Consider the following 45,725-nt stretch of genomic DNA (forward strand, 5'->3'; position numbering starts at 1 on the left):
CGGGGGGCTCCTGGAGGGGGTGTCTGATTTCTGAGTTTCGACAAAGATCTGACTTCCGACAAATTCTGACTTTCGACAAGTCAGCTTATCAAAAGTGAGGGTTGGTGGGGGTCTGGGGTGGTTTTGGGGTGGGGTCTGTGCCGGTTCGCGGGGGTGGCCGCCCCTGTCCGGGCCGGAGGAGGAGGCGGCGCACCCCAAGGAGTGGGCTCCCGCTCCGGGACGGGCGCGGGGTGTGGACGGGGGACCGGAATGTCAGGGGGACCGGTCAGTGTGGCGGTGGTTGCCTCCGCCGTACTCCGGCGGACGGCCGCCACCGTGCCATCGCCCCCCGGTGCCGGGCCCGCCCCTGGCCCGCACCCGACGCAACGGAGAGCCCCATGCCAGGCCGCCTCACCCCGGCCCGATTTTTCGCCTTCTACGAACTGGGCGCCGACCCTGGCATTCTCGGCCTTCGCGACACCGTTTCCGACCAGCGGCGTCGGGAGTGGTTGATCGGCGCCGAGCTGGTCGAGCGGTGTGAGACCCCGGACCGCGGCCACGCCTTCCGTGTCACAAAGGCGGGTCTTGCCGTGCTGCGGGAGCACCTGGAGTACTTGGAGGGGCGCGAGCGTGCGCGGTTGCCGCACCGTTCCGGGGACGAGTACCGCATCCAGCACAGAACCCCGTACTCCCGCGCCCAGTTGGACGCGGCCCTGGCGCGGCGCGCGCGGGGCGGAGCCGTACCGCCGGCGGGTTCGGTGGGCGCGGACTGGCGGTTGGGGCAGGGGACGCAGGCGTGGTCGGGGTCGCCTTGCGATGTGCTCGCGGCGGTGGCCGTGCTGGAGGCGGCCGGGCACACGCCCGTGGTCTTCGTCGGGGGTTGGCACGGGGCGGGGGGTCCGAGGGGCTTCTATGTGGAGCCGCGCGCGCAGGTTCTGTACGTGTACCACGTCGAGGCGGGCCGGTCGGCCCGGGAGGACGGGGGGTGGTTCACGGCGGAGGTGGGCGCCTACGCGGACGCGTTGCGTGCCGCCGGGTGGCATGTGGAGCCGGGGGCGTCGCGGTGCGTGCACGTGCGGGCGCCCGGTGGGAGGGGGCGGGGTCTGGACGGGTGGTCGGGGCCGGGCTAGCCCGCGCTCTGTGTCACCCGTGCGCCCTGGTTGGTGAGTGGTGGGGTCAGCGCAGGTGTGAGCGGCGCATCTTGCCCGAGGCGGTGCGGGGGAGTTCGTCGACGAAGTCGATGACCTGGGGTGCGGCGTGGGTGGCGAAGCGGGTGCGGACCCATTCCTTGAGTTCGTCGGCGAGTGCGGGCGTGGCGGTGTGGCTGGGGGCCAGGACGATGCGGGTGCCGACGAGCTGTCCGGCGATCTCGTCGGGGATGGAGTAGACGCCGCATTCTTCGACGGCGGGGTGGTCGTTGAGGACGGCTTCGACCTCGGTGGGGCCGACGCGGTAGCCGTGGGTGAGGATGGCGCCGTCGTCGCGGGTGGAGAAGAAGATCTGGCCGTTGCGGTCCTGGATGCCGGTGTCGCCGGTGAGGTAGTGGGCGTGGTCGGGGGTGAAGCGGACCTGGGAGGCGGCTTCGTTGTCGAGGTAGCCGTTGAACCAGGCGAGGGGGCTGTGGGCGAGGTCGACGGCGATGCGTCCGTAGGTGCCCGGGGGTGCGGGGTCGTCGGAGATGGCTTCGAGGACCTGGATGGTCCAGCCGGGGAGTGCGGGGCCGATGGAGCCGGGGACGAGGGGGGTGGCGGGGGTGGGGGTGTCGCCGTTGGGGAGGCCGATGCACCAGCCGAGTTCGGTCTGTCCGTAGTGGTCGTGGACGGGGACGCCGAAGACGTCGGCGACCCAGTCGATGACGTCGGGGGCCAGGGGTTCTCCGGCGCTGGTGAGGCGTTGGACCATGACTTCGGGGGGCAGGGTCTTGGTGGCGGCGCGCAGGGTGCGGTAGGTGGTGGGGTCTGCGGCGAGGTTGGTGACGCCGTGGAGGCCGAGGACGTCGAGGGTGAGTTCGGGGTCGAAGAATCCGGCGCGTAGGGCGAGGGAGTCGTGTCCGGCGAGGAGGGGGCTGATGAGGCCGTGGTAGAGGCCGTAGGCGGAGCCGGGGTCGGCGGTGTTCCAGTAGACGTCGTCGTCGCGGACGCCGAGGCCGTAGTGGTGGTAGGCGTGCATGGCGGTGAGGGCGCGGGCGGGGACGGGGACGCCGCGGGGTGGGCCGACGTTGGCGGAGACGTAGAGGATGGCGAGGGTGCCGTCGCCGCCGATGGGGGTGTCGGTGGTGGGTGGGGTGGTGGTGTGTTGGGTGAGGGTGGTGAGGGTGTGGTCGCCTTCGCGGAGGGGGTGGGTGCCGGTGGTGGCGATGTCCCAGGTGGGGGTGTGGGGGGTGTGGTCGAGTTTGGTGCGGTATTCGTCGTCGCACACGACGAGGCGGGTGTGGGAGTTGGTGAGGCGTTCGGTGATGGCGGAGGGGGCGAAGGAGGAGAGGAGGGGGACGAGGACGGCTCCGAGTCGCCAGACGGCGAGGGCGGTGATGGTGAGGTCGATGCCTTTGGGCAGGAGGGTGGCGATGCGGTCGCCGGTGGTGATGCCGAGGTCGGTGAGTCCGGTGGCCAGGGTGCGGGAGCGGTGGGCGAGTTCGCCGTAGGTGAGGGTGGTGGCGGCGAGGGTGGGGCCGATTTCGGTGGTGGCGGTGGTGTGGGGGTTGTGGCGGTCGCAGAGGAGGTGGGCCACCGATGTGGTGGGGGTGTCGTAGGTGGCGAGCCAGTCGCGTAGGTGGTGCGCCGGGTCGGGCACGGGCATCGGTGGTCTTCCTCGTTTTTGGTGGGTTTGTTGGTATCGGAGGGTTACGTCAACACTATGCCCACCTGTGAGGTCGGCCTCACTCGCGCCGGGTGTGGCGGGTCGGCCATCATGTGGGGATGGATAGTGGTGCTGTTGCGGAGCGGTTCGGTCTGGGTGCTGGTGAGCGTGCGTGGTTGGAGGCGGCGGCGCGGTTGCCGGAGCCGGTGAGGGCGTTGGTGGTGCCTTCGGGGGCGGGTGCGGCGCGGGTGTTGGACCTGTTCGGTCTGGAGGGTGCGGACCGGGCTGAGGTGGAGGGGTTGTGGCCGGGTTCTGGTGGGCCGTGGGGTGAGTGGCCGCCGGAGTTGTGGCACGTGGTGGAGTGCATGTACCGGCGGTTGTGTGCGGACGCGGATCTGCCGGCGGGGGTGTGGCGGGATTGGCCTTCGTTGGTGGGTGTGGAGGACCCGCGGGTGCGGGTGGCGTCGTTGTGGGCGTTCGCGGCGATGGTGGAGGCGCAGTTCGCGGCGCATGGGGTGCGGGGTGTGGGGCGGTCGGTGACGGTGGCGACGCTCGCTGATGTGGGTGTGCAGATGGGGCGTTCGCGGCGGATGTACGGCTGGTTGTCGTTGGAGACGGCGTCGTGGGTGGCCGCGCAGTTCCGTGGGCGCTTGTTCTGGGTGGGCGGGTTGCAGTTGGAGCCGGCGTTGTTGGGGGATCAGGGCGGGGTGGAGTGGTATTCGCCCGAGGAGGCGCGTGGGTTGGGGCCGGGGATGGGTGTGGGTGATCCGGTGTTGCGGTTGCACATTCCCACGGGTGGGTTGGATCCGGTGTCGGTGGAGGATGCGTTGGGTCGGGCGCGGGGGTTTGCCCGGGAGTGTTTGGGGGTTGATCCGGTGGTGGCCACGTGTACGTCGTGGTTGTTGGATCCGCAGTGGGGTGAGGTGTTGGGGGAGGGGTCCAACATCGTGGGGTTCCAGCGGCGGTTCACGTTGGTGGGTGCGGGGCAGCCGGGGGAGTCGGACGTGTTCCGGTTCGTGTTCGGTCGTGCGCGGGTGGATGTGGCGGGGGTTCCGCGGCGGACGCGGTTGGAGCGTGCGGCGGTGGAGCGGTTGGAGTCGGGGGGTGTGTGGCAGGTGCGTACGGGGTGGTTGCGGTTGCCGTAGGGGGTGGGTCGGCCCGTGCCTTGGTGCGGGCCGGCGGTGTGGTGGTCGCGGTCAGCGTTGGAGGAAGTCGAGCAGGTCCTGGTTGAACTTCTCCTTGTCTTCGGGGGTCAGGGCGATGCCGTGGGATCCGCCTTCGTAGACCTTGAGTGTGGCGTCGGCGATGATCTGGGCGCTTTTGCGGGCGGTGGCGTCGATGGGGACGATCTGGTCGTCGTCGCCGTGGACGATGAGGGTGGGGATGTCGAAGCGGCGTAGGTCCTGGGTGAAGTCGGTGTAGCCGAAGGCGTCGACGCACGTGACGCCGGCCTGGATGGCCTGGTGCATGGCCATGAACCAGAAGGCGTCCTTGTTGCCCTGGGTGGTCTTGTTGCCGGGGCGGTTGGTGCTGAAGAACCCCTCGGCGGTGTCCTTCCAGAACTGGGAGCGTTCTGTGAGGATGCCGTTCTTGATGCCGGTGAGGGCTGCTTCGGGGACGCCTTCGGGGTTGGTGTCGGTTTTGAGCATGATGGGTGGGATGGCGGAGAGCAGGACGGCCTGGTGTACGCGTTGGGTGCCGTGGCGGCCGATGTAGCGGGCGAGTTCGCCGCCTCCCATGGAGTGGGCGACCAGGGTGGTGTCCTGGAGGTCGAGCTGGTTCATGAGGTCGTTGAGGTCGTCGGCGAAGGTGTCGAAGTCGTAGCCGGTCCAGGGTTGGTCGGAGCGGCCGTGTCCGCGTCGGTCGTGGGCGATGGCGCGGAATCCGTGGTCGGCCACCCATTTGAGTTGGTCGTCCCAGGCGTCGGCGTTGAGGGGCCAGCCGTGGCTGAAGACGACGGGGCGTCCGCTGCCCCAGTCCTTGTAGTGGATCTGGACGTTGTCGCGGGTGGTGATGCGGCCCATGGTGTCCCCCCTTGTGTGGTGGTCGCGGTGTGGTGCGCGGGGTGGTGTCGGCGCACCGTTGCCGAGTGGATCACGGTGGGGGTGGGGTGGTGAACCCGGTGGGGGGCAAGGCTGGGGAAAGTTCGTGTTGGTGGGTCGGGCGGTGGTGTTTTTGGTGGTCAGGGCGGGTGCGGTGGTGGTGAGGGTGTCAGGGCGGGTGTGGGTCGTGGGTGCTTGTCTGCTAGGGGGTCGGGTGGTGGGTGGTGGCGGCGAGCAGGTGGTGGCCGGTGCCCTCGCAGTCGGGGCAGGGGTGGGATGCGAGGGCTTGGTCTCCCTGGTCGGGGGTGGGCGGGTTGGTGTTGGGCGGGTGGTCGGTGGGCGGGTCGCCGGTGGTGAGGTGGGCGAGGAGGCACACGCGTGTTCCGCTGCCCAGGCAGCTGCGGCACATGGTTCTGATGAGCATGTGCGCAGGATAGGTGGTGGGTGTGGGGCGGGGGTGTGTGAACTGTCGAGCTTGTCGGGTTTTGTGTGTCTGTTGGGGTGGTGTGGGGGAGCGGGTCGGCGGGGCCGGTGGGTGGGGCGGCGGTTCTGGATGCGGGTGTGGGTGTGGGTGTGGCTTGGGGTGTTGGTGTGTGCGGTCGTGGCCCTGGGCGGGAGTGGAAGGCCTGCGTTGTGGGCGGTGCTGGGCCGACCGGGTGGTGGACGGGGGTTGCGGGTCGGTGCGGTCGGGGAAGGGTGTGCGGGTTGGTGGTGGGTGCTCCTACCTTCTCAACTTGACATAATGTGCATTATCGGCGATATGGGCGAGGCTGGGAGAAGGGGCTGGTCTGCCTGGGTTGGCGGGTGTGTGCGGGTGCGTGGCCTTCGGCTGCGTGGTCGGTATGGATCGTCATCGGGCGCTGGCCGCGTCGGGGTGTTCGGGTGTGGGTCGTGCGCGGGTGGCCTGTGGATCTGGCCGGCTCCGGTGCGGCGTTGCCTTCTGATTTCAGTATTCGCAGGTCGGCGTTGGGTGGCAAGAGTCGTTTCAGGGCCTGTGGACAACGCCCGCCGGGGCTCGGCGGCTCTTGTCTTCGTCGGGCGCCGGGTCGTGCGAATGCTTGGTTCGCGATGTTCGCCGCCGTGTTTGGTCGGCCCTGGGCCCCCGCCCGGGCGCGTGCGGGCCACTGGATCGGCGTGGACCCCAAGGCATCCGATCTCTCCATGTTTGATGCATAAACCGTGTTATGCATGATTTTGGTGGTCTTTGCAGGCACCTGAGTTGTTTGTGGTGGTTTCCTGGCCCGTCCTCGTGCCGTCCTCGCGTCCCCCTGGCCCCGCACCCGGCCTCCCGTGCGGTTGCGCTCCTTCCCTCCCGGCCCCTGGCCCCCGGCCCGGATGGCGGTCCGTCAGGCGCACCGCCGACCACTCCCCCGCACGGGGCCGCCTCACGGAGCTTGATTACGAACGGTGACGCAGGTAATGCCCTGCGGAGTGGATCCCGGGAGCGGCGGCCCCTGGACCCCGCTGCGGGGGTGCGGCGTGCCCGGGCGTCCGCGGGACGGGTCGGTGGTGCGGCACGTCGTCTGGCAGTGGGTGCGCGTCGGCGGTTACCGTGGCCCGTGCGGGGCCCTCCCCCGGGTTCGACCGTTCCGCTCTCCCCCGGTCCACGGCACCAACCTGTTGGGAGGAACACGGTATGGCCCTTGACCATGACGAGTTGCGGCGCGTCGACGCGTACTGGCGTGCGGCGAACTATCTGTCCGTGGGGCAGATCTACCTGCTCGACAACCCCTTGCTGCGCCAGGAACTGCGGCCCGAGCACATCAAGCCGCGGCTGCTGGGGCACTGGGGCACGACCCCTGGGCTGAACTTTTGCTACGCGCACCTGAACCGGGTGATCCGGGAACGGGACCTGGACATGATCTATGTGATGGGCCCCGGGCACGGGGGTCCGGCGGCGCTGGCCAACGCCTGGCTGGAGGGCAGCTACACCGAGGTGTACCCGCACATCACCCTGGACGAGGAGGGGATGCGCCGGTTCTTCCGCCAGTTCTCGTTCCCCGGCGGGGTGCCCAGCCACGTGGCGCCGGAGACGCCGGGGTCGATCCATGAGGGCGGTGAGCTGGGGTATTCGCTGGTGCACGCGTTCGGTGCGGCCTTCGACAACCCCGATCTGGTGGTCTCGTGTGTGGTCGGCGACGGGGAGGCCGAGACGGGGCCGTTGGCGGGCAGTTGGCACTCCAACAAGTTCCTGGACCCGGTGCGCGATGGTGCGGTGCTGCCGATTCTGCACCTGAACGGGTACAAGATCGCCAACCCGGCGGTGTTGGCGCGTGTGCCCGAGGACGAGCTGATCAAGCAGTTCGAGGGGTTCGGGTACCGGCCGTTGATGGTGAGCGGTGACGATCCGGTGTACATGCACCGCCGTATGGCGGAGGTCCTGGACGAGGCGTTGGAGGAGATCGCGCAGATCCAGCGCATCGCCAGGGCGTCGGGGTTGGAGCGGCCTCCGGTGTGGCCGATGGTCATCTTGCGCTCGCCCAAGGGGTGGACGGGTCCCGGGGAGGTCGACGGGGTCGCGGTGGAGGGGACCTGGCGTGCGCACCAGGTGCCGATGGCGCGGGTGCGCACCAACGCCGAGCACCGGCGGATCCTGCAGGAGTGGATGCGCTCCTACCGTCCGCAGGAGTTGTTCGGGGAGTCGGGGGCTCCGGTGGCGGAGTTGCGGGAGTTGGCTCCGGTGGGGGTGCGGCGGATGAGTGCGAACCCGCACGCCAACGGCGGGTTGCTGCTGCGGGACCTGGTGGTTCCGGACTTTCGCGAGTACGCGGTGCGGGTGTCGGGGAACGGGAAGCAGTTCAGTGAGGCGACGCGGGTGCTGGGGCACTTCCTGCGGGACGTGATGCTGCGCAACCCGGACTCGTTCCGGTTGATGGGGCCGGACGAGACGGCGTCGAACCGGTTGTCGGCGGTGTTGGAGGCCTCTGACAAGGTGTGGCAGGCGCAGATCCTGCCGGTGGACGAACACCTGGGTCGGCACGGGCGTGTGATGGAGGTGCTCAGTGAGCACATGTGCCAGGGGTGGTTGGAGGGGTACCTGCTGACCGGTCGGCACGGGATGTTCAACTGCTACGAGGCGTTCGTGCACATCGTGGACGCGATGTTCAACCAGCACGCGAAGTGGTTGAAGGTGACGCGGCACTTGCCGTGGCGGCGGCCGATCGCGTCGTTGAACTACCTGTTGACGTCGCATGTGTGGCGCCAGGACCACAACGGTTTCACGCATCAGGATCCGGGGTTCCTGGACGTGGTGTTGAACAAGCCCGCGGAGGTGGTGCGGGTGTACCTGCCGCCGGACGCCAACACGCTGTTGTCGGTGGTCGACCACTGTCTGCGTTCGAGGGACTACGTGAACGTGGTGGTGGCGGGCAAGCAGCCGGCGCTGGACTTCCTGTCGATGGAGGAGGCGGTGGCGCACTGTACGCGCGGGATCGGGATCTGGGAGTGGGCGAGCACGGGCGCGGAGTCCGGGCGGGGCCCTGACGTGGTGCTGGCGTGCGCGGGTGATGTGCCGACGTTGGAGACGTTGGCGGCGGCGGACCTGTTGCGGCAGCTGTTCCCGGAGTTGGGGGTGCGGGTGGTGAACGTGGTGGACCTGATGCGGTTGCAGCCGGCGAGTGAGCATCCGCACGGGTTGCCGGACGCCGAGTACGAGGCGTTGTTCACCACGGACAAGCCGGTGATCTTCGCCTTCCACGGGTATCCGTGGCTGGTGCACCGTCTGACCTACCGTCGGGCGGGGCACGAGAACCTCCATGTGCGCGGCTACAAGGAGGAGGGCACGACGACCACGCCCTTCGACATGGTGATGCTCAACGATCTGGACCGGTTCCACCTGGTGATCGACGTGATCGACCGTGTGCCGGGGCTGGGCGGCCGGGTGGCGCAGATCCGTCAGCGGATGGTGGACGAGCGGTTGCGGCACCGGGCGTACACGCGGGAGTTCGGTGAGGACCCGGAGCAGGTCCGCGACTGGGTGTGGCCGTACTGATGCGGGTCCTGGTGGTGAACGCGGGGTCCTCCAGTTTGAAGCTGAGCGTGGTGGGGCCGGGTGGGGAGACGGTGGCCTCGGAGTCGGTCCCGGTGCGGCGCGGGGTGTGGGACGCGGGGGCGTTGGAGGCGGCCCTGGGGCGGTTCCCGGCGGTGGAGGCGGTCGGGCACCGGGTGGTGCACGGGGGGCGCGAGTTCGTGGGGCCGGTGCGGTTGGACGCCGGGGTGGTGGGGCGGTTGCGGGAACTGGGTGATCTGGCGCCGCTGCACCAGCCCAAGTCGTTGGCGGGGATCGAGGCGGTCCAGGGGGCGTTGCCGGACCTGCCTGCGGTGGCGTGCTTCGACACCGCTTTCCACGCGTCGATCCCGCAGGAGGCGTCGACGTACGCGGTGCCGGAGCGGTGGCGGAGCGGGTTCGGGGTGCGCCGGTTCGGGTTTCACGGGCTCTCGCACGCTTATGCGTCGCGGCGGGCCGCGCAGATGACGGGTGGTGCCCGGCGGGTGGTGACGGCGCATCTGGGTGCGGGGGCGTCGTTGGCGGCGGTGCGGGAGGGGCGGAGTGTGGACACCACGATGGGGTTCACGCCGTTGGAGGGGTTGGTGATGGCGACCCGGTCGGGGAGTGTGGATCCGGGGATGGTGCTGTGGTTGCACCAGCACGCGGGGGTGGCGGTGGAGGAGATCGCGGACGCGTTGGAGCACCGGTCGGGGTTGTTGGCGTTGGCGGGGACGTCGGACATGCGTGAGGTGTTGGAGCGTCAGGACGCGGACGCGGTGTTGGCGGCGGGTGTGTATGTGCACCGGTTGTGTGCGGGGGTGGCGGCGATGGCGGCGTCGTTGGGCGGGTTGGACGTGTTGGTGTTCACCGGTGGTGTGGGTGAGGGGTCGTCGGTGGTGCGTGGGCGTGTGGCGCAGGGGTTGGGGTTCTTGGGGGTGGCGGTGGAGGCGGGGGCGAACGCGGGGGTGGGTGAGGAGGGTGAGGTGAGTGCGGTGGGGGCGTCGGTGCGCACGCTGGTGGTGCGGGCTCGGGAGGACGTGGAGGTCGCGCGGGGTGTGCGGGAGGTGCTGGGGCGCGGCTGAGGTGGAGGGTTGGGGGGTGTGGGGGTTTTCCCTGCGCCCCCTTCGTGGTTCGAACGGTTTGGGACGCGAGGGTGGGAGGGGGCCCGCTCCCCCGGCTCGGGGTCCCCGGTTGCGGCTCCCCCGGGTGTCGAACAGGTTCGAACACCTGGGGTGCTGGGCGTGGAAGTGCCCGTGGTTTCGGGGATGCTGTGGTCATGGATGTTGAACAGGGGCCTGTGGTCGAGGCCGTCGAGCAGTATCTGGTGGCGCGGCGGGCCGCCAAGCCCTCCCCTCACACGGTGGCCGCCTACCGGCGTGACCTGCTGGGGGTGTTGGCGTGTGTGGGTCGGGTGCGGGGTGTTGAGCCGGGTGGTGTGGTGTGGTCGGACCTGGATGCGACGGTTCTGCGGGGGGCGTTCGCGGAGTTCGCGGCGGATCGGGCGGCCTCCAGTGTGTTGCGGGCGTGGTCGACGTGGAACGGGTTCTTCGCGTTCTGGGTGTCGGAGCGGGTGGTGGCGGGCAATCCGATGTCGGCGGTGCCGCGTCCGCGGGTGCGGGCTTCGGTGCCCAAGCCGTTGATGGGTGAGGACACCCCGGAGCGGTTGTTGGAGGCGTTGGCGTGTGGTGCGCGCAAGGCGCGTGATCCGTGGCCGGAGCGGGATCTGGCGGTGTTGGCGTTGGCGTTGCTGACGGGGATGCGGTCGGCGGAGATGTTGTCGTTGCGGGTGGATTCGGTGGGGGGTCGTGTCGGGGAGCGGCGTATCCGGGTGGTGGGCAAGGGTGGGGGTGAGCGTTCGCTGCCCATCGAGGTGCCGTTGGAGGTGTTGTTGGAGGCGTATCTGGAGTCGCGGCGGGTGCGGTTCGGTGTGGTGCGTGGGTCGGATGCGTTGTTGGTGGACAGCCGGGGGCAGGGGTTGCGTCGGGGTGGGCTCCAGTACCTGGTGAAGCAGTGCTACAAGCACGCGGGGGTCAACGACCGGGTGGCGCGGGGGACGCTGGTGCACGCCCTGCGGCACACGTTCGCGACCCGGTTGGCGGAGGACGGGGCGTCGGTCACCGAGATCATGCGTTTGCTGGGGCATGCGTCGTTGTCGTCGTCGCAGGCCTATATCCAGGTGACGGATCGGGCGCAGCGGGAGGCGGCGGGGTCCAACCGCACCTATGGGGTGTTGCGTCGGCTGGGTGGCGGTGAGGCGGTGGGGTGAGTGCGGGTGTGGGGTGGGGTGCGCGTGGGGGTGGCTACGCTGTGGGCGTGAACCAGTCGACTTTCGTTGTGTCTACCGTGAACGTCAACGGCCTGCGGGCTGCCGCCAAGAAGGACCCGGGTTTTGTGTCCTGGTTGTCGGCGACCGAGGCTGACGTGGTGTGTGTGCAGGAGACCCGGGCCGAGGCCGATCAGCTGCCGCAGGAGGTGATCGCGCCGCAGGGGTGGCATGTGGTGTTGGCTCCGGCGGCGGCCAAGGGCCGGGCGGGGGTGGCGGTGTATTCGCGTGCTGAGCCCGACGCGGTGCGGATCGGGTTCGGTGAGGCCGAGTTCGACGATGCGGGCCGGTATGTGGAGGTGGATCTGGGGGCGGTGACGGTGGCCAGTCTGTATCTGCCCTCGGGTGAGACCGGTACCCCGCGTCAGGAGGAGAAGGAGCGTTTCATGGAGGCGTTCTTGGCCTACCTGGTGCGTCGGCGCAAGGAGGTGGAGGACCAGGGGCGGGATCTGGTGGTGTGCGGTGACTGGAACATCGCGCACACCGAGGCGGATCTGAAGAACTGGCGCGGTAACAGGAAGAGTGCGGGGTTCTTGCCCGAGGAGCGGGCGTGGATGGGGCGGGTCTTGGACGAGGTCGGGTATGTGGACGTGGTGCGGGCGCTGTACCCGGACCAGAAGGGCCCGTACTCGTGGTGGTCCTACCGGGGGCGGGCGTTCGACAATGACACGGGGTGGCGTATCGATTACCAGGTGTGTACGCCGGGGTTGGCGGTGCGGGCGGCCTCGGCCCGGGTGGAGCGGGCCTCGGAGCACGCGGCGCGTTGGTCGGACCATGCGCCCGTGACCGTGCGGTACCGGGCGTAGGGAAGGGGACGGGTCATGGGTGTGCCGATTGTTCTGGTGCATGGGTTGCGGTTGTCGGGGAGTATGTGGCGTCCCCAGGTGGAGTTGTTGGAGGGGCAGGAGCGTCGGGTGGTGACCCCGGATCTTCCTGGGCACGGGTCGCGTCGGGGTGAGGCGTTCTCGCTGGGGCGTGCGGTGGACACCGTGTTGGAGGCGATCGACGGTGTGGGGGGTCGTGCGCTGCTGGTGGGGTTGAGTTTGGGCGGGTTCGTGTCGATCGCGGCGGCGGGTGCGGCGCCGGGGCGTGTGGCGGGGTTGGTGGCGGCGAGTTGCACGGCCAAGCCGGCGCAGACGTTGGCGCAGGTGTATCGGATTCCGTCGTTGTTGATGGACCGGTTGCCGGACAAGGGGGCGACGATCAATGAGCGGTTCCACCGGTTGACGTTGCGTGATGGTGCGGCGGAGGCGGTGTTGGACGGCGGTTTGGCGGTGGAGGCGGCCACGGCGGTGATCGACGCGGTGGCGGAGATGGATGCGTTGTCGGCGTTGTCGGCGTATCCGGGTCCGGTGTGGTTGATCAACGGGGCGCGGGACCATTTCCGTATCCATGAGAAGCAGTTCTTCGACGCGTGTGTGGACGGTCGGTTGGTGAACGTGCCGCGGGCGGGTCACATGGTGAGTCTGGACCAGCCGGTGAACTTCTCGCGGATCGTGGCCGATGCGGCTGATGTGGTGGGGGTGCGTGAGCGGCGTGCTCTGCCCGAGGGTGGGGAGCCGCGTGCGGTGGAGGCCGACGGGTCCTGAGCGCTGGTGTGGGGGCGGGCCGGTGGGCCCGCCCCTTCGGTGTGTGTGGGGTCAGGGGCTGTCGGAGGGGTGGGGTTCGGTCTGTTCGTGGGGTGCGGGGCGTTGCTGGGGTGGGCGGTGGGGGTGGGGGTTGTGGCCGGGTAGGACGGGCAGGCGGAAGTAGATCATGGGGTTGTGGTGGCCGGTGCAGACGGGTTCGTCCAGGTCGAGTTCGCGTTTGAGGTCGCGCAGGGCCTGGTGGGTGTGGGGTGCGCGGGCTTGGGAGGCGGTGAAGAAGGGGGTGGTGTTGGTGGCGAGCCATTTGAGGACGACGGCGCCTTCGGTGAAGGGCAGGGCGTGGCGTTGGTGGAAGACGTCGTGGATGCTGACGGGGATGTGGGCGGGCAGCGCGGGGAGCAGGTGGTGCAGGTACCAGCGGGCGAACCAGCCGTTGTGGGCGGCGTCGATGAACAGGTAGTCGGTGGCGGAGGGGATGTGGGCGATCTTGGCGCGTACGTCGCCCTTGGTGAAGGTCCACCGGTTCTGGGCCAGGTGTGGGGGGACGTGCTGGGGGGCGTGGTCGATGATGTCGAAGGAGTAGAGGTGGCCGGTGCCGTTGTCGCGTAGGGCGGACAGGATCCAGGTGGTGGACCACCCGTAGTAGGTGCCGATCTCGACGGTGTGGGCGGGGGTGTGTTCGCGTAGGAGCAGGTAGGTGATCTCGGCTTCGATGTCGTCGAGTTGGGGGGTCATGGTGGGTTCGGCGGCCCGGTGGTGGGCTCGCATCTGGTCGCGTACGCGTGCGAGGTCGTCGCGGTGGGTGCGGTAGAGGTCGCTGATGTGGTCGATGTCGATCGCTGACGCGGTTGGCATATTCCCCCCGTGGCTGTCGCGTCCGGTGCCGTGTGCGAGCTGAACGTAGCAGTATTGTCACTGTGTGTTTGCGCGGTGGTGGGTGTGTCGTGGTATCGGGGTGGGTGCGGTGGGGGTCAGCGGCCGGTGTGGGGGGCGAGGAGGATGACGACGGGATTGGGGGGTCGACCCCCGGTTGCGGTGGTGTTTCGGTGGCGGGGCCGGTTTGCCCGGCTCGCGGCCCCCGCGTTCGTGGCCGTGCCGGATGAGTGCCTCTCCGGCGGCCAGGTCGCCGCTCCCGTGTTCGGGATCCGGTGGCCCCCGGGTCCGTCAGGCGGCACGCGGGTCGTGCCCGGCCTCCACGAGGCCGGGCACGATGGGCAGGACGGCGGTTCCTAACGTGCTCCGGTGGCGTGGACCGGTCGGCTCGCCCCGCGGTAGGTCAGCTTGCGCAGCAGGACCTCCGCGGGTCCGCGTCTGCCCGCCCGGTCGAGCAGGTACGCCCCGACCACGGTCAGCAGCCAGGTGCCCGCGGCCACCAGCACCGCCGACCAGCTGGACAGGTGCACCCCGAGTCCGAGCCCCCAGGCCGCCAGGAAGGGTGCGAAGACCACCGACTGGGCGATATAGCCGCTCAGGGACCGTCGTCCGAGGGAGACCAGTCCCCGGATCGGAAGGGACCAGTTCGTTCCCCGGGTGGTGGTGATCCGGTGCGCGAGGAGGCCGAAGAGCGCGGCGTATCCCACCCCGGTGAAGATCCCGGTGTAGAAGTGCACCGCGGCGACCGCGGGGGCAAAGGTGGGGTCGAGGACGCCCACGTGCTGGAGGCCGAGCACCGCTCCGGCGATCCAGCCGACGCAGATGCCCAAGGCGGCGACCCTGCGCAGCAACGGCAGGTGGTGTGCGGGCTCCTCCAGGATCCGGTGCCGTGCCGCGAGCACACCGATCAGGAACACGGTCGGCAGGGCGAGGGTGGCCAGGCCCGAGACCAGTCCGAAGACCCAGGTGGGGAAGCGGATGGCGGCGGAGAGCAGGTAGCCGGTCTCGGCGATGCTGGCCTTTTGTATGTCGGCCGCCGCGGCAGCGGCCGTGGGGTTGGGGGCCAAGAGTGCGCCGAGCACCGAGACGGCGCACAGCAGTGCGCCCAGGGCCAGCAGGACGGACAGCCAGATCTTGAGGGTGCGGTCGCTGCGGTGGAAGAACAGCGGGACCATGAGGAGCCCGATCAGGCCGTAGGTGCCCAGGATGTCGCCCTGCCACAGCAGGAGGGCGTGCACCGCTCCGAAGGCGAGCATCCACAGGTGTCGGGTGCGCAGCAGCCCACGGGCCTGCTTCGGGCTCGTTGCGCGTGCCATCTGCCGGGTGTACGTCTGTCCGATGCCGTAGGCGAAGAGGAACCCGAACATGGTGTGCGTGCGGGCGTCCACCACGATCAGGGTCAGGACCTGCGCGATCTTGTCCGCGAGGTTGCCGTGGGCGGGGTGCAGCATGGCGGAGCCGGTGGGGGCGTCGTAGATGAACCACGGGACGTGGGCGAGCGCGATCAGCAGCAGCATCATGCCGCGGGCCAGGTCCGGGGCCAGGACGCGTTCGGTGACCGGGGTCGAACGCACCGGGGGCCCGGTGTCGGCGGTGGAGGGTGGGCCCTGGGTGCGGTGGGTCGTCATGCTGGTGGGCTCCCGGCTGTCTTGGTGGTGATCGGTGGGGTCGGGCCGCGCGGTCGGTGGTGGCCACACGTGGGCCGCGCGGACTCCGTCCGAGGCCATGACGCCACCGTCCTGCATCGGCGCCGTCCTTGGGCAGTGGGACCGCATCACCGTTGTCCCGTGACTTTTGCACGGGTCGACCCATGACGCGGTGTCACTGGTGCAGGCGCCGGGAGGGCCCGCGTGTTGGACGGTCTGACCGCTGAGGGGTGGGCGGGCAGGGGTGCGGCTAGGGCGTGTTCCGTGGATGCTTTCGGTTGATTCGGCGCTTGCGCCGATCGCCGCGAGCGGCCTCCAGGCAATCTCTCGCAAGACGAGTAGCGCAGGTCAGCCCGGGTCTGGCTGTCCAAGCGTGGTCGGCGCAGCGAGAGGCAGCCTGGCGGTTGCGAGCCCGGAATGATCCGCGGAACACGGCCTAGGTCCTGTGGTGATCCTTCTCGCCGCCGGTGCCCGGGCGGATGAGGCCGGAGTCGTAGGCGGCGATGACGGCCTGGGTGCGGTCGCGGGCGCCGAGTTTGGCCAGGACGTGGGAGACGTGTGTCTTGACGGTCTGGGTGCCCAGGTACAGGCGGTTGGCGATCTCGGCGTTGCTCAGGCCCTGCGCCATGAGGGTGAGGGTTTGGGACTCGCGTTCGGTGAGGGTGGCCACGGCGCGTGCGGCGGGGGTGGACTGGGCGGGTCGGGTGGCGGCCAGGTGGCGCAGGGCGGTGGGAAAGAGCAGGGTCTGGCCGCGGTGGGCGATGCGTAGGGCGGCGAGGATGTCCTCGGGCGGGGTGCGTTTGAGCAGGAACCCGACGGCGCCGGCGCGCAGGGCGCCCCACACGTAGTCGTCGTTGTCGAAGGTGGTCAGGACGATGATGCGGGGCGGGTCGGTCAGGGTGGTGTGCAGGGTGCGGGTGGCCTGGATGCCGTCCAGGTGGGGCATGCGCACGTCCATGAGGACCACGTCGGGGCGGGTGCGGCGGACCAGGTCGGGGACGTCGGCGCCGTCGGCGGCCTGTCCGGTGACCTCCATGTCGGGTTCGGCGTTGATGAGGGCGGCCAGTCCGGTGCGGATGAGGGCTTCGTCGTCGACCAGGGCGATACCGATCACGGGTGTTCTTTCCATGTCAGGTGCAGGGTGAGCTGCCAGGTGTGTTCGTGGGGGCGGGCGGTGAGGGTGCCGCCGAGCAGGTGGGCGCGTTCGCGCATGCCGGTGATGCCGCGTCCGCCGGTGCGGCGGCGTGGGGTGCGGGTGGGGGGCAGGGGGTTGGTGAGGGTCAGGGTGAGGTTGGTGGGGGTGGTGTCCAGGTGCAGGGTCAGGGGTTGGCCGGGGGCGTGGCGTAGGGCGTTGGTGAGGGCTTCTTGGCTGATGCGGTAGGTCTCGCGGGAGAGGAGTGCGGGTACGCGGGTGGGGTCGCCGGTGATGTGGCAGGTGAGGTCGGTGCCGGTGTGCTGGGTGGCGTGGGCCAGGTGTGGCAGGTGGGTGAGGTCGGGGGGTGTGGTGCGGGGTGTGGGGGTGTCCTCGCGCAGCAGGCCCAGGGCGTGGTCGAGGTCGGCGGTGGCGGTGCGGGCCTGGTCGGCGATGTGGGTGAGGGCTTGGCGGGCGAAGGCGGGGTCGGTGTCGAGCAGGCGGGCGGCGGTGGCGGCCTGGAGGGTGACCACGGACAGGGCGTGGCCGAGGGAGTCGTGGAGTTCGCGGGCCAGGCGGTTGCGTTCGGCGAGGGTGTGGGCGTGGGCTTGGGCGGCGGCCAGGCGTTCGGTGGGTGAGGGGCCCAGGAGGCGGGGTGCGGCCAGGGCGAGCAGGTGGCCGGCCAGGGCGAGGGTGTAGAGCAGGGCGGCGAGCAGGAGCAGGCCCAGGAGGGGGCCCATCAGGCGTTGGGTGCGGGTGAGGGGGCCTTGGGCGGTGAAGGTGAAGGTGAGGGGGCCTTGGGCGGTGCTGTGGGGGCCGGGGGCCAGGGGGGCTGTGGCCAGGAGGGCGGCTTCGGTGAGGGCGGTCATGGTGAGCAGGCACACGGCTAGGCCCAAGAACATGTGCAGGCACAGGAAGGCGCTGGTGCGGGCGGTGCTGCGCCAGGTGGCGGCGGGGGCGGGCTGTTGGGTGAGGGGGCCGCGCAGCAGGGCGCGGGCGAGGTGGAGCTGGGCGTTGCGCATGCCGGGCAGGTGGGCGGTGGCGGCGATCCCGGCCAGGGTCAGTGCGGTGGCCAGGGCCAGGGTGGTCGGGCTGGGGTTCTGTGTGGGGTCGCTTGTGTGGCCGCTTTGGGCGATGAGGGTGGTCAGGACAAGGGCGGCCGTGGCGTAGGGGGTCAGGAGTGCACCGCCGATGACGAGGTGGGCCCAGCGGCGGTAGGTGTGGGGGCTGGTGAGTGGGCGTAGGAGCGGGGTGAGGTGGCGCACGTGGGTGATGGTGGCACAGGTGGGTGGGGGTGCGCCTCCCTCTGGGGGGTGAGGGGTGCTGGGGTGCGGGGGCGGGCCGGGTGTGTGGTGTTGTGCGCCCCACATTCATGGGGTCATGGGGTGTGTGGGGTGGGGGTGGTGCACGTTCTGGGGTGTGTGAGCTTTTAGTGTTGGGTTGGTGACGAGCAGTGTGACGCCGCCTGATGGTGCGGCCAAGGAGACAGGGACCCAGGGCGTGGGGTTGGCGCACTCGCTGCGGCGGCGCCACATGGCGCTGATCGCGATCGGCGGGTCGGTGGGGGCGGGGTTGTTCATCGGTTCGGGTTCGGTCATCCAGATGGCGGGGCCGGCCGCGGTGGTCTCGTACGTGCTGGCCGGTGCGCTGGTGTTTTTCACCCTGCGTGCGCTGGGTGAGATGGTGGTGGCGGTTCCCGCGGGGGGTTCGTTCTCCGACTACGCCCGGTTGGCGTTCGGCCCCTGGGCGGGGTTCACGATCGGCTGGGTGTACTGGTGGATGTACGCGGTGCTGGTGGCCGCGGAGGCGGTGGCCGGTGCGGCGATTGTGGGCCAGTGGGTGCCGGGGGTGCCCGGTTGGTTGCTGGCGTTGCTGGTGTTGTTGTCGATGACGGTCGCCAATCTGGTGTCGGTGCGTTTCTTCGCGGAGACCGAGTCGTTTTTCTCTCTGGTCAAGGTGGCCACGATCGTGGCGTTCCTGTTGATCGGCGGGTTGTGGGCCCTGGGGTTGTGGAGTGGGTCGCCGGGGTCGGGGGTGGCCAACCTGTGGGAGCACGGCGGTTTCGCCCCCCAGGGGTGGGTGGCGGTGCTGGCGGCCACGGTCGTGGTGCTGTTCGCGTTCGGTGGGGTGGAGATCATCACCGTGGCGGCGGGTGAGAGTGCCGAGCCGGAGCGGGGTGTGGCCTCGGCGGTGACGAACGTGCTGTGGCGGATCGGGTTGTTCTATGTGGCCTCGATCGTGGTCGTGGTGATGGTCCTGCCCTGGGACGCGGTGGACCCGGAGTTGAGCCCGTTCGTGGCGGTGATGGAGCGCGTGGGTGTGCCGGGTGCGGCGTTGATCATGGAGGTGGTGGTCTTCATCGCGGTGCTGAGTGTGCTGAACGCGGCGATGTACACCTCGTCGCGGATGCTGTTCACGCTGACGCGGCAGGGGGATGCCCCGCGTGTGCTCCGGGGTGTGAACCGGCGGGGTGTGCCGGTGCGGGCGATCCTGTTGGGCACGGTGGTGGGGTATGCGGCTGCGGTGGCCGACTACGTGTGGCCGGGGCGGGTGTTCCCGTTCCTGGTGGCGTCGATCGGTGCGATCCTGCTGATCCTGTTCGTGACGATCTGCGCCTCCCAGTTGGTGTTGGGTGGGCGGGTGCGCCGTCGTGAGCCGCAGCGGCTGTCGTTGCGGATGTGGGCGTTTCCGTATTTGACGTGGGTGGTGTTGGCGGGCCTGTTGATGATCTTCGCGGCGATGGTGGTCATCCCCGACCAGCGTCAGGCGCTGTGGGCGTCGGTGGGTTCGGTGGTGGTGGCGCTGGTGGCGTACGCGTTCCGGCGCCGGTGGGGGTCGGCCCCCTCGGACCGGGTGCTGGAGTTGGCGGACCGGCCCGGTGCGCAGGGGCTCAGGCGCGACCCCGCGGCCCCCTGACGCGGGCCCGGGCCCGGGTGTGTGCGGGTCCGGTGGGGTTGGGCCTTGGGGAGGCAGGCGTCGCCCCCGGCGGGGGCGACGCCGTTTGCGGCCGCGCCGCGGGAGGGGCGTGGGCGTTGCCCCTCCCCCGGTGTGCGGGATGGCCGGTTCCCCTTTCAGCGGCCGATCCGGTCCAGTTCGGCGAGGTCGGTGTCGGAGAGCGCCAGGCCGGCCCCGGCGGCGTTCTCGCGCAGGTGGGCGGCAGAGGAGGTGCCGGGGATCAGCAGGATGTTCGGTGACCGCTGTAGGAGCCAGGCCAGGGCGACGGACATCGGTGTGGCCTCCGAGCGGGCGGCGACGGCCGTGAGCGCCGCGGACTGCAGCGGGTTGAAGCCGCCGAGTGGGAAGAAGGGCACGTAGGCGATGCCCTGGGCGGCGAGCTGGTCGATCAGCGCGTCGTCGTGGCGGTGGGCGAGGTTGTACATGTTCTGTACGCACACGATCGGCGCGATCGTCTGGGCCTGGGCGACCTGGTCCGCGGTCGCGTTGCTCACTCCCAGGTGCCGGATCAGGCCCTCCTGCTGGAGTTGGACGAGCGTCTCGAAGGGTGCGGCGAGTGAGCCGGGTCGGGGGCCCGTCGCGTCGCCGAGCCGCAGGTTGACCAGGTCGAGTGTTTGCAGGCCGAGCGAGCGGAGATTGTCGTGGACGGCGCGGCGCAGGTCGTCGGGTTCGCGGGCCGGGGGCCAGCCGCCGTGCTGGTCGCGTGTGGCGCCGACCTTGGTCACGATGTGCAGCTCGTCGGGGTAGGGGTGCAGCGCCTGGGCGATCAGCTGGTTGGTGAGGTGCGGCCCGTAGGCGTCGCTGGTGTCGATGTGGGTGATGCCGAGGTCGAGGGCCTGGCGGAGCACCGCGAGCGCGCCGGCGTGGTCGGCGGGCGGTCCCATGACCCCGGGGCCGGCGAGTTGCATGGCGCCGTAGCCGAACCGGGTGAGGGTCAGGTCGCCCAGGGTGAGGGTGCCGCCGGGGAGCGCGGTGGGGTGGGTGCTCATGTTCGTGTCTTTCTTCGTGGTTGGTCGTGCTCTGCGGGTGGTGCCTGAGGGCTCCTTGCTTCAGTATGGGAAGGCAGCTTCCCGAGGGGAAGTGGGCACTTGGGAGTGCGTAAGGCACGCACGGGTGGGGGGAGAAGTCGGTGGCGACGAGGACGGCGGCCCAGCACAGGGCGCGGAGCAAGGCCGAGTACGACGCTTTTTTGGCGGGGTGTCCCAGCCGTAAGCTGCTTGATCGGATCTCCGACAAGTGGGTCACGCTGGTTCTGTGCGCGCTGGGCGGCGGTGCGCACCAGCCGGGTGGGGAGGCCTTGGCCGGGCCGCGGCCGATGCGCTACTCGGAGCTGTCCCGGCGGTTGGCCGGGGTGAGCCAGAAGATGCTCACCCAGACGCTGCGCTCCTTGGAGCGTGACGGTCTGCTCACCCGGACGGTGACGCCGACCGTGCCCGTCACGGTCACCTACGAGCTGACCGATCTTGGTCTGTCCCTGCACCGGGCGGTGCGCGTCATCAAGGACTGGGCCCAGACGTACATGGACGAGGTGCTCGTCCACCGTGAGGTGTACGACGCCCGGGACGCCTGACCCGCGGGATTGTCGTATCTGCCCCCTGTGAGCGTCGCCGTCCCTGTCCGGGCGGGTCGCACGTGACCACGGGTGTCCGGGATGCGGCCGGTTGTACTTTTTGGTGCCGAACTCGGTTTTTGTCGCTAGGGTGCTGCGCAACCCCTGAGAGGAGCACCCCCGTGCGACACTTCGTCGGCTTCCTGTCCGGTCTGATTTTGGGCCCTGTGCTGGTCCTGGTGTGCGGGTGGGCGTTCGCCCACCTGCGCGGTCTGCACACGGCAGGTCTGGGAGCCCTCCAGGGCTCCGGGCCGGTGGCGGTCGCGGGCCTGGTCGGCGTAGGTGTCCTGGTGGCCCTGCTCGCGGTCCCCCCGCGGCTGACACCGATGCTGCCCTTCGGTGCGGCGCTGGTCGTGAGCGGGTTGACCGGCCTGGCGCTGTTGCGGATGCACCTGCTGGAGCGGCTGCCCCAGGTGCCCGGGACCGAGGGCGCCCTGGCCCTGCTCCCGCTGGGCGTGTTCGTCCCGCTCGCGCTCGTGCTGTTCGCCCCGCTGTTCGTGGGCGGGCGGTGGCGCCGCCAGGACGAGGGCGCCTCCGAGGCGGATGTGTACTTCGACGGGCTCTACGAGGAGGACGACGACAAGGGCCGTCCTGTGAGTGCGGCCGCTCCCTCGGGCCCCCACGCGCCCCGGCACCGTGCCTAGGGCCTTGCCCCGCCCGCCCTCGGGGCGGGCGGGGCAGGGCGGCGGTGGCTCCCGTGCTCCGGTGGTTTGCCGGGGAGCTCGTGTGCGGGGTTCAGCGCCAGGTGGGTCCCCAGTTGGCGCTCTTGGACACCCCCGGCGGCAGGGGCGGTAGGAACCCGGTGCCGGGCGTGTCGGTCCGCGGCGGTGTGTCGGATCGAGGCGGTGTGTCGGCGCGTTCGGGCCGGGGCGGGGGCGGGGGGGCCGCCGGCGGTTCGGGGCTGGAGGGCCGCGCCGTGCTCTGGGGGGCCGGGGCGGGCGGCACCGGGACGGGTTCGGTCCAGGGGGCGGAGACGGGCGCGGACACGGGCGCGGGCGCGGGTTCCGGTACGGGCTCGGGGGCCTCCTCGGCCAGGAAACCGCGTACGCGGCCGGGTTCGGGTTCCTCCACCGCCAGGACGGGTTCGGGGATGGGCGGGTGGTCGCCCTCGTCGTCGCTGGGGATGGCGGGTTCGGCCGGGGCGACGCGCTTCCACCACAGGTCGGCCTCCTCCCGGGGCAGCTCCGACTCCACCTCCAACCAGCCGCGGACCTGGGGGTGGCGCCGTGCGGCGTTCCAGGAGCGGGGGTAGGGCTGCTCGTCCAGGACCAGGACGGGTTCGCCGTCGACGGTGGGGATCTCCGCGGGCACGCCCTCGTTCCAGACCCAGGTGCCGTCGTGGGCGACCAGGTTCCACCAGCCGCGCACGGTCTGGGCGGCGGGGTCGGAGGCGCGGTCGCGGAAGGCGGCGACCCAGCGCGGGTCGGGTGCGTCCCCGGCCAGGCCGCGGCCGCCGGGGCCGACGAGGGCGTCGGCAAGCAGGGTGTGGAGTTGGAAGTTGTCGCCGATGCCGTCGTAGAGGACGCGGAAGACGCGTTGGGAGTGGCGGTCCATGACCAGGGCGCTGGTGGCCTCGGCCATGCGCAGCAGGGCGCGGACCTCGTCGAACTCGGTGAGCAGGTCGCTGAGCTGGTTGGCGATGGCGACGAGTTCGGCGTGCAGGGAGGGGTTGCGGCGTACCAGGGAGCGGATGGTGGGTTCGCCGAGCATGGTGCGTACGGCCAGGCCGTGGCGGCGGATGGTCCACCAGCACATGGTGGCGTTGGGGGCGTCGGGGCCGAGTTCGGTGGCCACGCGTGCCTCGGCGTCGGCGGTGACGGAGTCGGGGTCGGGCGGGGGTCCGCCGCCGGTGCGTTCCCAGGCGCGTGCGAAGACGATGGCGCCCTTGCCCATGGTGCGCAGGCGGTTGAGGACTTCGGGTCCGGTGGGGCCGGGGTCGGTGCCCATCTCGACGAGGGCTCCGGCGACCACGGACAGGTCGGCGATGATGCCGGGGGCGGCGTGGTCTCCGGAGAGCAGGGGGGCGAGTGCCTCCAGGGCGAGTTCGCGCTCGGAGGCGGGGATCTGGGAGGCGAGTACGTAGACCGAGTGCACTGCCGGAGGGAAGTGGCGGGGGTCCGTGGCGACTGAGGCGTCGATCAGTTGCTGGAACGCCCTGCGAAACTCGTCGACCATGGGTCCGTCCCCTTTCTTACGCAACCAACCTAATGTCTCATCAGGGAAGGATCGCACTTTGGTGGGTGATTTCGTCTGTTACTGGTGGGTTTTTTGATGGTGTGAGATGACGGGGATCACGGGCCCCCGCCAGGGGTCACAGTCCCAGGCGGGTGACCGCATTGTCCTCCAACGGGTTGGCGGTACGGATGTAGTCGTGCACGGTGCGCGGGTTGGTCCACCGGCCCTGGCGCATGATCTCGCGGTCGGTGGCACCGCCCAGGGCGGCCTGGGTGGCGAACCCCGCCCGCAGGGAGTGCCCGCCGAAGTCGTCGGGGTCCAGCCCGGCCCGCTGGGCGTAGCGTTTGACCACCTCCCCCACCGCCCGCCCCGACATCGGCCGCTCCCCCACCCGGCCGTGCTGGGTGACGGCGGGCAGCAGCGGGCGCTCGGACCCGTCGGCCAGGGCGGTGCCCCGCCAGCCCTGGCACCGGTGCGCGGGCGAGGTGACCGCGAGGGCCCCCTCCACCAGGGCGCGCACCGCCGGCGGGCCGCCGTCGCGGTGGGCCTCCAGCACCTGGGACCAGTCGGCCAGCGCGCACACCGGGCAGGTGTGGCGGTGGCGGCCCCGGGGCAGCGCCACGACCTGGCCGTGGCGGCCCTCCTGGTCGGTCTTGGTCGAACCCAACCGCACCACCAGGGCCGGGATGCCCGAGGAGGCGTCGGTGCGCACCGCCACGTCGTCGAAGGTGAGCGAGGCCAGCTCGGTGCGGCGCAGCGCCCCGGCGAACCCGGTCAGCAGCAGCACCGTGTCCCGGCGCCGGGACACACCACCGGGGAAGCCGTCGGCGGGGCGCACCGCGAGCAGGGCCTCCAGCGTGGAGAGGACCACGGGGTCCTTGCGTCGCGGACGGCTCTTGCGGGTGCGGCGGATACCGCGCAGCGTCATCCGCACGACCTCGGCGCGGGTGGGTGTGTCCAGGCCGTGGGCGCCGTGGACGGCGGCGATGGCCGCCGAGCGCCGTTCGATGCTGGAGGGTGCCAGCGCCCATCCGGAGCCGTCTTCGGTGCGTGCCTGGGCGCAGGCGGCCAGGTAGACGGCCACGTCGACCGGGTCGGCCGGGAGCGACTGGCGGTGTTCGGCCAGGCACCAGGCGGTGAAGGAGGTCCAGTCGGTGCGGTAGGCGCGCAGGGTGTTGGGCGACTGGGCGCTGGCCAGGTACCGGCCCAGGGCCTGGGCCTGCTCGGCGTCGAAGCGCTCGCGGACCCGGGCCAGGGCGCGGGTGTCCACCAGGACGCTGTGCGTGACCCGGTCCAGGTGGGCGCGCACGGTCGGGGGCAGGGCGACCTCGGCGGTCGGTTCGGGCTGGTCGTCGAAGGGGTGGGGTGTGTTCACGGTTATCCATGATGGCCCAGGCGCGGGTGTGGGGGCACCGCGGCGCACGGCGGCGTGAGGGTGGGGGCTCGTGTGCTGTGGGGCGCGGTCAGCGCCGCGGGGCGGGCCCCGCCCGCGGGGGCGCTGCGTCGGCGGCCACGGCTCAGCCGCCGAAGTGGGTGCGCAGGGCGTCCCACAGTTCGGCGGGCGGCATGACCCACAGCAGGGGGACGGCCGAGACGACCAGGGCGGTGGTGAACCCGATCGCGGCGACCTTGCGGCGCAGCGCCAGGGCGGTGAGGGCGCCGCCCGCGGGGACGGCCAGGGCCAGGACCAGGACCCACACCAGTGCGTTGCCGACCGGGTCCATCAGGTCCTGGGGCAGCGGTGCGGTGGGGTCCTGCACGGTCAGGGCGGCGTTTTGCAGGTCCATGGCCACGAACAGCAGGTTCGCCAGGGCCAGGAAGGTGCCCAGGATCCACACCAGGGTCAGGGCCACCCACAGCAGGGTGATCCTGCGGTCGGGCGGGTCGGCGAGGACCACCGGGGTGCGGCTGATCCGGGCCCGGGTGTGCGCCGGCGCCTGGTCGGCGTCCCCTTCGGCGCCCGCTGCGGTGGCGGGGGTGGTGTCGGGGCGCTGGGCCTTGCGGCGTTTGCGTTTCTTGGGTGACACGCGCCTGTCCTTGGTGGGGTGGTTCGCTGGTCGCCGCACGGGCCCGGGGTCGTCGCGGGCGCGGCCGGGAAGGTGGAGCCTACCCGCCCAGGGGGATCAGGTGGATGGCCAACACGAACACCACGGGCCACACGAGCAGGGCCAGCGCCCACAGGGCGGCTCTGCGGTCCCCGGCGACGGTGGCGACCGCGGCGGCCAGGAGGGGGATGCCCACGGCGGCGCCGAAGGCGAGGGTGAACCACTCGGCGGCCGAACCGGTGTGGGAGTGGGCGTCCACACCCATCAGGTATCCCGCGGGCCCCAACACCAGGGCGATCAGGGCGAGGATGAGGACGACGACACGGATGCCGGTGGGGTGGCTGGTGTTGCGGCCACCGCCGGGGGTGGAGGGACGGTCAGACACGGGGGCCGTGGTGCCTTTCGAGAACGGGGTGGCGGGCCAGGGCGTCGACGGATGGGGCCATGCCCGGGCCCGGGGGCGCGGGGTGGGTCGGTCCGTCGCAGGCGGCCCGCATCCGCCCTGGCGCGGGCTGGCACGCCGGGTCGGGTGCGGTGCTGTGTAAAACGTACTCCACCTGGGGGGTGTCCGAAACCTGTGGGCCGCCCGTCAGGGTGTGGTGTTCCAGGGGCGGGCGCTCTCGACCAGACCGGTGAAGGAGGCGAGCAGGCGCAGTTCGTCGATGCTGCGCGGGGCGCTGGTGAGCAGGTCGGGTGAGTGGACCACGGCGGCCAGGAGCTGGGCGCGGGACAGGGCGACGTTGAGGCGGTTGCGGTCCAGGACGAACGCGGTGCCGCGGCTGGTCTGGGCGGCGTTGGAGGTGGCCATCGAGCAGATGACGGCGGCGGCCTCCTGACCCTGGAAGCGGTCGACGGTGCCCACCCGCACACCCTGCAGGGCGGGTTCGGTGCGGGCGGCGGCGGTCAGGGCGCGGCGCAGGGCGCGCACCTGGAGGTTGTAGGGGGCCACCACGAGGATGTCGTGGCCGGTCAGGGGGCGCGGTGCCTGGTCGTGGCCGGGGGTGAGTTTGTCCTGGACCAGGCGTGTGGCGATCGCGACGACGGCCTCGACCTCCTCGGGGCTGTGGGTGGTGCGGCCGTGGTGGGTGACGGGGTGGGTGTAGACGCCCGGGGTGAGGGTGGACAGGGCGCGTTCGGTGGTGGCGGGGTGGGCGTGCAGGCGGCCCTGGTAGGACAGGGCCGAGACGGCGGCGCACACGTGGGGGTGCATGCGGCGGGTCTGGTCCAGGAAGTAGCCGCGGGTGGGGTCGATGATCTGGCGTGCGGCCATCAGGTGTTGCAGGGCGGAGGCGTCGGCTCCCTCGCCGTGGGTGCCCTGGACGACCTGGGGCAGCTGCTGGGGGTCGCCGAGCAGGACGAGGTTGTGGGCGGCGGCGGACACGGCCAGGGTGTCGGCCAGGGCGAACTGTCCGGCTTCGTCGATGATGAGCACGTCCAGGGGGTCGGCGATCATCGCGGCGTTGGACAGGGCCCAGGCGGTGCCGCCGATCAGGACGGGCTGGTTGTCGGCGGTGCGTTTGGCGCGCCAGCCCATGAGGGCCTGGGGGCTGGTGGGCTGGTCCCAGGGCAGGTCGGGGTCGACTGCGTCCTTGCCGCGGCCTTTGGCGCGTTTGGCGGCGGCCAGGGTGACGCCGGCCCCTTCGGCGGCGCGCAGGGCGGCGCCCATGACGTTCTCGACGGCTTTGTGGCTGGTGGAGCACACGCCCACGTTGCGGCCCTGGCGGGCCAGGTGGGTGATGAGCTGGGCGGCGAGGTAGGTCTTTCCTGCGCCGGGTGGGCCCTGCACGGCCAGGTAGGAGCCGTCCAGGCGGTCCACGGCGGCAATGGTGGCGGCGATGAGGTCGCCCCCGTGCTCGGCCGGGTCGGGCAGGGGGCCGGGGGTGCGCAGGCGGGGAGGGACGCGGCGCAGCACGTCCAGGCCGGGGTGGTGGGGCCAGGCGGGCAGGGAGGTGACGGCGGTGCGGGCGACCGACTCCAGGGCGCCGTCCTTGGGTTGGGGGTTGACCGGTGAGCCGGGCAGGACCGCCACGGGTGGGCGGGAGTGGGTGCTGTCGGGGTCGCTGGTCTCGGTGATGGTGAGTGTGTCGGCGTCGGCGTCGGCGATCGTGGCCGGGGTGGCGGTGGCGGGCTGTCCCGGGGCGCCGGGGTAGAGCAGGTGCACGTCCTGGCCGGTGGTGAAGGGGTGGGGGTGGGCGGTGTCCAGGCGCATGGACAGCTCGCGGCGTGCCTTGCGCTGGCGGCCGGTGGGTGGGGCCCACTCCCCCGTGTGGACCTGCCAGGGGACGGCGCAGTCGGTGTCGGCCTCCAGGTCGGTCAGGGGTGCGCTGGTGCGGCGGTAGTGCTCGCGCCAGGGCGGGAGGTTCTCGCGCTGGTAGTAGCCGACCAGGGCTGCCAGGGAGGCGCGGGTGTGGTCCTCCTCGCGGCGCTCGGCGGGGGTGGTGGGCACATCGGCCAGGAGGGGGCCGGTCAGGGCGGCGTGGCGGGCCTGCTTCTCGGCGCGTTTGCGGGCGCGTTCGGCCTCGGCTTCGGTGAGTTCGAACTGGATCAGGGGCCGGTCGGTGATGCCCTGCCGGGTGCGGTGGTCCTCCAGCCAGTCGCGCAGGCGGGCGGTGGAGTGGCAGTCGTCGCGGTTGTAGGCGCCGATGTCGGCGAGTACCTGGGCGGCGCGGTCGTGGTCGCCGTGGCCGGTGGCGCTCAGGTAGGCGGCGTAGGCGTCGATGCTGGAGGTGGCGGTGGTGACGTCGCCAGAGCGTGCGGCGCCCAGGTAGAGGGGTTCGAGGTACTTGATGGAGTAGGAGCGCTGGGACACGCGCAGGCTCTTGCGGACCACGGTGTACAGGTCGACGAGCCGGTTCTCGCGCAGGAGCCGGTTGACCTCCTCCTCACGGGTGGCGAACTCGGAGCTGAGGTGTTTGAGGCGGTCGACCTCGTAGGAGGCGTAGTGGTAGATGTGGGCGTTCTCGTCGGTGTCGATGCGCGCGCAGGCGAAGTCGACGAAGTCCTCCAGGGCCTTCTTCTCCTGGGCGCGGTCGTGGGCCCAGTAGGTGTGGAAGGTCTCGGTGCCGTGTTCGTCCTCGGTGGTGGCGCCGAACAGGTATTCCAGGCCGCGGCCGCCCTCGCGCGAGTGGTAGGGGTAGCCCTCCATGTCGAAGAACACGTCGCCGGGGCTGGGGGCGGGCAGGGTGGCCAGCCCCTCGGGTGAGAACACCTCGGCGGTGACGGTGCCCTGGGGGTTGTGGGGGGTGCGGGTGGTGTCCTGGCGGACCTGGAGGGCGGCTTGGGCGCGCAGTTGGTCGAAGGAGCGGCGGGGCAGGGTGGTGGGGCGCTGGTCGTCGTGGGCGTGGGCCAGGGCGTCGATGGTGCCCAGGCCGGCGTCGGTGAGTTTGGCGGCCTGGTCGGTGCGCAGCCCGGCGACCAGGGACAGGTGGCGGGCGGCGGTGCGTCCGCCCGTGCACCAGGTGTTGTAGCCGCAGCCCTCGCAGGAGGTGCGGGGCTCTCCCCAGGTGGGGGCGGGCAGGGTGGGGGGTTGGGCGAGGCGGTGGAGCAGGCGGTGGGTGACGGTGGTGAGGATGGGGGTGAAGTCGGCGGTGTCCAGGGTGTGGGTGTGGCCGTCGCCGGTGAGCAGGTGCATGTGGTGGGGGGTGTGGCCGGTGGCGACGGCGACGGCGGCGGCGTAGGCGGCGAGTTGGACGACGGCGCCGGGGCCGGGGCGGCGGGCGAGTTTGGTGTCCCAGGGTTCGTAGGACCAGGGGGTGGGTGCGGGGGTGCGGGCCTGTCCGGTGGCGGGGTCCAGGTCGGAGCGGATGAGGAAGTCGGCGCGGCCGTGGAAGGCGACGGCCGGTGTGGTGGGGGTGGCGGCGCTCAGGGGGTGGTGGAAGCTGCCCTGGTAGATGACGGGTGCTCCGGCGGCCATGGCCTGGGTGGTGGCGGTGGCGGCGGCTGCCAGGGAGGCGTCGTCGGGGCGGGGTTCGTCGATGTGCACGACCTCGCCGAACAGGGCGGTGAGGCGGTCGAGTTCGGCTTGTTCGTGGATGTGGCCGTGGTGGGCGACGAGGGGGTCGACCTTGTCGGGGGAGGGCGCTCCGGGCAGGCGGGCGGCCAGCGCGGTCTTGAGGGCGCTGCGGTGGTCGCACTCCAGGGTGTCGACGAGGTCGGTGGGTGAGACGACCCAGCCGGTGGTGGTGCGGAACAACGCCCCTGCTCCCTGTGTGTTCGGTGGTGGGTGGGTGCTGGGGATTGTGCCACGTCGGGGTGACGTGTGGGGGCATGCGCGCGCGTGTGCCCCGCTCCGATGTGGGGGGCGGGGCACACGGGGTCTGCGCGGGCTCAGGTCGTGGGTTAGCCGACGACCTGCCACTCGACCTGGCCGACGCCGGCTCCGGTGCCGATGATCTGGTCGAACGCGGCCGTGGACAGGTCCAGGCAGCGCCCGTCGATGTAGGGGCCGCGGTCGTTGATGCGCACGGTGACGGACTTGCCGTTGCTGGGGTTGGTGACCTGCACCTGGGTGTCGAAGGGCAGGGTCTTGTGCGCTGCGGTCATGGCGCTGGGGTCGAAGGACTCGCCGTTGGCGGTGGAGTTGCCGGCCAGGTCGGCGCCGTAGAAGGACGCCTGGCAGGTGCCGCCGTCGCCGCCGGCCTGCTCTTGCCCGGTCTCGGACTCGGGCGCGGGCTCCTCCTCGTCCTCCTCCTCGGGTTCTTCGAGGACGTCGGAGGCCTCGGAGCTGGTGCTCTGGGTGGCGGAGCTGACGGCGTTCTCGGCCTGCTGGAGGGTGTCCTGCCCCGCCTGGGGGGTGGCGTCGTCGGCGACCAGGGGGTCGGGGTCGGCGTCGGGGACCCCCGCGGCGTTGGTGGCCGTGTCGGGGTCGGCGCCGGAGGCGATGACGGCGGCGGTGGCGGTTCCTGCCACGAGCAGGGTCAGACCTGTGGCCGAGGCCAGGATCAGGGTGCGCTTGCGGCGGCTGCGCTTGGCGGCGACGCGGGGGCCGACGGCGGGTGCGTCGGTGTGGTCGTCTTCGACCGGTGGGGTCTGGGGCTCGTGTTTGCCCACAACGAAGTCCTTCGAACGGGAACAGGGCGTGGCGGACCGCTCCTGGGCGGGGGGTGCGACGCCCCGAAGGGGTGCGGGAGGGCGTGGCACGGGCGGAGCCGGGACCACCGGTGGTGGTGCACGGGGTCTGGGCGCAGAGCTTAGGGGTAACGCGAGCGTAACGGTACCGGAAAGTGTGGGTTTGTGGAACTTGTCACCCGGTGATGTGGGGTTCGGGCAGGTCGGGGCGTCGCGGGGGGACGCCGTCGGGGAAGAGGCGGCGGGCCGGGTCGGGCAGGTGTACTCCGCTGAGCTGGGCGACGGCCTGGGCCAGGGCGGGGTTGTCCAGGTGCCCGCCGACGGTGCCGATCATGGTGGCCAGGGTGGGCAGGGGCGGGGCGCCCAGGGCGGCCACGGCGTAGCGTGCGGCCACGGCGGGGGTGCGGGAGGCGCCCGCCCAGCAGTGCAGGAGGACGCGTTTGCCCTCGGCGCGCAGTGCGGCCACGGCCGCGGCGGCCTCGTCCAGGGTGAAGTGCACGTTGGCGTTGGCGGTGGGGCGGTCGTGCATCCACACCCGTACCCAGTCGGAGGCGGGCAGGTGGGGGGCGTCCTGGGGGTGGGTGCGGCACAGCGAGACGACGGCGTCCACGCTCTCGGGGTGGTGGCGCAGGTGGTCGAGGTTGCCGAGCAGGACCTGCGGGTCCATGGGGTGGGGGACGGCGAAGGGCGGCAGGCGGCGGGGTTGCTCGACCAGGACGGGGTGCTCGGGCCAGGCGGTGGGGTGGGTGCCGCGCACGGCGGTCAGCGCCGCGGTCGTCAGGGCGTGGGGGTCCAGGGTCTCGGACATGCGGCGCAGGGCGTGCAGGGGGACGGCCGAGGCGCCCCACAGGGCCCCGGCCAGGGCGCCGGTGTACATGGCGGCCCCGTCTCCGGCGGTGGTGTACGCGGACCAGACGGCGTCGACCAGGTGGGCACAGGCGAAGGAGCCCCGTGCGGGGTCGTGGGCGGGGCGCGGTGTGCGGGTCAGGGCCCGCCAGGAGGCGCCCAGGGGGTCGTCGGTGGTGGTGTGCTCCAGGTCGGGAGCCCTGCCGGGCGGGGTCCCGGTGCGGGCGGTACTGCGCAGGACCTGGACCCAGGCCTGTTCGGTGGGGTCCTGGGGCGGGTCGGGGATGCGCGCGGTGGCGGTCAGCCCGCTCAGGGCGGACCGCACCAGCAGGGGCAGCCGGGCGGAGGAGTCGGTGAATCCGCGGGTCAGGTCGGTGGGGGCTCCGATCAGGGCGGCGGCCACGGGCGCGCCGAGCATCGCGCCGATGGACCTGTCGGCTGCGGGGTCGTGGAAGTCGGGTGCGGTGGCGGGTACTGCGGGCATGGCCGTCCTCGTGGGCGCGGTGGGATGGTGCTGGGTGGTGTCCCAGAGGTGGTCTTCCCGTGCGGGCCCGGTGTTGCGCGCGTGTTGCCGGTTGTGGCCATCGGCGGTTCGGCCGGCCCCGCCCCAGGAGCGCGGCGCCCCCGGCGGCCGTGTCGAGCGCAGCGGGATGGCGGTGGATCGAGCACCAACCTGTCGGTGTTCTTCCTCCGGCGGGCTGTAGCGTGACCGTTCATGGCGGTCCTTGTCATCGGTGGTAGCGGGTTTCTCGGCCGCGAGGCCGTCCGGCAGTCGTTGGCCACAGGCCATCGGGTGGCCGCCACGTATAGGACACGACGGGCCGACACGGCCGGGGCAGCCTGGTCCGCTGTGGATATCCGGGACCGCCGCCAGGTCGCCGAACTGGTGACCGCCGTGCAGCCGGACGTGGTCATCAACGCCGCGTTCCGGCAGACCGCGGCCGGTGCAGTGGGACTGCTGGCCGTGGTGGCCTGGTCCTCGCTGGGGAGCACTGAGCACAGGGCCCCTTAGGGGGTAGGCAGGCGCCCTGTCCCCGTGCTCGGGTCCGACAACCACAGCACGGAGACGGGCCCCGCCCGCGCGGGACCCGTTCAGGCGGGTTGGAGCAGAGCGGCGCGGCGGTAGCGGTCCGCCACGGCGTGGGCCACACCCGGGTCGGGGCACAGCGGTCGGGCCACCGCGTCGGCGCCCGCGTGGGCGAGCCGGTCGTGGAACAGCCCCGGTGCGAGCAGCCAGCTGGCCACGACGACGCGTCGGTGGCCCCGGGCGCGCAGGTGGGCGACCTGGTCGGCGACGGTGGGGCTGCCGGTGGCGATGAACCCGGTCGTGACGGGTACGCCCAGGCGCCGGGCCAGCAGGGCGGTGGTGTGGGCCAGTTCGGCGCCCGCGTGGGGGTCGGAGGTGCCGGCGCAGGCCAGTACCACGGCGTCGCCGGGCCGGTAGCCGGCCTGGGTCAGGCGGCGCACGGCGGTGTCCAGCACGGCGGGGTGGGCGCCCAGGGCCGGGGTGATGACGGCGTCGGCGCGGCCGGCCCGGGCGAGCTGGGCGGGGATGTCGGTGCGCACGTGGTAGCCCGAGGCCAGGAAGGCGGGCACGACCACCAGGGGGCCGGGGGTGGTGGCCGCGACGTCGCCGACGGTGGGGGTGAGCACGTCGGCGAAGGCCAGCCGTGTGGGTTGCCCGGTCAGTTCCCCTACGCGCAGGGCCAGGGAGTGGGCCACGGCGGTGCCGTGGGGGTTGCGGGTGCCGTGAACGGCCAGCAGCAGCGTCGGTTGTGTGTGCATGGCTCTCAGGTGTGGGTGGTGGTGCGGGTGGGCCGGGAGTGGGGGCGGGTCAGGGCTGCGGTGCGCACTCGGAGGTGTCCATGGCCAGGCGGTAGCCGCGTTTGACGACCGTCTGGATGATCCTGGCGTCGCCCAGGGCGCTGCGCAGGCGTGCGACCGCCGTCTCCACGGCGTGCGCGTCGGCGTCCTCGCCCAGGCAGGTCAGCAGGCGGGTGCGGTCCAGGACCTGGCCGGGGCGGCGGGCGAGTTCGCGCACCAGGCGCATCAGGGTGGGTGAGAGGGTGTGCACGGTGCCGTCGACCAGGACGGCGTGGCCGCGCAGGCGTAGCCGGTGTCCGGCCACGCCCAGGGTGGGAAAGCGTGCGGGCAGTTCCTCGGTGAGGGTGCGCACCTGGGCGCCGATGCGGGCGCGTTCGGGCCACACGGTGGGGATGTCGTGGGCCATGAGGGGGCGGGCGGTGACCGGCCCCACGCACATGGCCAGGACGTCGCCGCGCAGGGCCTGGACCAGGGCGCTGGTGCGGCCGGTGGTGTGGGCTCGGGCCAGGAGCCCGGCGGCGGCGGGGGCGCTGGTGAAGGTGACGGCGTCCACTCCCCCGTCGGTGACTGCGTCGATGAGCCGGTCCAGGGGTGCGACGTTCTCGGGTTGGGTCCACCGGTAGACGGGGACCTCGACGACGTCGGCGCCGGCCAGGCGCAGGGCGGCGGTGAAGTCGGGCAGGGGTTCGCCGTGGAGTTGGATGGCCACGCGCAGGCCGCTGACGCCCTGTTCGAGGAGGTAGTCCAGGACCTCGGCGGAGGACTCCGAGGGCGGTGACCACTCCTCGGTGAGTCCGGCGGCGCGGATGGCGCCCTTGGCCTTGGGTCCGCGGGCCAGGAGGCGGGAGGCGCGCATGCTGGCCAGGAGGTGGTCGGCGGTGCCCCAGGTCTCGCAGGCCTCGACCCAGCCGCGGAAGCCGATGCCGGTGGTGGCGATGACGACGTCGGCGGGGCGCCGGGCGAGTTCGTCGGAGACCGAGGCCAGGCGTTGGTCGTCGCTGAGGGGGACGATGCGCAGGGCGGGTGCGGCGATGACCTGGGCGCCCTTGCGCTGGAGCAGGGCGCTGAGTTCGTCGGCGCGGCGGGCGGCGGTGACGGCCACCGTGAACCCGGCCAGGGGGGCTGTGGTCGCGGGCGTGCCTGTGCCGGGCCGGGGGTGGGCGGCGGGCGCGGTGGGGGGTGGCGGTGACGCGGAGGTGCTCACGGTGACTCCTCTTGGGCGCGGGTGCTGATCTGGACGGTGGTGCCGGTGTCGCGGACGGCCCAGGTGCCAAGGCGCACCTGGGGGGTGTCCAGGCTCTGTCCGGTCCGCAGGGAGAACACATTCTTGAGCATGGGCGAGGCGATCGTGGGTTCGCCACGGCGGTCGCCGACGATACCGCGGGACAGGACCGCGGCCCCGGTGAAGGGGTCGATGTTGTCGACGGCGAAGAGCTGGTTGTCGCGGGTGCGGAAGAGGGCGGCCTGGCGGCCGTCGGGGAGCAGGACGGCCACGCCGTCGTCGGTGCCCAGGCGGTGGGCGGGGCAGGCGTCGATCCACAGTGCGGGCGGGGCGTGGGTGGTGGTGGCGGTCATCGGGTGGCCTCCTGGGGGCGGGGAGCGGGCATGCCGAGGTCGAGGGGGGCACCCGGGACGGGTTGGTCGCGGGTGGTGGTGAAGCTGATGGTGGGGTCGGGTGTGTCGGGTGCGTTGGCGAAGGACTCGAAGCGGGCGAGTTTGGCCGGGTCGGACAGGACGGCGGCCCACTCGTCGGTGTAGGCGTGCACGTGGTCCTCCATGGCGGTTTCGAGTTCCTGGGCGATGCCCAGGGTGTCGTGGACCACGACGTCGCGCACGTGGTCCAGGCCTCCGTCCATGGACTCGATCCAGGGTGCGGTGCGCTGGAGGCGGTCGGCGGTGCGGATGTAGAACATCAGGAACCGGTCGATGTAGCGGATGAGGGTCTGCTCGTCCAGGTCTGAGGCCAGGAGTTCGGCGTGGCGGGGTGTGAAGCCGCCGTTGCCGCCCACGTACAGGTTCCAGCCCTGGTCGGTGGCGATGATCCCGAAGTCCTTGCTGCGGGCCTCGGCGCACTCGCGGGCGCATCCGGAGACGGCGGACTTGAGTTTGTGGGGTGAGCGCAGGCCCCGGTAGCGCTCCTCCAGGCGGATGGCCAGGCCCACCGAGTCCTGGACGCCGTAGCGGCACCAGGTGGTGCCCACGCACGACTTGACGGTGCGCAGGGACTTGCCGTAGGCGTGCCCGGACTCGAATCCGGCCTCGACCAGGCGGGTCCAGATGGCGGGGAGCTGTTCGAGGCGGGCGCCGAACAGGTCGATGCGCTGGCCGCCGGTGATCTTGGTGTAGAGCTGGAAGTCGCGGGCGACCTCGCCGATGACGATGAGCTTGTCGGGGGTGATCTCGCCGCCGGGGATGCGGGGCACCACCGAGTAGGTGCCGTTGCGCTGCATGTTGGCGAGGTAGCGGTCGTTGGTGTCCTGGAGTGTGGCCTGTTCGCCTTCGAGGATGTGCCCGCCTCCCAGGGAGGCCAGGATCGAGGCGACGGCGGGTTTGCAGATGTCGCAGCCCTGGCCGGTGCCGTGGTTCTCGATGAGGGCGGAGAACGTGGTGGTGCCGGTGGCGCGCACGATCTGCAGGAGTTCGGCGCGGGACTGGGTGAAGTGCTCGCACAGGGCCTTGGACTGTTCGATGCCGGCCTGGGCGAGGATCTGCTTGAGCATGGGCACGCACGACCCGCAGCTGGTGCCCGCCCGTGTGCACGCCTTGAGGTCGGCGACGTCGCAGGCGCCCTCGGTGTGGATGGCTTCGGTCAGGTCGCCCTTGGTGACGGCGTTGCAGGAGCAGATCTGCGCCGAGTCGGGGAGGGCGTCGGCGCCCAGGGCGGCGCCGCCCTCGGGGGTGATGAGGGTGAGCGGGTCGCCGGGCAGGGGCGAGCCGATCAGGGGGCGCAGGGTGGCGTAGGCGGTGGCGTCGCCGACGAGGATGCCGCCGAGGAGGGTGGTGGCGTCGTCGGACAGGACGAGTCTGGCGTAGCGGCCGCCGGCGGCGTCGTTGACGACCACGTCCAGGCAGTCGGTGGTGCGGCCGTGGGCGTCGCCGAAGCTGGCCACGTCCACGCCCAGGAGTTTGAGTTTGGTGGAGGTGTCGGCGCCGGTGAAGGTGGCCTGGCCGCCGAGGAGGCGGTCGGCGACGACCTCGGCCATGGCGTTGCCGGGGGCGATGAGCCCGTAGACGGTGCCGCGGTGGGCGGCGGCCTCGCCGATGGCGTGGATGCGGGTGTCGGAGGTGGTGCAGGTGTCGTCGATGACGATGCCGCCGCGTTCGCCGACCTGTAGGCCGGCGGCGCGGGCCAGGTCGTCGCGGGGTCGGATGCCCACCGAGAACACGACCAGGTCGGCGTCCAGGCGGGTGCCGTCGCCGAGCAGGAGGCCGCTGACGCGGCCGCCCTGTCCCGCTTCGACGGCGGTGGAGGCCGATCCGGTGTGGATGTGCACGCCCAGGTCGGTGACGAGGTTGCGGAGCAGGCCGCCTGCGCCCTCGTCGATCTGGGCGGGCATCAGGTGGGGGGCGAGTTCGACGACGTGGGCTTCCACACCCAGCAGCCGCAGGGCGTTGGCGGCCTCCAGGCCGAGCAGGCCTCCGCCGATGACCACGCCGGTGCGTGCGCCTTGGGCGGAGGCGGTGATGGCGTCCAGGTCCTCGATGGTGCGGTAGACGTGGCAGCCGGGCAGGTCGTGGCCGGGGATGGGTGGCACGAAGGGGGTGGAGCCGGTGGCCAGGACCAGCCGGTCGTAGTCCAGGGTGCGTCCGGAGGCGGTGGTGACGGTGCGGGCGGCCGTGTCCAGGGTGGTGGCGCGTTCGTTGACGTGGACGTCCACGTGGGGGCCGCGCAGGTCGCCCAGGGACAGGTCTTGGGCGCTGGCGCCGTCGAAGTAGGAGGAGAGTGCGACGCGGTCGTAGGCGGTGCGGGGCTCCTCGCCCACGACGGTGACGTGCCAGCGGTGGGCGCTGTCGCGGTCCCGCAGGGCTTCGACGAGTCGGTGGCCGACCATGCCGTTGCCGATGACGACGAGTTCTTCCATGGTGGGCGGCTCCTCCTGGTGCGGGGTCGGACGGTTCTCAGGCAACCCGCAGGGTGTTACCCGCGCATCAGCCTTGTGTGTCGCCGTTGTTTCGATGTGCTGTCACCCCAGGTGGGGGCTGCGTGATTCGTGTGCGGGGGCGGCGTAGGGCCAGTCCGGGGCGGGTGCGGGCGGTGTGCGGGGGCGGGTGGGTGTTGGGTCACACCGGGCGGGTGCGGGGCGTGGACAGCGGGTGCGGAGTCGGCCAGGATGGTCGGCGATGCACACGAGCACCGACCCGCGCCGGGCGCGCGCCCTGTCCTGCCTGTCCGCTCTGTCCGTGGGCGATGCCTTCGGTTCCCAGTTCTTCGTCCCCGGGAACCGGGCCTGCCTGGAGGGGCGGGTGCTGCCTCCTGGTCCCTGGCGGTGGACGGACGACACCGAGATGGCGGCGTCGGTGCACGCCGAGGTGGTCAGGGGCGGGGTGGTGGAGCCCGATCGCCTGGTCGCCTCCTTCGCGCGCCAGCACGATGCCGACCGGGGGTACGGTCCGGCGACGGGGCGTCTGCTGGGCCTGGTGCGTGAGGGCGGTGACTGGCGGGAGTTGGCGTCGGGGCTGTTCGAGGGGGCGGGTTCGTTCGGTAACGGTGCGGCGATGAGGGTGGCGCCGTTGGGTGCCTGGTTCGCGCACGACCCGGCCGCGGCGGCCGAGCAGGCGGCGGTGAGCGCGCGCGTCACCCACACCCATCCCGAGGCGGTGGAGGGCGCTGTGGCGGTGGCGGTGGCCGCGGCCCTGGTGGCGGGTGGTGGGCCGGCGGATCCTGGGCCCCTGTTGGACGGGGTGATCGCGCACCTTCCGGCGGGGCGCATGCGCGAGGCGGTGCGCGGTGCGCGTTCGCTGTTGGTCACCGGTAGGCCAGAAGGTGCGGCCCGGGTGCTGGGTAACGGTTCTGGGGCCAGTGCCCTGGACACGGTCCCCTTCACGCTGTGGGCGGCGGCCCGGTACCGGCATGGTTTCGCGTCGGCGATGTGGGCGACCGCCGCCGCGGGCGGGGACGTGGACACCACCTGCGCGATCGTGGCGGGGATCTTGGGTGCGGGTCTGCCCGGTGGTGGGGTGCCTGTTCAGTGGGCCGAGCGCACCGAGCCCCTGCCCGGGTGGGCGTTGGAGGGCTGAAGCCCGCCGTGTGGGGTGCTCTCACTGCGGTGGCGGCCCCGTCGGGGAGGGCCCGGTGCCCGTGTCCGGTGCGGGCGGTGGGGGTTGCTGTGGTCCCGGGTCCGGTGGAGCCGGTCCTTGGCCTGTCCCCTGCCGGCCCGGGGTGTGCCCTGGGGGCGGCAGGGGTGCCCCGGTGAGGATCTGCTGCCGGTGGTGGTCGCGCCCGCGCGCGGTCAGCACGATCACCGTGATGCCGGCGGCCAGGCCCAGCAGCGGTGTCAGGAACAGCAGGGTGAGTCCTGCGGCCACCTCGGCGAACCACCAGGGGCCGGATCCCATCCCGGGGGCCAGGACGTGGGTGCTGGACTCCGGTGCCAGGCAGGTCAGGGTGTGCTCGCCCTGTTCGGTGAGGTCGAAGGAGCCGACGAGCCGCCATGACTGTGCGCGGGGGCTGTCCGTCTCGTAGTCGTAGGGCGCCTCCCCCATCGTGATGTCCTCACCGGTGGGGCTGGTGACCACGCACTGGTCCTCGCCTGCGCCGGCGGGTGAGGCGTACAGCAGCCAGGTGCGGTCGGGGTGGCGTTGGGGGTCGACGGTGAAGCCGACGCTGGCGGTGCCGCGGGTGCGGGCCTCGAAGGCGGGTGGTGTGAGCGCGTGCAGGAGCAGGGCCGCGCACAGGACCAGGCCCGTGAGCAGTGACAGCGGGATGAGGGCGCCGCCCACCCAGTACCACGGGCGCCCGGGGCGCAGGACGCGGGCGTCCACTGCCGGCGGCGGGCCGCCGGGGCCGACAGGCGAGTGTGCCATGGGGTGAGTGTGGCACGTCCCTCCTGCGGGTTCGGCTGATCTTGCCGAGGTTTGGGGTCGCCTTGGCCAAGGTGGGGGTCGGGGTGGTTCAGGGGCTGTCCGGTTGTGGGTTCTGGGCGTGGTCGTGGCGTTCGCGGGCGGCGCGGATGTCCTGGCGGTGCAGGGTCGCCCAGTGGTCGAGTGCGCTCAGGGGTTCCAGGAGGGTGCGTCCCAGGTCGGTGAGGGCGTAGTCCACCCGGGGCGGGACGCTGGCGTGCGCGGTGCGGCTGACCAGGCCGTCGCGGACCAGTGCGCGCAGCGTCAGGGTGAGCATGCGCTGGCTGATGCCGTCGATGGCGCGGTGGAGTTCGCTGTAGCGGTGGGTGCGCCGTCCCAGCATGACGATGATCAGCACGCTCCACTTGTCGCCGACCCGGTCCAGGACTTCGCGGACCGGGCAGTCCTGGGGTGTGCGTTCGGTGGAGGGAACACGGGTGTGCGTCTGGGACATCGATGTGCCTTCTTGTGTCTGGGTCGGGACCATTCCATACTGACTGGTCATGTGGTTACGCACAATAAGTATGTGAGGGGTCGATGTGAGCGGGAGTAGCCCGCAGCCGGGGACCGGGCCGTGGGAGGCCGACCGGGCGCCGCGGCCGCAGGACGCCGAGGACGAGCGCCCCCTCGCCGCGGTCGCGGGTCTGGTGTTGCTGGGAGTCGAGGACGCGCCGACGTGCTCGGACGGAACGTGTTGGTGAGTGAGGGGATGGTCCGTGCAGGTCGAGGTGTGGTCCGACATCGTGTGCCCGTGGTGCTACATCGGCAAGAGGCGCTTGGAGAGGGCGCTGGAGCAGTTCGAGTACGCCGACCGGGTCGAGGTCCTCTGGCGTAGTTTCCAGCTCGACCCCTCCTACCCGCAGGGGCGGAGCCAGCCGGTCCACGACGCCCTGGCCGCGAAGATGGGCACGACCCGGGAGCGGGTGCGCGCCATGACCGACCAGGTTCGGAGGGTGGCCGCGGACGAGGGGCTGGAGTACGACTTCGACAACGGGGTCATGGTCAACACCTTCGACGTGCACCGCCTCGTCCACCTGGCGCAGAGCCGGGGCCTGGGCGCGCAGGCGCACGAGGCGTTCATGCACGCCCAGCTCGTGCAGGCGCGGGACCTTTCCGACACCGAGACCCTGGTGGAGGTGGTCGCGCGGATCGGTGTGGACGCCGAGGAGGCCCGCCGGGTGCTCAAGGGCGAGGACTACGCCGAGCAGGTCCGCGAGGACGGTGCCGCCGCGCAGCGGCTCGGCGGGAACGGGGTGCCGTTCTTCGTGATCGACCGCGCCTTCGGTGTGTCGGGTGCCCAGCCCGTCGAGGTGTTCGTCTCGGCGTTGGAGAAGGCCTACCGGGCCGCGCAGGTCTGAGCCTGTCCGGGGGTGGGCGCCCCCAACGGGAGGGGGCTCCCTCTCACGGGGGAGCCCCCTCCCGCTCGTTGGGGAGGTGCGGGGCGGGTGGTGCGCGCCAGGGTGGGGGCATCGAGTCCGTACCACCCCAGGAGCAGACCATGGCTGCACACCCGTCCCTTTTCGACTCCGGCGCCGATCCGGGGCACGCCCGGCACGGCCGTGCCACGACGGTGCCCTGGGCCGCGCTGGCGTGGTCGGCGGCCGCGCTGGCCCTGGGCCTGGGCTGGCTGTCGGGGGTGCTGCCCCTGAGCGTGGGGGAGACCCCGGGGCTGGGCTCGTTCTTCTCCGGCCGCGGTGAGGCCCTTCCCGTGGTGCTCGCCCTGGCCCTGGGGTCGGTGGGTGCGGTGTGCTCGGTGCTGATACTGCGCGGCGGCGGGGGCCGTGCGGTGGAGGCGGGGGCCTGGGCCCTGGCCGCCCTGGCCCTGCTGGTGTTCGTGGACGGGAACCTGCTGGCCCTGCTCGGCTACACGATGATCATGCCGGTGGCGGGTTGGGTCGTTCCCGGCCTGGCCGAGATCTGGTTGCTCACGGTGGTGGAGCCCGCGAGCCTGACCGGTCTGTTCTTCACCGCGGGGGTGGCGGTCTGGGTGGTCGCGGCCCTGACGCACCGGCGGGCGGTGGCCGGTGCCTGCGTGTGGTGCGGGCGCGGCCCGCAGTGGTCGGCCGGCGCCGAGCGGGGCACCCGGGTCAGGGCGCTGCGCGCGGGCCGCATCGCGGTGGCCGTGGGGGCGGTGACCTCCCTGCTCTACCCGTCGGTGCGTATCCCGTGGCTGTTCGGGGTCCCGGTCGGGATGAGCGAGGAGGACTTCGCGGCGATCTCCGCCGACCCGTTCACGCTGGTGATCGGTGTGGGGCTGGGGGCGGCGGGGCTGGTGGGCGCGGTGCTCATGCTGGGGCTGGTCCAGGGCTGGGGCGTGCGGTTCCCGCGGTGGATGGTGGGCCTGGCCGGGCGGCGGGTTCCGGTGGCGGTGGCGGTGGTCCCCGCGACACTGGTCGCGGTGGCGCTGGTGGCGATGGGCCGCGGTGCCCTGACCGAGATTCTGCGCGGGGGGCCCGAGACGATGGTGCTGGACGCCCACGGCGTGGTGTTCGTGTCGATGGGGGTGTGGGGTCTGGCCCTGGCTGCGGCCACCGCCGCCTACGCGGTGCGCCGCCGGGCGGAGTGCGGACGGTGCGGGAGGGGCCTGCCCGAGGTGGCGCCCGGCGGCATCGGGGCCGTGGCGGGCTGAGCGGCGCACCCTGGGTGGTGGTGGGGCGGGGTCGGTGCGCCCAGCCACCACCCCAAATTGGACTTTCGGCTCGAAATATGGCAAACCGGGTAGAGGTTCGGAAGTAGTTGCCACCTCGCGAGATTCCGAGGTCATGCCATGTCGGTGAACGGGTCCAACGAGCTGATGACGTCCCTGGTGAGGGCTGGACACCTCGCCGCCTTCGAAGAGCTCCCCTCCCTTGTGGCGCACAAGGCCGCGGCCGCGGACCTCACCGAGGCCCGTATCTACCTCGCCGACCGCCAGCAGCAGGTCCTGCGCGAGGTCACGGGCCTGGGCCTGGACGCACACCAGGGCGGGGACGACCTGCAGATCGACGGGACCACTGCCGGACACGCCTATGTCATGGGGGTGACCGTGACCGCCGGGAACCGGGGCCACTACTGGGTTCCGATCCTGGACGGGGCCGAGCGGCTGGGCGTGCTCCACGTGGCCTACAAGGGCGACCCCGACCGCTCCGCGATGCGCGACCTGGCCGCGATGGTGAGCCTGCTGGTCATCGCCAAGCGCTCCAACAGCGACGCGCACGCCCGCCTGGTGAGGATCAGCCCCATGTCGGTCTCGGCGGAGATGCAGTGGACCCTGATGCCCCCGGGCACCTTCGCCGACTCCCGGGTGACCATCTCCGCCGCCACCGAGCCCGCCTACGACAACGCCGGGGACTCCTTCGACTACGCCCTGGCCGGGGAGATCGCCCACCTGGCCATGTTCGACGCCATGGGCCACGACACCGCCGCCGGGCTGATCGCCAACCTCGCGGTGGGCTCCTTTCGCAACGAGCGCCGGCGCGGTGTCCCGCTGGAGGAGATCCCCCGGGGCGTGGAGGGCACCCTGATCCAGGAGTTCGTCCGCACCCGGTTCGCCACCGCCATCCTGGCGGAGCTGAACCTGAGCACCGGCGAGCTGAGCTGGGTCAACTGCGGCCACCTGCCGCCCATCCTCATCCGGGGGGAGGAGATCCGCGACCTGGACTGCGTACCCTCCCACCCCCTGGGCATGGACCTGGGGCTGCCCGTGACGGTCTGTCACGAGCAGCTCGAACCCGGCGACCGCCTCCTGCTCTACACCGACGGCATCATCGAGGCCCGCGACTCCGAGGGCAAGGAGTTCGGCGTGGAGAGGTTCGTGGACTTCGTCATCCGCCACCAGGCCGACAGCATGCCCGTCCCCGAGACGCTGCGGCGCCTGGTCCACGCGGTCCTGGACTACCACCACGGCCAGTTCGGCGACGACGCCACCGTCCTGTTCTGCGAGTGGCACGGCTGAGCCCGCGCGCGGGGCGCGGTGCCCGGCCGCCGCGCGCGGTCAATCCGGGCGCCGGGCCACCACCGAGAAGTTCAAGGGGATCCTGGGGGCGCCCTCGGGAAGCCGCCACCCCTGCGCACACGCCACGAGGCCGGGGAAGGCGTGCCAGTCCATGAACGGGTGCTCCCCGAGCGCCTCGATCACCAGGCCGGCCTCCAGCAGGGCGCCGGTCACCTCCGCCAGGTCGTGGCTCCACTGGTGGTTGACGATGCGGGTGATGCCCTCCGTCGACCCGTCGGTGTAGGTGGCCGCCTCGTCGAAGGTGCGGGCGCCGCCACCGCTGAGGTAGTCGCCGCTCACCTGCCACGGCTCGAAGTCCAGCGCGCCCAGGATCGGGTGGTCGTCCCGGACCATGAACACCCCTCCCGGCTCCAGCAGGTCGTGGACCGACCGGGCCCACGAGCCCAGCTCGGGAAGCCACACGATGGCGCCCGCGCTGGTGACGACCACATCGAACCGGCGGTCGAGGGCCTGCGAGGCGGTGCGCGCGTCACCCTCCACCCACGTGAGCTGCGCGCCCTCGGCGGCGGCGATGCGCCTGGCGTGGTCCAGCGAGTTCGCCGACAGGTCCAGGCCGTGCACGTCCACGGCGCCCAGCCGGGCCCAGCACACGGTGTCGGTGCCGATGTGGCACTGCAGGTGCAGCAGCGACCTACCCGCCACCGTCCCCCCGCTCAGGTGCGGTGCCAGGACCGCGAGGTCGTTGAGGACCACACCGGAGATGCGGGAGGGGTCGGCGAGCAGTCCGTCGACGTCGTACATCGCGGACCGCGCGTGGACGTCGGCCCGCTGGTCCCAGTTGGCGCGGTTGTCGGCAACGGCCCTGTCGTGGTCGCTCATGTCCTCGGACGCCTCACTCCGTGGTTCGGGGACCGGGCGCCAGGGCGCGCACGGCTCCCGGGCATGCTCCCGGGAGCCCGCTGGTCTTGGCAACGGATTTTCCGCGCTGCCGGGGGCGGGCAGGACAAGCCGCCAAGGGGCACCTGCCTGTCCGAAGGGCCCTCACCCGTCGGCGGATTCCAGGAGCCGTTGATCGAGTGATCTGTCTTCTCCGTTGCTCTCCCCGTTCCGTTGGCTGGGTGTGGTCCCTGGGCGCGTAGCGGTTCCGGTCGGCCGCTGCTTCTTCCGCCTTGCGCCACGTAGTCTCCAGGCATGTCCGACATTCCTGCACGTTTGAGCGTGGTGACACTCGGAGCCCGGGACGTGCCCGAGCTCCGACGGTTCTACCGAGCCCTGGGATGGAAGGAGATCTCGTCCAGTAGTGACGGCTGGGCGGGTTTCCTCCTTGGCGGCGTGCTGCTTTGCCTGTATCCCATGGAGGAACTGGCCGCCGAGGCGGCGGGCGGTGCTCCCGCTCCGATCGGCTGGTCGGGGTTCACGCTCGCCTGCAACGTGGATGGTCCCCAGCAGGTGGACGCGGCGTTCGAGACCGCTGTCCGAGCCGGCGCCGCGGTCGTGGCCGAACCGGTGGACCGCCCCTGGGGAGGACGATCCGCCTATATCGCGGACCCGGAAGGCAACCGCTGGGAGATTGCCTGGGCGTCAGGAGCGAGGTTCGACGACCAGGGCTCACTGACCGCCTTCGGTGACTGAAACCTGTGCTGGAGCAAGGGCCGGCAAGCGCAGGCTCGACCATCATCGGCCGCTGGGGGCGTCAACGGTCAACAAGACGATGCGGATCGCCGGTTGGGCGAAGAACAGCATCAGGCAGGCCGCAGCCAGGGAGGGCCGGTCGGGGGGCGCGCAAACACCGGACCCGGGCGTACAATCCGCCCATAACCTCCATGACAACAGGAAAACCGGGGTGCCACATGGCGGACACGGTGTACGCGGTCGTCCCGGTGGCCGCCGCGGTACTGACGGGACTGTTCGCGGGGCTGTTCTTCGGGTTCTCGATCGCGGTGATGCCCGGCCTGGGCCGGGCCGGGGACCGCGCGATGATCGAGTCGATGCAGGGCATCAACATCGCCATCCTCAACCCGCTCTTCGCCGCGGTGTTCATCGGGGCGCCGGTGGGGGCCCTGGCCTCGGTGGTGCTCTACTCCAGCGTGGCCGAGGCTGCGGCGGCCGCCTGGTTCGGTGCGGCGCTGGCCTGCCTGGTGGCGGCGCTGGGCATCACCTTCGGGGTCAACGTGCCGCGCAACAACACCCTGGAGGAGGCCGGACCGGCCGAGCGCATCGCCGACCCGGCTGCGGTGCGCGGCTCCTTCGAGCCGGTGTGGGTGCGCTGGAACCACCTGCGCTCGCTCGCCTCGGTGGTGGCCCTGGTCTGCTCGGTCATCGCCCTGACCGTGCGCTGAGGAGGCGCTGCGGCTGCCGTCGGTGACCGGTACGCAGCGCAGGGACGTGGCGGCCGAGCCGTGTCGGGCGTGGCCACCGTCACTACGGTGCGCCCGGGCGTGTCGCCACCACCGGCCCGGCGATGCCGTGTAGAGAGGACACCATGAACAAGAGCGAACTCACCGACGCGATCGCCGCACACTCGGACATGTCGAAGGCAGCGGCAGGCAAGGCTCTGGACGCCGCTCTCGAAACGATCACCAGGGCGATGAAGGAGGGCGACGACGTCGTCCTCACCGGTTTCGGTACCTTCAGCGTCAAGGAGCGCGCCGAGCGCACGGGCAGGAACCCCCAGACGGGCGAGGCCATCAAGATCAGCGCGGCCAGGGTGCCGGGCTTCAAGGCCGGCAAGGGCCTCAAGGACGCCGTGAACTAGGGCGTGTTCCGTGGATGCTTTCGGTTGATTCGGCGCTTGCGCCGATCGCCGCGAGCGGCCTCCAGGCAATCTCTCGCAAGACGAGTAGCG

At 71.7% G+C, this 45,725-nt stretch carries 41 protein-coding genes; 19 read left to right on the forward strand and 22 right to left on the reverse strand.

Features of this window, described 5'->3' with window-relative positions; all coding sequences use genetic code 11:
* Nucleotides 1–377: 377 nt before the first annotated feature.
* Nucleotides 378–1,109 carry a hypothetical protein gene (locus ACFWTE_RS02440; protein WP_378777172.1) on the forward strand — a complete coding sequence of 244 codons (732 nt, stop codon included), beginning with the start codon at nt 378–380 and terminating at the stop codon, nt 1,107–1,109.
* Nucleotides 1,110–1,155: 46 nt separating this feature from the next.
* Here the strand turns inward: ACFWTE_RS02440 and ACFWTE_RS02445 are convergent, their stop codons facing one another.
* Nucleotides 1,156–2,775: an AMP-binding protein gene (locus ACFWTE_RS02445; protein ID WP_378777174.1), complete on the reverse strand. Its 1,620-nt coding sequence runs from the start codon at nt 2,773–2,775 to the stop codon at nt 1,156–1,158.
* A gap of 119 nt (nt 2,776–2,894) precedes the next feature.
* Here ACFWTE_RS02445 and ACFWTE_RS02450 point away from each other — a divergent pair, with 119 nt between their 5' ends.
* The gene (locus ACFWTE_RS02450; RefSeq protein WP_378777260.1) at nt 2,895–3,920 is read left to right on the forward strand and encodes an acyltransferase domain-containing protein; all 1,026 of its coding nucleotides are present in this window, start codon (nt 2,895–2,897) and stop codon (nt 3,918–3,920) included.
* 51 nt (nt 3,921–3,971) lie between these two features.
* On the opposite strand, the gene ACFWTE_RS02455 is transcribed toward ACFWTE_RS02450, so the two are convergent.
* Together ACFWTE_RS02455 and ACFWTE_RS02460 are read right to left on the reverse strand one after the other, a co-directional pair.
* A complete protein-coding gene (locus ACFWTE_RS02455; protein ID WP_378777176.1) occupies nt 3,972–4,799 on the reverse strand; it encodes an alpha/beta fold hydrolase in 828 nt (275 codons plus the stop codon).
* 220 nt (nt 4,800–5,019) lie between these two features.
* On the reverse strand, nt 5,020–5,241 hold the full coding sequence (locus ACFWTE_RS02460) for a hypothetical protein (protein ID WP_378777178.1): 222 nt from the start codon (nt 5,239–5,241) through the stop codon (nt 5,020–5,022).
* Between the two features lie 1,212 nt (nt 5,242–6,453).
* Between ACFWTE_RS02460 and ACFWTE_RS02465 the strand changes: the two genes are divergently transcribed.
* The 5 genes from ACFWTE_RS02465 to ACFWTE_RS02485 all read left to right on the forward strand — a co-directional run bounded on the left by ACFWTE_RS02465 (nt 6,454) and on the right by ACFWTE_RS02485 (nt 12,717).
* Entirely contained in the window at nt 6,454–8,808 is a 2,355-nt protein-coding gene (locus ACFWTE_RS02465) for a phosphoketolase (RefSeq protein ID WP_378777181.1), read from the forward strand.
* Nucleotides 8,808–9,887 (forward strand): acetate/propionate family kinase, encoded by a 1,080-nt coding sequence (locus tag ACFWTE_RS02470; protein ID WP_378777262.1) that lies wholly within the window; start codon nt 8,808–8,810, stop codon nt 9,885–9,887. Before ACFWTE_RS02465 ends, ACFWTE_RS02470 begins: the two co-directional genes overlap by 1 nt.
* Before the next feature lie 194 nt (nt 9,888–10,081).
* Complete coding sequence (locus ACFWTE_RS02475) at nt 10,082–11,071, forward strand: tyrosine-type recombinase/integrase (RefSeq protein ID WP_378777183.1); 990 nt, start codon at nt 10,082–10,084, stop codon at nt 11,069–11,071.
* A gap of 47 nt (nt 11,072–11,118) precedes the next feature.
* Nucleotides 11,119–11,934: an exodeoxyribonuclease III gene (locus ACFWTE_RS02480; RefSeq protein ID WP_378777185.1), complete on the forward strand. Its 816-nt coding sequence runs from the start codon at nt 11,119–11,121 to the stop codon at nt 11,932–11,934.
* A gap of 15 nt (nt 11,935–11,949) precedes the next feature.
* Nucleotides 11,950–12,717, forward strand: coding sequence for an alpha/beta fold hydrolase (locus ACFWTE_RS02485; RefSeq protein WP_378777187.1), 768 nt, complete (start codon nt 11,950–11,952; stop codon nt 12,715–12,717).
* Between the two features lie 51 nt (nt 12,718–12,768).
* Here ACFWTE_RS02485 and ACFWTE_RS02490 read toward each other — a convergent pair whose 3' ends face one another.
* From ACFWTE_RS02490 to ACFWTE_RS02505, 4 genes are all read right to left on the reverse strand, one after another.
* On the reverse strand, nt 12,769–13,569 hold the full coding sequence (locus tag ACFWTE_RS02490; RefSeq protein WP_378777189.1) for a class I SAM-dependent methyltransferase: 801 nt from the start codon (nt 13,567–13,569) through the stop codon (nt 12,769–12,771).
* Nucleotides 13,570–13,943: 374 nt separating this feature from the next.
* A complete protein-coding gene (locus tag ACFWTE_RS02495) occupies nt 13,944–15,215 on the reverse strand; it encodes a DUF418 domain-containing protein (RefSeq protein WP_378777264.1) in 1,272 nt (423 codons plus the stop codon).
* A gap of 454 nt (nt 15,216–15,669) precedes the next feature.
* The gene (locus ACFWTE_RS02500) at nt 15,670–16,347 is read right to left on the reverse strand and encodes a response regulator (protein WP_378777265.1); all 678 of its coding nucleotides are present in this window, start codon (nt 16,345–16,347) and stop codon (nt 15,670–15,672) included.
* Complete coding sequence (locus ACFWTE_RS02505; RefSeq protein WP_378777191.1) at nt 16,344–17,630, reverse strand: sensor histidine kinase; 1,287 nt, start codon at nt 17,628–17,630, stop codon at nt 16,344–16,346. Before ACFWTE_RS02505 ends, ACFWTE_RS02500 begins: the two co-directional genes overlap by 4 nt.
* Before the next feature lie 268 nt (nt 17,631–17,898).
* Here ACFWTE_RS02505 and ACFWTE_RS02510 point away from each other — a divergent pair, with 268 nt between their 5' ends.
* Entirely contained in the window at nt 17,899–19,281 is a 1,383-nt protein-coding gene (locus tag ACFWTE_RS02510; protein ID WP_378777267.1) for an amino acid permease, read from the forward strand.
* Nucleotides 19,282–19,436: 155 nt separating this feature from the next.
* Here the strand turns inward: ACFWTE_RS02510 and ACFWTE_RS02515 are convergent, their stop codons facing one another.
* The gene (locus ACFWTE_RS02515) at nt 19,437–20,309 is read right to left on the reverse strand and encodes an oxidoreductase (protein ID WP_378777193.1); all 873 of its coding nucleotides are present in this window, start codon (nt 20,307–20,309) and stop codon (nt 19,437–19,439) included.
* Between the two features lie 140 nt (nt 20,310–20,449).
* Here ACFWTE_RS02515 and ACFWTE_RS02520 point away from each other — a divergent pair, with 140 nt between their 5' ends.
* Nucleotides 20,450–20,890: a winged helix-turn-helix transcriptional regulator gene (locus ACFWTE_RS02520; RefSeq protein WP_378777195.1), complete on the forward strand. Its 441-nt coding sequence runs from the start codon at nt 20,450–20,452 to the stop codon at nt 20,888–20,890.
* A gap of 161 nt (nt 20,891–21,051) precedes the next feature.
* Nucleotides 21,052–21,573, forward strand: a complete 522-nt coding sequence (locus tag ACFWTE_RS02525) for a hypothetical protein (protein WP_378777197.1) — start codon at nt 21,052–21,054, stop codon at nt 21,571–21,573.
* A gap of 91 nt (nt 21,574–21,664) precedes the next feature.
* On the opposite strand, the gene ACFWTE_RS02530 is transcribed toward ACFWTE_RS02525, so the two are convergent.
* The 7 genes from ACFWTE_RS02530 to ACFWTE_RS02560 form a co-directional block, all read right to left on the reverse strand.
* A complete protein-coding gene (locus ACFWTE_RS02530; RefSeq protein ID WP_378777199.1) occupies nt 21,665–23,104 on the reverse strand; it encodes a hypothetical protein in 1,440 nt (479 codons plus the stop codon).
* Between the two features lie 136 nt (nt 23,105–23,240).
* Nucleotides 23,241–24,479, reverse strand: a complete 1,239-nt coding sequence (locus ACFWTE_RS02535) for a site-specific integrase (protein ID WP_378777201.1) — start codon at nt 24,477–24,479, stop codon at nt 23,241–23,243.
* A 142-nt stretch (nt 24,480–24,621) separates the two neighbouring features.
* A complete protein-coding gene (locus ACFWTE_RS02540) occupies nt 24,622–25,131 on the reverse strand; it encodes a hypothetical protein (protein ID WP_378777203.1) in 510 nt (169 codons plus the stop codon).
* A gap of 79 nt (nt 25,132–25,210) precedes the next feature.
* The gene (locus tag ACFWTE_RS02545) at nt 25,211–25,534 is read right to left on the reverse strand and encodes a hypothetical protein (protein WP_378777205.1); all 324 of its coding nucleotides are present in this window, start codon (nt 25,532–25,534) and stop codon (nt 25,211–25,213) included.
* 204 nt (nt 25,535–25,738) lie between these two features.
* Nucleotides 25,739–29,341: a TM0106 family RecB-like putative nuclease gene (locus ACFWTE_RS02550; RefSeq protein WP_378777207.1), complete on the reverse strand. Its 3,603-nt coding sequence runs from the start codon at nt 29,339–29,341 to the stop codon at nt 25,739–25,741.
* A gap of 146 nt (nt 29,342–29,487) precedes the next feature.
* The gene (locus ACFWTE_RS02555; RefSeq protein ID WP_378777209.1) at nt 29,488–30,198 is read right to left on the reverse strand and encodes a septal ring lytic transglycosylase RlpA family protein; all 711 of its coding nucleotides are present in this window, start codon (nt 30,196–30,198) and stop codon (nt 29,488–29,490) included.
* Nucleotides 30,199–30,391: 193 nt separating this feature from the next.
* Nucleotides 30,392–31,546, reverse strand: a complete 1,155-nt coding sequence (locus tag ACFWTE_RS02560; RefSeq protein ID WP_378777212.1) for a dual specificity protein phosphatase family protein — start codon at nt 31,544–31,546, stop codon at nt 30,392–30,394.
* Nucleotides 31,547–31,777: 231 nt separating this feature from the next.
* On the opposite strand from ACFWTE_RS02560, the gene ACFWTE_RS02565 reads away from it, so the two are divergent.
* Nucleotides 31,778–32,074: an NAD-dependent epimerase/dehydratase family protein gene (locus tag ACFWTE_RS02565; RefSeq protein ID WP_378777214.1), complete on the forward strand. Its 297-nt coding sequence runs from the start codon at nt 31,778–31,780 to the stop codon at nt 32,072–32,074.
* Between the two features lie 80 nt (nt 32,075–32,154).
* On the opposite strand, the gene ACFWTE_RS02570 is transcribed toward ACFWTE_RS02565, so the two are convergent.
* The 4 genes from ACFWTE_RS02570 to nirB all read right to left on the reverse strand — a co-directional run bounded on the left by ACFWTE_RS02570 (nt 32,155) and on the right by nirB (nt 36,968).
* Nucleotides 32,155–32,847 carry a sirohydrochlorin chelatase gene (locus ACFWTE_RS02570; RefSeq protein WP_378777216.1) on the reverse strand — a complete coding sequence of 231 codons (693 nt, stop codon included), beginning with the start codon at nt 32,845–32,847 and terminating at the stop codon, nt 32,155–32,157.
* 49 nt (nt 32,848–32,896) lie between these two features.
* Nucleotides 32,897–34,003 carry a uroporphyrinogen-III synthase gene (locus ACFWTE_RS02575; protein WP_378777269.1) on the reverse strand — a complete coding sequence of 369 codons (1,107 nt, stop codon included), beginning with the start codon at nt 34,001–34,003 and terminating at the stop codon, nt 32,897–32,899.
* 83 nt (nt 34,004–34,086) lie between these two features.
* Nucleotides 34,087–34,461: a nitrite reductase small subunit NirD gene (gene nirD / locus ACFWTE_RS02580; RefSeq protein WP_378777218.1), complete on the reverse strand. Its 375-nt coding sequence runs from the start codon at nt 34,459–34,461 to the stop codon at nt 34,087–34,089.
* A complete protein-coding gene (gene nirB / locus ACFWTE_RS02585) occupies nt 34,458–36,968 on the reverse strand; it encodes a nitrite reductase large subunit NirB (protein WP_378777220.1) in 2,511 nt (836 codons plus the stop codon). Before nirB ends, nirD begins: the two co-directional genes overlap by 4 nt.
* Before the next feature lie 259 nt (nt 36,969–37,227).
* Here nirB and ACFWTE_RS02590 point away from each other — a divergent pair, with 259 nt between their 5' ends.
* Nucleotides 37,228–38,124, forward strand: a complete 897-nt coding sequence (locus ACFWTE_RS02590; RefSeq protein ID WP_378777222.1) for an ADP-ribosylglycohydrolase family protein — start codon at nt 37,228–37,230, stop codon at nt 38,122–38,124.
* 21 nt (nt 38,125–38,145) lie between these two features.
* On the opposite strand, the gene ACFWTE_RS02595 is transcribed toward ACFWTE_RS02590, so the two are convergent.
* Together ACFWTE_RS02595 and ACFWTE_RS02600 are read right to left on the reverse strand one after the other, a co-directional pair.
* Nucleotides 38,146–38,910 carry a hypothetical protein gene (locus ACFWTE_RS02595; protein ID WP_378777224.1) on the reverse strand — a complete coding sequence of 255 codons (765 nt, stop codon included), beginning with the start codon at nt 38,908–38,910 and terminating at the stop codon, nt 38,146–38,148.
* A gap of 88 nt (nt 38,911–38,998) precedes the next feature.
* Nucleotides 38,999–39,400, reverse strand: a complete 402-nt coding sequence (locus ACFWTE_RS02600; protein ID WP_378777226.1) for a winged helix-turn-helix transcriptional regulator — start codon at nt 39,398–39,400, stop codon at nt 38,999–39,001.
* An 85-nt stretch (nt 39,401–39,485) separates the two neighbouring features.
* On the opposite strand from ACFWTE_RS02600, the gene ACFWTE_RS02605 reads away from it, so the two are divergent.
* From ACFWTE_RS02605 to ACFWTE_RS02620, 4 genes are all read left to right on the forward strand, one after another.
* Nucleotides 39,486–39,647 (forward strand): hypothetical protein, encoded by a 162-nt coding sequence (locus ACFWTE_RS02605; protein WP_378777228.1) that lies wholly within the window; start codon nt 39,486–39,488, stop codon nt 39,645–39,647.
* 15 nt (nt 39,648–39,662) lie between these two features.
* Nucleotides 39,663–40,304 (forward strand): DsbA family oxidoreductase, encoded by a 642-nt coding sequence (locus tag ACFWTE_RS02610; RefSeq protein WP_378777230.1) that lies wholly within the window; start codon nt 39,663–39,665, stop codon nt 40,302–40,304.
* A gap of 140 nt (nt 40,305–40,444) precedes the next feature.
* A complete protein-coding gene (locus ACFWTE_RS02615; protein ID WP_378777232.1) occupies nt 40,445–41,575 on the forward strand; it encodes a hypothetical protein in 1,131 nt (376 codons plus the stop codon).
* Nucleotides 41,576–41,713: 138 nt separating this feature from the next.
* On the forward strand, nt 41,714–42,880 hold the full coding sequence (locus tag ACFWTE_RS02620; protein ID WP_378777234.1) for a PP2C family protein-serine/threonine phosphatase: 1,167 nt from the start codon (nt 41,714–41,716) through the stop codon (nt 42,878–42,880).
* 39 nt (nt 42,881–42,919) lie between these two features.
* Here ACFWTE_RS02620 and ACFWTE_RS02625 read toward each other — a convergent pair whose 3' ends face one another.
* The gene (locus tag ACFWTE_RS02625; RefSeq protein ID WP_378777236.1) at nt 42,920–43,759 is read right to left on the reverse strand and encodes a class I SAM-dependent methyltransferase; all 840 of its coding nucleotides are present in this window, start codon (nt 43,757–43,759) and stop codon (nt 42,920–42,922) included.
* A 312-nt stretch (nt 43,760–44,071) separates the two neighbouring features.
* Between ACFWTE_RS02625 and ACFWTE_RS02630 the strand changes: the two genes are divergently transcribed.
* The 3 genes from ACFWTE_RS02630 (at nt 44,072) to ACFWTE_RS02640 (ending at nt 45,635) form a co-directional block, all read left to right on the forward strand.
* On the forward strand, nt 44,072–44,512 hold the full coding sequence (locus ACFWTE_RS02630; protein WP_378777238.1) for a VOC family protein: 441 nt from the start codon (nt 44,072–44,074) through the stop codon (nt 44,510–44,512).
* A gap of 218 nt (nt 44,513–44,730) precedes the next feature.
* Nucleotides 44,731–45,219: a DUF1772 domain-containing protein gene (locus ACFWTE_RS02635; protein ID WP_378777240.1), complete on the forward strand. Its 489-nt coding sequence runs from the start codon at nt 44,731–44,733 to the stop codon at nt 45,217–45,219.
* A gap of 122 nt (nt 45,220–45,341) precedes the next feature.
* Nucleotides 45,342–45,635, forward strand: a complete 294-nt coding sequence (locus tag ACFWTE_RS02640; RefSeq protein ID WP_378777242.1) for an HU family DNA-binding protein — start codon at nt 45,342–45,344, stop codon at nt 45,633–45,635.
* The last annotated feature ends 90 nt before the right edge of the window (nt 45,636–45,725 follow it).

Source organism: Nocardiopsis sp. NPDC058631, from assembly GCF_042716955.1.
Taxonomy (GTDB): Bacteria; Actinomycetota; Actinomycetes; order Streptosporangiales; family Streptosporangiaceae; genus Nocardiopsis.

Bases quoted from the DNA above. Each gene is read 5' to 3' on its own strand.
- ACFWTE_RS02440 (WP_378777172.1), top strand. From the start codon at position 378: ATGCCAGGCCGCCTCACCCCGGCCCGATTTTTCGCCTTCTACGAACTG.
- ACFWTE_RS02445 (WP_378777174.1), bottom strand. From the start codon at position 2,775: ATGCCCGTGCCCGACCCGGCGCACCACCTACGCGACTGGCTCGCCACC.
- ACFWTE_RS02450 (WP_378777260.1), top strand. From the start codon at position 2,895: ATGGATAGTGGTGCTGTTGCGGAGCGGTTCGGTCTGGGTGCTGGTGAG.
- ACFWTE_RS02455 (WP_378777176.1), bottom strand. From the start codon at position 4,799: ATGGGCCGCATCACCACCCGCGACAACGTCCAGATCCACTACAAGGAC.
- ACFWTE_RS02460 (WP_378777178.1), bottom strand. From the start codon at position 5,241: ATGCTCATCAGAACCATGTGCCGCAGCTGCCTGGGCAGCGGAACACGC.
- ACFWTE_RS02465 (WP_378777181.1), top strand. From the start codon at position 6,454: ATGGCCCTTGACCATGACGAGTTGCGGCGCGTCGACGCGTACTGGCGT.
- ACFWTE_RS02470 (WP_378777262.1), top strand. From the start codon at position 8,808: ATGCGGGTCCTGGTGGTGAACGCGGGGTCCTCCAGTTTGAAGCTGAGC.
- ACFWTE_RS02475 (WP_378777183.1), top strand. From the start codon at position 10,082: ATGGATGTTGAACAGGGGCCTGTGGTCGAGGCCGTCGAGCAGTATCTG.
- ACFWTE_RS02485 (WP_378777187.1), top strand. From the start codon at position 11,950: ATGGGTGTGCCGATTGTTCTGGTGCATGGGTTGCGGTTGTCGGGGAGT.
- ACFWTE_RS02490 (WP_378777189.1), bottom strand. From the start codon at position 13,569: ATGCCAACCGCGTCAGCGATCGACATCGACCACATCAGCGACCTCTAC.
- ACFWTE_RS02495 (WP_378777264.1), bottom strand. From the start codon at position 15,215: ATGACGACCCACCGCACCCAGGGCCCACCCTCCACCGCCGACACCGGG.
- ACFWTE_RS02510 (WP_378777267.1), top strand. From the start codon at position 17,899: ATGGCGCTGATCGCGATCGGCGGGTCGGTGGGGGCGGGGTTGTTCATC.
- ACFWTE_RS02515 (WP_378777193.1), bottom strand. From the start codon at position 20,309: ATGAGCACCCACCCCACCGCGCTCCCCGGCGGCACCCTCACCCTGGGC.
- ACFWTE_RS02530 (WP_378777199.1), bottom strand. From the start codon at position 23,104: ATGGTCGACGAGTTTCGCAGGGCGTTCCAGCAACTGATCGACGCCTCA.
- ACFWTE_RS02560 (WP_378777212.1), bottom strand. From the start codon at position 31,546: ATGCCCGCAGTACCCGCCACCGCACCCGACTTCCACGACCCCGCAGCC.
- ACFWTE_RS02565 (WP_378777214.1), top strand. From the start codon at position 31,778: ATGGCGGTCCTTGTCATCGGTGGTAGCGGGTTTCTCGGCCGCGAGGCC.
- ACFWTE_RS02570 (WP_378777216.1), bottom strand. From the start codon at position 32,847: ATGCACACACAACCGACGCTGCTGCTGGCCGTTCACGGCACCCGCAAC.
- nirD (WP_378777218.1), bottom strand. From the start codon at position 34,461: ATGACCGCCACCACCACCCACGCCCCGCCCGCACTGTGGATCGACGCC.
- nirB (WP_378777220.1), bottom strand. From the start codon at position 36,968: ATGGAAGAACTCGTCGTCATCGGCAACGGCATGGTCGGCCACCGACTC.
- ACFWTE_RS02590 (WP_378777222.1), top strand. From the start codon at position 37,228: ATGCACACGAGCACCGACCCGCGCCGGGCGCGCGCCCTGTCCTGCCTG.
- ACFWTE_RS02595 (WP_378777224.1), bottom strand. From the start codon at position 38,910: ATGGCACACTCGCCTGTCGGCCCCGGCGGCCCGCCGCCGGCAGTGGAC.
- ACFWTE_RS02600 (WP_378777226.1), bottom strand. From the start codon at position 39,400: ATGTCCCAGACGCACACCCGTGTTCCCTCCACCGAACGCACACCCCAG.
- ACFWTE_RS02615 (WP_378777232.1), top strand. From the start codon at position 40,445: ATGGCTGCACACCCGTCCCTTTTCGACTCCGGCGCCGATCCGGGGCAC.
- ACFWTE_RS02620 (WP_378777234.1), top strand. From the start codon at position 41,714: ATGTCGGTGAACGGGTCCAACGAGCTGATGACGTCCCTGGTGAGGGCT.
- ACFWTE_RS02625 (WP_378777236.1), bottom strand. From the start codon at position 43,759: ATGAGCGACCACGACAGGGCCGTTGCCGACAACCGCGCCAACTGGGAC.
- ACFWTE_RS02630 (WP_378777238.1), top strand. From the start codon at position 44,072: ATGTCCGACATTCCTGCACGTTTGAGCGTGGTGACACTCGGAGCCCGG.
- ACFWTE_RS02635 (WP_378777240.1), top strand. From the start codon at position 44,731: ATGGCGGACACGGTGTACGCGGTCGTCCCGGTGGCCGCCGCGGTACTG.
- ACFWTE_RS02640 (WP_378777242.1), top strand. From the start codon at position 45,342: ATGCCGTGTAGAGAGGACACCATGAACAAGAGCGAACTCACCGACGCG.